This window comes from Proteus sp. fly-1008 (assembly GCF_040140305.1).
GTDB classification, from domain to species: Bacteria; Pseudomonadota; Gammaproteobacteria; order Enterobacterales; family Enterobacteriaceae; genus Proteus; species Proteus vulgaris_B.
The window spans coordinates 255,032-312,702 of record NZ_JBEEWH010000002.1 but is presented as its reverse complement, the minus strand read 5'-3'; the positions used below and the strand labels follow the sequence as shown (position 1 = coordinate 312,702).

General features: G+C 38.7%; 47 protein-coding genes and 1 other RNA gene (2 of these 48 running past the window's edge). 24 read left to right on the top strand and 24 right to left on the bottom strand.

Translation table 11 applies throughout. From position 1 onward, the window contains the following. From dcuC to gltB, 3 genes are all read right to left on the bottom strand, one after another. Positions 1-464 carry the start of a C4-dicarboxylate transporter DcuC gene (gene dcuC / locus ABN256_RS05885; RefSeq protein ID WP_072069754.1) on the bottom strand. 811 nt of this gene lie to the left of the window's left edge, so only the first 464 of its 1,275 coding nucleotides appear in the window; the start codon lies at positions 462-464; its stop codon lies off the left edge, out of view. 509 nt (positions 465-973) lie between these two features. Further along, positions 974-2,371, bottom strand: a complete 1,398-nt coding sequence (locus ABN256_RS05880) for a glutamate synthase small subunit GltD family protein (protein WP_197269571.1) — start codon at positions 2,369-2,371, stop codon at positions 974-976. A 9-nt stretch (positions 2,372-2,380) separates the two neighbouring features. After that, the gene (gene gltB / locus ABN256_RS05875; protein WP_197269570.1) at positions 2,381-6,841 is read right to left on the bottom strand and encodes a glutamate synthase large subunit; all 4,461 of its coding nucleotides are present in this window, start codon (positions 6,839-6,841) and stop codon (positions 2,381-2,383) included. 672 nt (positions 6,842-7,513) lie between these two features. On the opposite strand from gltB, the gene arcB reads away from it, so the two are divergent. The 3 genes from arcB (at position 7,514) to mtgA (ending at position 11,460) form a co-directional block, all read left to right on the top strand. After that, entirely contained in the window at positions 7,514-9,850 is a 2,337-nt protein-coding gene (arcB, locus tag ABN256_RS05870) for an aerobic respiration two-component sensor histidine kinase ArcB (protein WP_196554783.1), read from the top strand. Positions 9,851-10,087: 237 nt separating this feature from the next. After that, a complete protein-coding gene (elbB, locus tag ABN256_RS05865) occupies positions 10,088-10,738 on the top strand; it encodes an isoprenoid biosynthesis glyoxalase ElbB (protein WP_196554815.1) in 651 nt (216 codons plus the stop codon). A gap of 20 nt (positions 10,739-10,758) precedes the next feature. Next, the gene (gene mtgA / locus ABN256_RS05860) at positions 10,759-11,460 is read left to right on the top strand and encodes a monofunctional biosynthetic peptidoglycan transglycosylase (protein ID WP_196554782.1); all 702 of its coding nucleotides are present in this window, start codon (positions 10,759-10,761) and stop codon (positions 11,458-11,460) included. A gap of 2 nt (positions 11,461-11,462) precedes the next feature. Here mtgA and ABN256_RS05855 read toward each other — a convergent pair whose 3' ends face one another. Continuing rightward, entirely contained in the window at positions 11,463-12,353 is an 891-nt protein-coding gene (locus ABN256_RS05855; RefSeq protein WP_196554781.1) for an AraC family transcriptional regulator, read from the bottom strand. Between the two features lie 486 nt (positions 12,354-12,839). Here ABN256_RS05855 and ABN256_RS05850 point away from each other — a divergent pair, with 486 nt between their 5' ends. The 7 genes from ABN256_RS05850 to ureG are packed head-to-tail and all read left to right on the top strand — an operon-like array spanning position 12,840 to position 17,876. Next, on the top strand, positions 12,840-13,676 hold the full coding sequence (locus ABN256_RS05850; protein WP_196554780.1) for an urease accessory protein UreD: 837 nt from the start codon (positions 12,840-12,842) through the stop codon (positions 13,674-13,676). A 21-nt stretch (positions 13,677-13,697) separates the two neighbouring features. Next, positions 13,698-14,000, top strand: coding sequence for an urease subunit gamma (locus ABN256_RS05845; protein ID WP_004908484.1), 303 nt, complete (start codon positions 13,698-13,700; stop codon positions 13,998-14,000). Positions 14,001-14,008: 8 nt separating this feature from the next. Beyond that, positions 14,009-14,335, top strand: coding sequence for an urease subunit beta (locus ABN256_RS05840; protein WP_196554779.1), 327 nt, complete (start codon positions 14,009-14,011; stop codon positions 14,333-14,335). After that, positions 14,332-16,035, top strand: a complete 1,704-nt coding sequence (gene ureC, locus ABN256_RS05835; RefSeq protein ID WP_196554778.1) for an urease subunit alpha — start codon at positions 14,332-14,334, stop codon at positions 16,033-16,035. Before ABN256_RS05840 ends, ureC begins: the two co-directional genes overlap by 4 nt. Positions 16,036-16,061: 26 nt before the next feature. Further along, complete coding sequence (gene ureE / locus ABN256_RS05830; protein ID WP_196554777.1) at positions 16,062-16,559, top strand: urease accessory protein UreE; 498 nt, start codon at positions 16,062-16,064, stop codon at positions 16,557-16,559. A gap of 24 nt (positions 16,560-16,583) precedes the next feature. Then, the gene (locus tag ABN256_RS05825) at positions 16,584-17,249 is read left to right on the top strand and encodes an urease accessory protein UreF (protein ID WP_072069744.1); all 666 of its coding nucleotides are present in this window, start codon (positions 16,584-16,586) and stop codon (positions 17,247-17,249) included. Between the two features lie 9 nt (positions 17,250-17,258). Beyond that, on the top strand, positions 17,259-17,876 hold the full coding sequence (gene ureG, locus ABN256_RS05820) for an urease accessory protein UreG (RefSeq protein ID WP_072069743.1): 618 nt from the start codon (positions 17,259-17,261) through the stop codon (positions 17,874-17,876). Positions 17,877-17,989: 113 nt separating this feature from the next. Here the strand turns inward: ureG and dolP are convergent, their stop codons facing one another. From dolP to ABN256_RS05800, 4 genes are all read right to left on the bottom strand, one after another. Then, positions 17,990-18,568 carry a division/outer membrane stress-associated lipid-binding lipoprotein gene (gene dolP / locus ABN256_RS05815; protein WP_072069742.1) on the bottom strand — a complete coding sequence of 193 codons (579 nt, stop codon included), beginning with the start codon at positions 18,566-18,568 and terminating at the stop codon, positions 17,990-17,992. 9 nt (positions 18,569-18,577) lie between these two features. Further along, complete coding sequence (gene diaA / locus ABN256_RS05810) at positions 18,578-19,168, bottom strand: DnaA initiator-associating protein DiaA (protein WP_004245257.1); 591 nt, start codon at positions 19,166-19,168, stop codon at positions 18,578-18,580. Positions 19,169-19,190: 22 nt separating this feature from the next. Further along, positions 19,191-19,571, bottom strand: a complete 381-nt coding sequence (locus tag ABN256_RS05805; RefSeq protein ID WP_072069741.1) for a YraN family protein — start codon at positions 19,569-19,571, stop codon at positions 19,191-19,193. A 75-nt stretch (positions 19,572-19,646) separates the two neighbouring features. Continuing rightward, positions 19,647-21,401, bottom strand: a complete 1,755-nt coding sequence (locus ABN256_RS05800; RefSeq protein WP_196554776.1) for a penicillin-binding protein activator — start codon at positions 21,399-21,401, stop codon at positions 19,647-19,649. A gap of 61 nt (positions 21,402-21,462) precedes the next feature. On the opposite strand from ABN256_RS05800, the gene rsmI reads away from it, so the two are divergent. Together rsmI and rnpB are read left to right on the top strand one after the other, a co-directional pair. Beyond that, a complete protein-coding gene (gene rsmI / locus ABN256_RS05795) occupies positions 21,463-22,341 on the top strand; it encodes a 16S rRNA (cytidine(1402)-2'-O)-methyltransferase (RefSeq protein ID WP_072069740.1) in 879 nt (292 codons plus the stop codon). A 60-nt stretch (positions 22,342-22,401) separates the two neighbouring features. Beyond that, an RNA gene (gene rnpB, locus ABN256_RS05790) (RNase P RNA component class A) lies at positions 22,402-22,777 on the top strand. Positions 22,778-22,844: 67 nt separating this feature from the next. On the opposite strand, the gene ABN256_RS05785 is transcribed toward rnpB, so the two are convergent. Continuing rightward, the gene (locus ABN256_RS05785; RefSeq protein WP_196554775.1) at positions 22,845-23,549 is read right to left on the bottom strand and encodes a pirin family protein; all 705 of its coding nucleotides are present in this window, start codon (positions 23,547-23,549) and stop codon (positions 22,845-22,847) included. A 113-nt stretch (positions 23,550-23,662) separates the two neighbouring features. Between ABN256_RS05785 and ABN256_RS05780 the strand changes: the two genes are divergently transcribed. Next, the gene (locus tag ABN256_RS05780) at positions 23,663-24,565 is read left to right on the top strand and encodes a LysR family transcriptional regulator (RefSeq protein WP_072069738.1); all 903 of its coding nucleotides are present in this window, start codon (positions 23,663-23,665) and stop codon (positions 24,563-24,565) included. Positions 24,566-24,652: 87 nt separating this feature from the next. Here the strand turns inward: ABN256_RS05780 and ABN256_RS05775 are convergent, their stop codons facing one another. The 5 genes from ABN256_RS05775 to ABN256_RS05755 form a co-directional block, all read right to left on the bottom strand. Beyond that, complete coding sequence (locus tag ABN256_RS05775; protein WP_072071050.1) at positions 24,653-25,045, bottom strand: DoxX family protein; 393 nt, start codon at positions 25,043-25,045, stop codon at positions 24,653-24,655. Positions 25,046-25,229: 184 nt separating this feature from the next. After that, on the bottom strand, positions 25,230-25,535 hold the full coding sequence (locus tag ABN256_RS05770; protein ID WP_231619333.1) for a YqjK-like family protein: 306 nt from the start codon (positions 25,533-25,535) through the stop codon (positions 25,230-25,232). After that, the gene (locus tag ABN256_RS05765) at positions 25,516-25,926 is read right to left on the bottom strand and encodes a phage holin family protein (protein ID WP_196554774.1); all 411 of its coding nucleotides are present in this window, start codon (positions 25,924-25,926) and stop codon (positions 25,516-25,518) included. Before ABN256_RS05765 ends, ABN256_RS05770 begins: the two co-directional genes overlap by 20 nt. Before the next feature lie 6 nt (positions 25,927-25,932). Beyond that, positions 25,933-26,238 (bottom strand): ElaB/YgaM/YqjD family protein, encoded by a 306-nt coding sequence (locus ABN256_RS05760; protein ID WP_072071048.1) that lies wholly within the window; start codon positions 26,236-26,238, stop codon positions 25,933-25,935. A gap of 244 nt (positions 26,239-26,482) precedes the next feature. Then, positions 26,483-27,139, bottom strand: coding sequence for a DedA family protein (locus tag ABN256_RS05755; RefSeq protein WP_196554772.1), 657 nt, complete (start codon positions 27,137-27,139; stop codon positions 26,483-26,485). A 736-nt stretch (positions 27,140-27,875) separates the two neighbouring features. Here ABN256_RS05755 and sstT point away from each other — a divergent pair. Continuing rightward, entirely contained in the window at positions 27,876-29,129 is a 1,254-nt protein-coding gene (sstT, locus tag ABN256_RS05750) for a serine/threonine transporter SstT (protein ID WP_072071046.1), read from the top strand. Positions 29,130-29,241: 112 nt separating this feature from the next. Here the strand turns inward: sstT and ABN256_RS05745 are convergent, their stop codons facing one another. Beyond that, complete coding sequence (locus ABN256_RS05745; RefSeq protein ID WP_349439255.1) at positions 29,242-31,260, bottom strand: oxidoreductase; 2,019 nt, start codon at positions 31,258-31,260, stop codon at positions 29,242-29,244. 269 nt (positions 31,261-31,529) lie between these two features. On the opposite strand from ABN256_RS05745, the gene ABN256_RS05740 reads away from it, so the two are divergent. Then, complete coding sequence (locus ABN256_RS05740; RefSeq protein WP_072071044.1) at positions 31,530-31,946, top strand: DoxX family protein; 417 nt, start codon at positions 31,530-31,532, stop codon at positions 31,944-31,946. Between the two features lie 146 nt (positions 31,947-32,092). Here the strand turns inward: ABN256_RS05740 and ABN256_RS05735 are convergent, their stop codons facing one another. The 5 genes from ABN256_RS05735 to ABN256_RS05715 form a co-directional block, all read right to left on the bottom strand. Continuing rightward, positions 32,093-34,891 carry a M16 family metallopeptidase gene (locus ABN256_RS05735; RefSeq protein WP_349439254.1) on the bottom strand — a complete coding sequence of 933 codons (2,799 nt, stop codon included), beginning with the start codon at positions 34,889-34,891 and terminating at the stop codon, positions 32,093-32,095. After that, on the bottom strand, positions 34,881-36,590 hold the full coding sequence (locus tag ABN256_RS05730; protein WP_349439253.1) for an ABC transporter ATP-binding protein/permease: 1,710 nt from the start codon (positions 36,588-36,590) through the stop codon (positions 34,881-34,883). The genes ABN256_RS05735 and ABN256_RS05730 overlap by 11 nt, the downstream gene beginning before the upstream one ends. Before the next feature lie 63 nt (positions 36,591-36,653). Then, positions 36,654-39,416, bottom strand: a complete 2,763-nt coding sequence (locus tag ABN256_RS05725) for a TonB-dependent receptor (RefSeq protein ID WP_197269567.1) — start codon at positions 39,414-39,416, stop codon at positions 36,654-36,656. A 103-nt stretch (positions 39,417-39,519) separates the two neighbouring features. Then, positions 39,520-40,548, bottom strand: a complete 1,029-nt coding sequence (locus tag ABN256_RS05720; RefSeq protein WP_231619332.1) for a FecR family protein — start codon at positions 40,546-40,548, stop codon at positions 39,520-39,522. Further along, complete coding sequence (locus ABN256_RS05715; RefSeq protein ID WP_072071041.1) at positions 40,538-41,086, bottom strand: RNA polymerase sigma factor; 549 nt, start codon at positions 41,084-41,086, stop codon at positions 40,538-40,540. The genes ABN256_RS05720 and ABN256_RS05715 overlap by 11 nt, the downstream gene beginning before the upstream one ends. Before the next feature lie 171 nt (positions 41,087-41,257). Between ABN256_RS05715 and ABN256_RS05710 the strand changes: the two genes are divergently transcribed. Further along, the gene (locus ABN256_RS05710; RefSeq protein WP_196554767.1) at positions 41,258-42,055 is read left to right on the top strand and encodes an energy transducer TonB; all 798 of its coding nucleotides are present in this window, start codon (positions 41,258-41,260) and stop codon (positions 42,053-42,055) included. 115 nt (positions 42,056-42,170) lie between these two features. Here the strand turns inward: ABN256_RS05710 and ettA are convergent, their stop codons facing one another. Beyond that, entirely contained in the window at positions 42,171-43,838 is a 1,668-nt protein-coding gene (gene ettA / locus ABN256_RS05705) for an energy-dependent translational throttle protein EttA (RefSeq protein ID WP_072071039.1), read from the bottom strand. Between the two features lie 342 nt (positions 43,839-44,180). Here ettA and sltY point away from each other — a divergent pair, with 342 nt between their 5' ends. Further along, positions 44,181-46,100 carry a murein transglycosylase gene (gene sltY, locus ABN256_RS05700; protein WP_284551439.1) on the top strand — a complete coding sequence of 640 codons (1,920 nt, stop codon included), beginning with the start codon at positions 44,181-44,183 and terminating at the stop codon, positions 46,098-46,100. A 100-nt stretch (positions 46,101-46,200) separates the two neighbouring features. Continuing rightward, positions 46,201-46,512, top strand: coding sequence for a trp operon repressor (gene trpR, locus ABN256_RS05695; RefSeq protein ID WP_072063739.1), 312 nt, complete (start codon positions 46,201-46,203; stop codon positions 46,510-46,512). 106 nt (positions 46,513-46,618) lie between these two features. Here the strand turns inward: trpR and yjjX are convergent, their stop codons facing one another. Beyond that, positions 46,619-47,155: an inosine/xanthosine triphosphatase gene (yjjX, locus tag ABN256_RS05690; protein WP_072071037.1), complete on the bottom strand. Its 537-nt coding sequence runs from the start codon at positions 47,153-47,155 to the stop codon at positions 46,619-46,621. Between the two features lie 51 nt (positions 47,156-47,206). Between yjjX and gpmB the strand changes: the two genes are divergently transcribed. Next, positions 47,207-47,854, top strand: coding sequence for a 2,3-diphosphoglycerate-dependent phosphoglycerate mutase GpmB (gene gpmB / locus ABN256_RS05685; RefSeq protein WP_196554765.1), 648 nt, complete (start codon positions 47,207-47,209; stop codon positions 47,852-47,854). 44 nt (positions 47,855-47,898) lie between these two features. On the opposite strand, the gene robA is transcribed toward gpmB, so the two are convergent. Further along, the gene (robA, locus tag ABN256_RS05680) at positions 47,899-48,807 is read right to left on the bottom strand and encodes an MDR efflux pump AcrAB transcriptional activator RobA (RefSeq protein ID WP_349439252.1); all 909 of its coding nucleotides are present in this window, start codon (positions 48,805-48,807) and stop codon (positions 47,899-47,901) included. 221 nt (positions 48,808-49,028) lie between these two features. On the opposite strand from robA, the gene creA reads away from it, so the two are divergent. Next, entirely contained in the window at positions 49,029-49,487 is a 459-nt protein-coding gene (gene creA / locus ABN256_RS05675; RefSeq protein WP_176694743.1) for a protein CreA, read from the top strand. 210 nt (positions 49,488-49,697) lie between these two features. On the opposite strand, the gene arcA is transcribed toward creA, so the two are convergent. Next, a complete protein-coding gene (gene arcA, locus ABN256_RS05670; protein ID WP_006535263.1) occupies positions 49,698-50,414 on the bottom strand; it encodes a two-component system response regulator ArcA in 717 nt (238 codons plus the stop codon). An 810-nt stretch (positions 50,415-51,224) separates the two neighbouring features. On the opposite strand from arcA, the gene thrA reads away from it, so the two are divergent. The 4 genes from thrA to ABN256_RS05650 form a co-directional block, all read left to right on the top strand. Next, the gene (gene thrA / locus ABN256_RS05665) at positions 51,225-53,684 is read left to right on the top strand and encodes a bifunctional aspartate kinase/homoserine dehydrogenase I (protein ID WP_196554763.1); all 2,460 of its coding nucleotides are present in this window, start codon (positions 51,225-51,227) and stop codon (positions 53,682-53,684) included. A 2-nt stretch (positions 53,685-53,686) separates the two neighbouring features. Then, positions 53,687-54,616, top strand: coding sequence for a homoserine kinase (gene thrB / locus ABN256_RS05660; RefSeq protein ID WP_502929687.1), 930 nt, complete (start codon positions 53,687-53,689; stop codon positions 54,614-54,616). Positions 54,617-54,619: 3 nt separating this feature from the next. Then, entirely contained in the window at positions 54,620-55,912 is a 1,293-nt protein-coding gene (gene thrC / locus ABN256_RS05655) for a threonine synthase (RefSeq protein WP_340895076.1), read from the top strand. Between the two features lie 233 nt (positions 55,913-56,145). Next, positions 56,146-57,671, top strand: the 5' end (the start) of a protein-coding gene (locus tag ABN256_RS05650; protein WP_349439251.1) for an Mcf1 protease effector domain-containing protein. It continues 8,188 nt past the right edge of the window; only the first 1,526 of its 9,714 coding nucleotides appear in the window; its start codon is at positions 56,146-56,148; its stop codon lies off the right edge, out of view.

The window sequence follows — 57,671 nt, the reverse complement described above, 5'->3', positions numbered from 1 at the left end:
CCTGGGCTTAACATCGAACCGATAGTACCACATAACACGGCACCACCAGCGATAGCTGGGTGAATACGGGCCGCGATTAATAATGGGATTAATGTCGCTCCTACCGCCGCCGCACAACCTGCTGCTGAAGGGATTGCGATATTAATGAAATAAGTGACAATAACTGTTGCTGGAATAAGGAAGAAACCAAGACGAGTCATTACTTTTGATAATACGTGCACCAGATGCATATCACATTTGGTGTATTTCATAACATAAGCAAAACCCATACTCGCACAGATTGCTTGAATTAATGATGAAGACACCATGCGCTCACTAAATGCGGTAAACGCATCTAATGGGGATAGGCTTAAAATACAGAGTAATAAGCCCGCACCAATAAGCACCATTCGGGTTTCATATTTTTTTATTAGCAAATAGACAGTTACAATAATAACGGCTACTGCTATCAGTTGCATCACCATAGTGATCCCCTAGTTAATTATGACAATACTATTAATTGTGAAAACGAACCTAACATCAATAAATTATATTTTTCTGTAAAGTTATTAGGTGACTCCATTATGAAGTTGGTAGATTGACAATATTTGATTGTTATCAAATTTAATAGTCGAAATAAAATCTATTTTTTTAGACTGTGATGTTATTAACAAATGCTGTAAAACAATTATCATTAAAAGATGGCAGAAAAGTTAAATAAAAAGAGGCAAAGTAAAAAATACGAAAAGAAATTATATTTACTATAGAGTAAGAGTGTTATTTTGATACAAAAAAGAATATCTATTTTTATCAAAATATTATTTAATAATTTATATTAAATGGTAATGAGAATGATTATTTGATGAGATATTTTTATGATCCTTAAGTATTATTTATTTATAGCAATAAAGCATTAATAAAATTATCCCACTTAAATTAAATGGGATAATTAGTAAGAGAAATTGTTATTTTAAATATCAAAAACAAATGATATTTAACAGGATAAATACTGCAAAATACCTTCTGCCGCCTCTCTTCCCTCAGCTATTGCTGTCACTACAAGATCAGAGCCTCGAACAATATCTCCCCCTGCAAATACTTTAGGATTTGTTGTTTGATTTGATATTTCTTGATTGTTTGAAATAATAATTCGCCCTGAAGATGTATATTCAATATTATTTTCATCTAACCACGGATAATGTGCAGGTTTAAAGCCAAATGCGAGAATAACAGCATCGGCAGGTAATTCATGTTCACTACCTTCAATAGGAATTAATGTTTTATCATTTTTAGTTTTTATAACGCGAATACCAACCACTTTATTTTGATTATCGACTTCAATATCCATAGGTTGGAGATTAAATAAAAATTCACCTCCTTCTTCTTTGGCATTTTTCACTTCACGTTTAGAACCCGGCATATTGTTTTCATCACGGCGATAGACACAGGTAACTTTATTCGCTCCTTGTCGAATGGCTGTGCGAACACAATCCATTGCCGTATCACCCCCACCTAATACCACAACATTTTTATCTTTAAGGTCAATATAAGGTGTTTGAGGATCTTCGTTATACCCCATTAAATAACGAGTATTACCAATTAAATAAGGCAGTGCGCTATAAACCCCCTCTGCCTTTTCATTAGAAAAATGACCACTTAGGCTGTGATAAGTACCTAATCCAAGAAAAACAGCGTCATATTGCGTAATAAGAGTATCTAAAGTGATATCTTTACCAACTTCAGTATTAAGGCAAAATTCAATACCCATTTCACTAAATAGCTCACGACGTCGGATCATTAGCGACTTTTCGAGTTTAAAAGAAGGGATACCAAATGTAAGTAAGCCACCAATTTCAGAGTGCTTATCATAAACAACCGGTTTTACACCTTGTCGAATAAGAACATCTGCACAGGCAAGGCCTGCAGGGCCTGCACCGATAATTGCGACTTTTTTATCGGTCATTGTGACCTGAGAAAGATCGGGACGCCATCCTTGTGCTAAAGCGGTGTCGTTGATATAACGTTCAATATTGCCAATTGTAACGGCACCAAAATCATCATTGAGTGTACAGGCGCCTTCACAAAGCCTATCTTGAGGGCAAACTCGACCACAAATTTCCGGCAAACTGTTTGTTTGATGAGAAAGCTCAGCGGCTTCAATAATGCGCCCTTCATTTGCAAGCTTTAGCCAGTTCGGGATGTAATTATGAACAGGGCATTTCCATTCACAATATGGATTACCACAACCTAAACAGCGATCAGCTTGTGCTGTGGCTTGTTGCGGTGAAAAAGCCTCATATATTTCAACAAACTCAATTTTGCGAATAGCTAATGGTTTTTTGGTCGGCTCAATACGATTTAAGTCGATAAACTGATACACATTCTGACTCATAATATTCTCCTATTGTGCCTGAACGCGTAATTCAGCAGATGAACGGCGAGGATGACCAAGTAACGCATTGACATCACTGGATTTGGGCTTAACTAATTTAAAGTGTTGTGACCAATATTCCCACTGTGAAAGTAACATTTCACCTTGCTGTGAGCTTGTTAATCTTACATGCTCTGCAATCATGCCTCGTAAATGTTCAGCGAGAATGGCAAAGGATGCAACAGGAAGCAACTCAATAGATGAAGTATTGACTCGTTGTGATAATGTTGAATCTTCATCTAACAGATAGGCAAATCCACCTGTCATTCCTGCGCCAAAGTTAATACCGGTTTTGCCCAGAATGCAGACAATACCCCCCGTCATATATTCACAACCGTTATCGCCGACACCTTCAACCACTGCAATTGCACCAGAGTTTCTCACCGCAAAACGCTCGCCAGCTAAACCTGACGCATAAAGTTTTCCACCTGTAGCGCCATAAAGACAGGTATTACCCATAATCGTAGCGTGATGATTTTTAAAGGCAGAGCCAACAGGAGGGGAAACAATGATACGTCCTCCTGCCATGCCTTTTCCTACATAATCATTAGCATCGCCCACTAAGGTTAATTCAACACCTTGAGCATTCCAGACGCCAAAACTTTGGCCAGCTGTTCCTGTAAAATGAAGTTTAATCGGGGTTGCAGATAGGCCACTTTCGCCATATTTCTTAGCAATAATGCCAGATAATGTTGCGCCAACAGAACGGTCAGTATTACGAATATCAAAATAATACGTTTGGCTTTTTTGCTGCTCAACTGCTTGAATGGTTTGAGTAACAATGCGTTGGTTTAATTCGCCCTTATCATAAGTATTATTGTTTTCCTGACAATAAAGCGCATAACCTGATGGTGACGTTGCGGTTTCTAGCAATCCACCTAAGGAGAGTTTTTGTTGCTTACTGCTAACGCCTTCAAGGCATGAAAGCAGGTCGGTTCGACCAATTAAATCCGTGATTTTTCTAACACCGAGTAAGGCCATTAATTCACGAGTTTCTTGTGCAATAAAACGAAAGTAGTTAATAACGCGTTCTGGTAATCCGTGATAATGATTACGGCGGAGTGTTTCATCTTGGGTTGCAACACCCATTGCGCAATTATTTAAATGACAAATACGCAAATATTTACAGCCTAGTGCCACCATGGGGCCTGTACCAAACCCAAAACTCTCCGCGCCTAAGATAGCCGCTTTAATGATATCTAAACCTGTTTTTAATCCACCATCGATTTGTAAACGAATTTTATGACGTAGATTATTTGCCACTAGCGCTTGTTGTGTTTCAACCAAGCCTAATTCCCACGGGCTTCCAGCATATTTTACTGAGGTTAGTGGACTTGCTCCTGTCCCCCCGTCATAACCTGCAATAGTGATCAAATCGGCATAAGCTTTGGCAACACCAGTGGCAATAGTGCCAACGCCTGGTTCTGAAACCAATTTTACAGAAATTAGTGCCGTTGGGTTTATCTGTTTTAAATCAAAAATAAGCTGAGCTAAATCTTCAATAGAGTAGATATCGTGATGAGGAGGGGGTGATATTAGAGTGACACCGGGTACAGCATAACGCAGTTGCGCAATATAAGGTGTCACTTTATCTCCGGGAAGTTGCCCGCCTTCACCCGGTTTTGCCCCTTGTGCCACTTTGATTTGTAAAACATCAGCACTCATTAAATAAGAGGGAGTCACACCAAAGCGACCTGAAGCAATTTGTTTGATCCGAGAGACTTTATTGGTGCCGTAACGTGTCGGATCTTCGCCACCTTCTCCTGAATTTGAAAAGCCACCTAAGGTATTCATCGCTTCTGCAAGGGCTTCATGAGCTTCTCGGCTTAATGCGCCAATTGACATTGCCGCAGTATCAAAGCGTTTAAATAATTCGGTTTCAGGCTCGACTTCTTCAATTGAGATGGCTGTTGCCTTTTTATTAAGCACTAACATATCGCGTAATGTTGTTATTGGGCGTTGTTGCACAAGGTTTGCATAGTGCTGATAGTCAGTATATTCCCCACTATTTACAGCTTTCTGTAATGCTTGAACGACATCGGGGTTGTAGGCATGGTATTCACCTTTATGCGCATATTTTAATAATCCCCCCGTTTCTAAAGGATAACGAGTTAACCACGCTCGTTTTGATAGATTAAATAAGTCATGTTCAAAATCACTAAAGTCAGCGCCATTAATCCGATTATCAACACCTGCAAAACAGAGCTTAACAACGTTATCGTTTAATCCGACAGCTTCAAAAAGTTGAGAGCAACGGTAAGAGGCGACGGTTGAAATGCCCATTTTAGACATGATTTTATACAGGCCTTTATTTATACCATTACGGTAATTGAGCATCATTTGAGCATAAGAGCCTTGCAGGATTTTTTTATCAACACGTTGAGCTAAAGATTCGTAAGCAAGATAAGGGTAGATCGCGGTAGCACCAAATCCGAGTAAAACGGCGAAATGGTGTGGATCACGAGCACTGGCAGTTTCGACAATAATATTGGCATCACAGCGTAAGTTATTATCTACTAATGCTTTTTGTACTGCACCCACCGCCATAGGTGCAGGAATAGGTAGTCGCTCTTTAGCGATATTTCTATCTGATAAAATCAGTAAAACAGCACCGTTGCGGACTTCCTGTTGTGCTTTTACACATAATTGGCGCAAAGCTGTTTCTAGGTTAGATCCTATTGGTTGATACGTGATATCAAGATGAATAGCGCGGTAATAGGGACTTTCTTGATTAATAAGTTGTTGAAAATCGCTATAGAGTAAAATAGGGGATTTAAAACTGAGCCGATGAGCTTGGCCTTCAGCTTCGCAGAACACATTCATTTCACGTCCAATACATGTCGCTAAAGACATGACATGAGCTTCTCTTAATGAGTCTATTGGTGGATTCGTGACCTGTGCGAACTTCTGTCTAAAATAGTCATAAATAAGACGTGGACGTTGAGATAACACTGCAAATGGAGTGTCATCACCCATTGAACCTGTGGCTTCTTGTCCATTTTCTGCAAGTACATGCAAAATGTTTTCTAGCTCTTCTTGGCTATATGCAAATTGTTTTTGATACGTTGCTAATAATGTGTCATCAAAGGCTCGTTGGCCAGTTGCTTGTTGTTCTGGTAGTGCTTCAAATGGTGTTAAACGCTTAACGTTACGTTCAAGCCACAATTTATAAGGATGACGCCTTTTTAAATCTTCATCGGTTTCAGCTGAGTGTAAAATACGTCCATTATGAGTATCAATTACCATTAGTTCACCGGGGCCAACACGTCCTTTTTCTCGTACTTCATCAGGCTGATAATCCCAAATACCAATTTCAGAAGCACAAGTAATGATGTTATCTGTGGTGATCACATAGCGAGCGGGGCGTAAACCGTTTCTATCAAGAGTACAAGCTGCATAACGGCCATCTGATAACACAATACCAGCCGGACCATCCCAAGGCTCCATGTGCATTGAGTTAAAATCAAAAAATGCCCGCAAATCATCGTCCATTTGAGGATTATTTTGCCACGCAGGAGGAACGAGTAGTCGCATAGAACGAACAATATCCATACCACCATTGAGAAAAAGCTCTAGCATATTGTCGAGTGAACTTGAATCTGAGCCACTTTCATTCACAAAAGGAGCGGCACTTTGTAGATCAGGAATAAGTGGGGTATGAAATTTATAGGCACGGGCTCTGGCCCATTGGCGATTACCTGTGATGGTATTAATTTCACCGTTATGTGCTAAATAACGAAAAGGTTGGGCGAGTGGCCATCTTGGTGTGGTATTAGTGGAAAAACGCTGGTGGAATAAGCAAATTGAAGATTCCATGCGTAGATCAGCGAGGTCGGTAAAAAAACGCGGTAAATCGATGGCCATACAAAGGCCTTTATAAACCGTCACCAAATTGGAAAGGCTACAAATATAAAAATCACTGTCAGTGATACGCTTTTCAATTCGTCTACGGGCAATAAAGAGTCGTCTTTCAATATCACTTATCCGCCAGCCTGCAGGGGCATTAACAAAGACTTGTTCGATTAAAGGAAGCGAAGAAAGGGCAATGCTACCTAGAATATCTGTGTTGATAGGAACTTTACGCCAGCCAACAATAGAAAGCGTTTCACGTTGTAGCTCTTCTTCGACAATGAGACGGCATTGTGTGGCAATATTGGGATCTTGACTTAAAAATAGCATCCCTACTGCGTAGTTTTTTGCTAAATGCCAGCCTTTTTCTTGTGCAACTAATTGGAAAAAACGTTCTGGTTTTTGTAAGAGTAATCCGCAACCATCACCAGTTTTACCATCAGAAAGAATCGCGCCACGATGTTGCATTCTGGCGAGACCATGTATGGCATTTCTGACAATCTTATGGCTGGCTTGCCCTTCAATATGCGCGATCAATCCAAACCCACAATTGTCTTTTTCCTGTGTCTTTTGATAGAACATTTTTTGCTTCCTACTTAGTTTACTGGGCACCTCAAAAAAGAGCGCAAAGGAACGTTTTGGCTCAAAGTATGTAGGTAAATTTATGGGTACTCAGTCGGGTGATGTTGTGTTTGCCTAGCTTGATGTGTTTTTTATATTGCTATGCAATGCCTTTTCAACTTATCGATAAATAAAAATCAGGTCAATGTGTAGGGATATTTGACTGAGATAAAACAGATAAGGAAATTTTCATTTTAAAATATTGATTAATAACTAAATTATTCTATTTTAAAATAGTAAGGAAGTGATTTTTTAATGTGAGCTATATCACTTTATTTGAGCGGTTTAGCTTTATCTCATCCTTTAATGATAAAAACGGGTAGTGAGTTATTCTAATGGATATATTGATTTTGGAATTTTATTGTTTTTATACATTTTGTATAAAAAAAGACAAATTGAATTTTTCCTAATAAGGTCTATTTATCGTTGATATCTCTATTGTTTATGTTACTTGGTTTTGTATTATTTTTATGAATGCATATATCTCGGATAGGCTTGTTGAGAGAAAATAAACAGTTAAATCAAACAAAATAATGAAAAATAGCCTCTCTTAATTAGATTTCTGAATGTTCGCCACTGCGCCAATTCATTTTTGGGTTATCATTCCATAGATTCAATATATTGGAGTTTTCAATGAAATTGCTCAAAGGGCTTGCCCAATACTACGTTGACTTAATGATGAGGCTAGGGCTTATTCGCTTCTCGTTGTTGTTAGCTTCTGCATTAGTTGTTTTAGCGATGGTTGTTCAAATGGCGGTAACATTCTTGCTTGCAGGTGATGTTACCAGTATTGACCTTGTTCGCTCTATTTTCTTTGGGCTGATTATTACGCCTTGGGCTGTCTATTTTCTTTCGGTTGTCGTTGAACAACTGGAGGAATCACGACGTCGTTTATCTCGTATGGTAGATAAGCTTGGTGTAATGCGACAGCGTGATTTAGAGCTTAATTCTCAATTAAAAGAGAATATTGAGCAATTAAACTTGGAAATTCAAGAGCGTGAAAAAGTTGAAAAAGCGCATCTCGAACTTTTGGAAAAACTCAAAAATGAAATGAAGCGTCGTGAGTTGACGCAAATAGAACTGGAACAACAATCTTCACTGTTACGTTCATTCCTTGATGCCTCTCCTGACTTGGTTTATTACCGTAATGAAGATAATGAATTTTCAGGATGTAACCGCGCAACAGAATTACTGACGGGTAAAAGTGAGAAGCAACTTATCGGTTTAACACCACTTGATGTATATGACGAAGATATTGCGATAAAAGTGATGGAAACCGATGAGAAAGTTTTTCGTCACAATGTCTCACTTACGTATGAGCAGTGGCTGGTATACCCGGATGGGCGAAAAGCCTGTTTTGAATTACGTAAAGTGCCGTTTTATGACCGTATTGGTAAGCGTCATGGATTAATGGGCTTTGGACGTGACATTACAGAGCGTAAGCGCTATCAAGACGCGTTAGAGAACGCTAGCCGTGATAAAACTACCTTTATCTCAACAATCAGCCATGAATTGCGTACACCGCTTAATGGCATTGTTGGGTTAAGTCGTATTTTATTGGATACCGAGCTTTCACCAGAGCAACTCAATTATTTAAAAACGATCCATGTGAGTGCGATTACGTTAGGTAATATTTTCAATGACGTGATTGAAATGGATAAGATTGAGCGTCGAAAAATTCAGCTAGATAACCAGCCAATCGATTTTACTGAATTTATTTCTGATTTAGAAAACCTTTCAGGGTTGTTAGTACAGCCAAAAGGATTGAAATTCACACTCGAAGCAGAGGAAACCTTACCACATAAGATAACCTCTGACGGAACTCGATTACGTCAGATCTTATGGAATCTCATTGGTAATGCTGTGAAATTTACGCAAGAAGGTGAAATCAAAGTTCGCATTTGGCAAGAAGCCCCTGATAAGTTGTTCTTCGAAGTCAAAGACAGTGGTATCGGTATCCCTAAAAGTGAGCTTGAGAAGATTTTCGCAATGTACTATCAAGTCAATGATAGTCAAGGTGGACGTTCTGCAACAGGAACAGGGATTGGACTTGCCGTTTCAAAACGCCTAGCACAGCATATGGGCGGTGATATTCATGTAGAAAGTGAGTTAGGTAAGGGATCTGTCTTCACGCTCACTATCGTTGCTCCTACGATTGAAGAACATCTTGATATTGAGAATGATGATGAGTTCTTATTGCCAGCATTAAATATTCTGCTTGTTGAAGATATTGAGCTTAACGTTATTGTCGCCTGTTCAGTTTTAGAGAAGTTAGGTAATACCGTTGATGTAGCAATGACCGGACAAGAAGCTTTATCGATGTTTAAGCCTGATGAATATGATTTAGTGCTATTAGACATTCAATTACCTGATATGACAGGGTTTGATATTTCAAGAAAATTACGTCAAGAATTTGACAGTAATGAACTTCCGCCATTGATTGCATTAACTGCAAATGTTTTGAAAGATAAAAAAGAGTATTTAGATGCGGGAATGAACGACGTATTGAGTAAACCACTTTCTGTAGATGCGCTTACCGCAATTATCAACAAATTCTGGGGAGATGGTGCGGTTTCTGTGCCATGTAATGAGCCATCGGAATTGTTGAATAAAAATGAAGAGTTGTTAGATATAGACATGCTGAATCAATACATCGAACTTGTCGGACCTCAATTAATCACTGATGGTTTAGATGTTTTTGAAAAGATGATGCCAAGTTATATGTCAGTCCTCGAATCTAATCTGACAGCACGTGATCAGAAGGGCATCACTGAGGAAGGACATAAAATCAAAGGAGCCGCGGGTTCTATTGGTTTAAAACATTTACAGCAACTCGCTAAACAGATCCAATCACCGGAATTACCTGCTTGGTGGGACAATGTGCAAGAGTGGGTAGATGAACTAGGGAAGGATTGGAGAAAGGATGTGGAAAGTTTAAGAAACTGGTTAGCAGGGGCTAGAAAAAAATAACCCCAACCGAAGGTTGGGGTGCGCGAATACTGCGCCAACACCAGGGAAACTTTTCTACCCGCTTTTTTTGATTCTCATTGCATAGGCGAATAGGATGAAACTATTCCATACATCATACAAGCAACAAAATAGCAAAGATAAGTTTTTTTGTTACAAGAAACATTTAAATATGTGATGGCGATTGGTGTTTACACCTATAAATGGGTAACTAGTAATCTACTACAAATGGAGAAAGATATGAAATCAATTGCGGTAATTTTAAGTGGCTGTGGTGTGTTTGATGGAAGCGAAATCCATGAATCAGTGCTAACAATGCTTGCTTTAAGCCAAAATAATGCTGAAGTTCATTATTTTTCACCTAATGATTTACAACCAACTGTAATTAATCATATTACAGGTGAGGAAATATCAGAAAAAAGAAATATGATGGAAGAATCTTCGCGTATTTCTCGTGGAAAAATATCCCCTTTATCAGATGCAAAGGCCGAAAACTTTGATGCAGTCATTATTCCTGGTGGCTTTGGTGCTGCGAAGAATTTATGCAACTTTGCCACGAAAGGGAGTGAGTGTGAAATTAACAAAGATCTCTTAAGGTTTGTTCAAGCCATGCATCAACAGAAAAAACCATTAGGGTTAATCTGTATTGCTCCCGTTATGTTACCGAAAATGTTAAATGCTCCAGTTAAATTAACAATAGGAAATGATATTGCAACAGCCAGTGCTATTGAAAAAATGGGGGGAGTCCATATAGATTGCCCTGTTGATGATATTGTTGTTGATGAAGAATATCGAGTAGTAACCACTCCTGCATATATGCTTGCGCAGTCTATTGCACAAGCACAGGTGGGTATTGAAAAATTGGTTAAGAAAGTCCTTGAAATGGCTTAATGTATAGGCGAAAACAGCAGATGACACTGGTGAGAAAGTTAAAGAAACTATTAATTATTCTAATTGCTTTGTGGCTGTTAATAGTTGTGCTGTTTTCTTTTTTACCAGTGCCTTTTTCTGCTGTTATGATCCAAAGACAAATTTCTGCTTGGAGTGAGTTTGATTTCTCTTATGTGTCTCATTCCACTTGGGTTGGTGAAAAAGAGATAGCACCAGCGATGTATTTGGCGGTTATTGCTTCTGAAGATCAAAATTTCCCCAAACATTGGGGTTTTGATTTTGATGCTATTGAGAAAGTTTTCAAAAAAAATCATAACGGTGGGAAAACATTACGAGGTGCATCGACAATTTCTCAACAAACAGTCAAAAATCTTTTTTTATGGGATGGTCGTAGTTGGATAAGAAAAGGGCTTGAGGCAGGCATGACGCCCGTTGTTGAGCTGATCTGGTCAAAAAAACGTATTTTAACGGTATATCTAAATATTGTTGAGTTTGGTGATGGGATCTTTGGTGTAGAACAGGCCTCCCAACATTATTTTAGAAAGCCTGCTAAACAACTTACTCAACAAGAAGCAGCCCTATTAGCTGCAGTTTTACCTAATCCTCACATCTATCACGTTAATAAACCTTCAGCTTACGTCTTAAAACGGCAACAGTGGATCCTAAATCAAATGCGATTATTAGGTGGAGTCACTTTTTTAAAGAAAAATGATTTGTCATAACATTATAAAGTTTGAAATATTTTTCTATCTGGTTCTGCAATTTTTTCTGACAATTTCGTTATTGCAGAAGGATCATTAGCCTGACGAGACTGAATTCGAAATTGTGATGGCGTGATACCGTATTTACGTTTAAAAGCATCGCAAAAATAGGCATTACTCCCAAAGCCACAACGATGGCTGATTTGAAAGACAGAATAATTAGAGAATGTTAGATAATTTAAGGCGATCCCCATTCTGACATCTAACAGCAATTGACAAAATGAAACCCCTTCTTTATTTAAATGACGACGCAGTGTTGATGGGGTGGTAAAGAGCGTTTTTGCTACATCTTCTAAATGCCATTTTCGTTGTGGATCTTGTGTGATTAAATGCGTAATTGCCTGATTTTTGGGTTCGTCATAATTAAATCGGAAGATATTTAAAATATCGACGCCTTCTTGATATACCGCCATTAAAATAAAGAACAGACACTGTTGCATAAACATGGTTTCTTGAGAAGGAGAGCCATGAGGTAGCGGTAAACACTGTTTGAGTATGCCAAAGTTGCTTTTTACCACTTCAGGTGTGGATAAATGATAAGCAGGAAGATGGCTTGTCAGTGGAGAGCTTGATTTAATTAAAGGCTTTAATAAAGAAAAGACAGATTGAAGCTCTGTTTCGCATAAAACGAGGGTATGTAGTTCAATCGATTTATGGGTGAATTGATTAACAATATCACAGGAAACTTGGCTATATTTGGGAATAATAAGAGTCAAATGGGTTGATACATCAATAGTTTGTCCATTGATGCAAATTGTACCTTTTGCGCCACTAACCATCGCTATCATCGGATTTTCGATGTAAAACGTTTTTAAAGACATCTGGTTAGAAGACAGAATGTGTTTGTATTCCATAATCTCCAATATACCGCAGGCAAGCTAAGCATCAATGTTGCTTAAATATTTAATGTGAACTCATTTATTGTATAAACGAATAAGTTATATCTAGAATAAATAGAGAGATTATTCTAGTTAAGAATGAGAGCTATCATGCGAAACTGCACGACAGTCGCACAGAATATAATCCCGTTGATAAAAGATGACAATATAGATATACGCTCATTTTCTACATTTATTTTAATCAGTGTTATTTTTTCTAAATAAAATGCTATTTATTTAAAACGCATTTTTCGTAATAAGGTGTAGAATCGCGCGTCACAGACGAAGGGGATTATCCTGTTTTTAGGTTATCACAGTTTGTCTTTTTACCCACACCCTATCCAACATTCATTAGCTTATTTTCTATTTGATTTTGAATGACACAATCTTATGGATAGTGCTGTATGTTTTCACGTATTTTCCTGATTTATTGATAATTTTGCCGAGTTGGCAGGAGTGAGTATGTCTGACTTTTCAGGGAAGGGTTGGCTTGCTGAAATCGTTTTACGTTATGACGTAAAACGGGGAATGACACGTCTTACAGAAAAACGCCATGTTGGCCCGCTAATGGTTCAGCGTCCTTTTTATCCTGAGCAAGGTATTGCACACACTTATTTACTCCATCCTCCAGGTGGGGTAGTCGGTGGTGATAAATTACTGATCAATATTGATGTTCAATCTGAAGCTCATGCATTGCTTACCACACCTGGTGCAACCAAGTTTTACCGTAGTGCTGGTGGTGTGGCTCGTCAAATTCAAACATTAAAGGTCGCATCGAATGGTTTTTTAGAGTGGCTTCCACAGGAGAATATTTTTTTTCCTGATGCTCAAGTACATCTAGAAACACATATTCATATTGCATCTACTGCCAGATTTATTGGGTGGGAAATTCAATGTTTTGGTCGTCCGGTTTTAAATGAATGGTTTGAAAATGGCAATGTTAAAGGGCGCTTTAATTTTTATATTGATGAAAAGCTGACATTAACAGAATCGCTTTTTGTTAATGGTTTACAAAATAAAGCCGCCGCAATGCGTGAGTTTCCCATGTTGGGTTCGCTTTATATTTATCCAGCAGCTGATGAATTAAAAAATCTTATTCAACAATGTGTTGAGGCTTTTTCAGCCTCTTATAACCCTGTTATCGAATATGGTTTAACCGATGTAGACGGTATTTTAGTTTTACGGCTATTAGGCTCACAAACAGAGCCGATGATGGCGTGTTTTGCTCAAGTTTGGCAAACCGTCAGACAACACTGGTTAGGGTATTGCCCTGAGCCGCCTCGTATATGGGCGACATAATCGTTAATTTTAGGAGCAGAAATGGAATTAACACCAAGAGAAAAAGATAAATTACTGCTTTTTACAGCGGGCCTTGTTGCTGAAAGACGCTTAGCGAGAGGGCTTAAGCTTAATTATCCTGAAGCAGTTGCATTGATTAGTTGTGCCATTATGGAAGGTGCTCGTGATGGTAAAACCGTTGCCCAGTTAATGAGTGAAGGACGCACTGTTTTAACGGCAGAGCAGGTGATGGAAGGGGTACCAGAAATGATAAAAGACATTCAAGTAGAGTGTACGTTTCCTGATGGTACAAAACTTGTTTCTATCCATGATCCTATTGTGTAGGTAACAACATGATACCCGGTGAAATTAGAGTTAACCAAACATTAGGCGATATTGAGCTTAATGTAGGCCGAGAAACAAAGACAATACAAGTGGCTAATCATGGTGATAGACCCGTACAGGTGGGGTCTCATTATCATTTCTATGAGGTAAATGATGCGCTGAAATTTGAGCGAAAAGGCACATTGGGTTTTCGTTTAAATATTCCAGCAGGTATGGCGGTTCGTTTTGAACCCGGTCAAAGCCGTACAGTTGAATTAGTGGCTTTTGCAGGAAAACGTGAAATTTATGGTTTTCACGGCAAAGTGATGGGTAAATTGGAGAGTGAGAAAAAATGAAAACTATCTCACGTCAAGCTTATGCAGACATGTTTGGCCCAACAACAGGCGATCGTCTGCGATTAGCCGATACAGAGCTTTTTCTTGAAATTGAAAAAGATTTCACCACTTATGGTGAAGAGGTTAAATTTGGTGGTGGTAAAGTTATTCGTGATGGCATGGGGCAAAGCCAAGTTGTCAATGCCGAGTGTGTTGATGTGCTTATCACTAACGCCATAATTTTAGACCATTGGGGTATCGTAAAAGCGGATATCGGTATTAAAGATGGCCGTATTGTGGGTATCGGTAAAGCAGGCAACCCTGATGTGCAACCTAATGTGGATATTATCGTAGGGCCTGCCACTGAAGTGGTTGCGGGTGAAGGTAAAATTGTTACTGCTGGTGGTGTTGATACCCATATTCACTTTATCTGTCCTCAACAAGCACAAGAAGGTTTAGTCTCTGGTGTGACTACTTTTATTGGTGGTGGCACAGGGCCCGTTGCAGGAACGAATGCAACCACAGTCACGCCGGGTATTTGGAACATGCATCGCATGCTAGAAGCCGTTGATGAATTGCCTATTAATGTGGGGTTATTTGGTAAAGGTTGCGTGAGTAGACCGGAAGCAGTTCGTGAGCAGATTGAAGCAGGGGCTATTGGTCTAAAAATTCATGAAGATTGGGGCGCAACACCAATGGCAATTCACAATTGCCTTAATGTTGCTGATGAAATGGATGTGCAAGTCGCTATTCACTCTGACACCTTAAATGAAGGTGGTTTTTATGAAGAAACGGTAAAAGCGATAGCAGGTCGTGTGATCCACGTTTTCCATACAGAAGGTGCTGGCGGTGGGCATGCGCCGGATGTGATTAAATCAGTTGGGGAACCGAATATTTTACCTGCATCAACCAACCCAACGATGCCTTATACCATTAACACGGTAGATGAACATCTCGATATGTTAATGGTTTGCCATCACCTTGATCCTTCTATTCCAGAAGATGTGGCCTTTGCTGAATCTCGTATTCGTCGCGAAACTATTGCTGCGGAAGATATCTTACATGATATGGGTGCTATTTCTGTTATGTCGTCAGACTCACAGGCAATGGGGCGCGTAGGTGAAGTTATTCTTCGTACTTGGCAATGTGCGCACAAAATGAAATTACAACGCGGTACATTAGAAGGTGATACTGCTGAAAGTGATAACTGTCGCATTAAACGCTATGTAGCGAAATACACTATTAATCCTGCTTTAGCGCATGGTATTGCACATGAAGTGGGTTCTATTGAAAAAGGGAAGTTGGCTGATCTGGTTTTATGGGAACCGGCTTTCTTTGGCGTGAAACCCGCATTGATCATGAAAGGTGGAATGGTTGCTTATGCACCAATGGGGGATATTAACGCAGCTATTCCAACGCCTCAGCCTGTGCATTATCGCCCAATGTATGCCTGTTTAGGTAAAGCAAAATACCAAACGTCAATGATCTTTATGTCAAAAGCCGGCATTGAAGCCGGTGTGCCTGAAAAGCTTGGCTTAAAGAGCTTAATTGGTCGAGTCCAAGGTTGTCGTAGCGTGTCAAAAGCATCGATGATCCACAATAGCTATGTGCCACATATTGAGCTAGATCCACAAACTTATATTGTGAAAGCAGATGGTGTGCCATTAGTGTGTGAGCCTGCAACACAATTACCGATGGCACAACGCTACTTCCTCTTTTAATCGGCGTGTTATTGAGAACATAGAGAATGAAAAGATTTACTCAACTTATTGATCAACCAAAAGCACTTGAAATAGCAACACGAGAAACATCGGCTCTTACTTTGTGCTTAACGATGGATGAAAGAACCAAAAGCCGTTTAAAAGTCACATTAAGTGATGGGCAAGAAGCTGGGTTGTTTTTGCCCCGTGGTACGGTGCTAAAAGAGGGCGATATTTTACTGTCAGAAGATAATACGCTAGTCACAATTGAAGCCGCAAAAGAGCAAGTTTCTACAGTGTATAGCGAAGATCCGCTGTTATTAGCTAGGGTTTGTTATCACTTAGGCAATCGCCATGTTCCATTACAAATTGAAGCTGGCTGGTGTCGCTATTTTCATGATCATGTTTTAGATGATATGGCGAGAGGCTTAGGCGCAAACGTCGTCGTTGGCTTAGAGAAGTATCAGCCAGAACCGGGCGCTTACGGTGGATCATCAGGTGGTCATCATCATCATTCTCATGACGATCACCATCATCATCACTAATTATTTGAATAAGGGAGCCTATTGATGCTTGCAGATCTACGCTTATATCAATTAGTCAGTCCTTCTTTACCGGTGGGATCGTTTACTTATTCTCAAGGGCTAGAGTGGGCAATTGAAAAAGGTTGGGTTTGTTGTCCTCAAACGTTAACGGCTTGGTTAAGTACTCAAATGACAGGTACTTTAGCAACGTTAGAGCTCCCTATATTACGACGATTACAAGAAAGCTTAGCTCAAACTAAAATGAGTGAAGTGAAATATTGGTGTGATTTTATTGTCGCAAGTCGTGAAACTAAAGAATTACGACAAGAAGAGCGCCAACGAGGTATTGCTTTTGCTCGTTTACTTCCTCAATTAGATATTGAGTTAGATGAAACCTTACAAGCCTGTGTAAAACAGACACAACTGATGGCATTTGCGTTAGCGGCTGTGAAATGGAACATTTCCTCTGAAAAGTTATGTTGTGCTTATGCTTGGGGTTGGCTTGAAAATACGGTGATGTCAGGTGTAAAACTTATTCCATTAGGACAAAGTGCAGGACAGAAAATTTTGTTTACATTAGCAGAACAGATCCCTGCGATTGTTGAGCAATCTGCACATTGGCCCACTGAAGATATTGGGAGTTTTACACCTGCGCAAATTATTGCCAGTAGTCGTCATGAAACACAATACACTCGACTTTTTCGCTCATGAGAAACCTATATGCAAGAATATAATCAACCACTGCGTATCGGTGTTGGCGGCCCTGTTGGATCAGGCAAGACAGCACTGTTAGAAGTTCTTTGTAAAGCAATGCGTGATACATATGAAATCGCGGTTGTTACAAACGATATTTATACCCAAGAAGATGCCAAGATCTTAACGCGTGCCGAAGCATTAGACGCCGATCGTATTATTGGTGTGGAAACAGGGGGATGTCCTCATACCGCTATCCGTGAAGATGCTTCGATGAATCTTGCCGCGGTTGAAGAGTTGGCAATACGTCACAAGGATCTTGATATTGTTTTTGTGGAGAGTGGTGGTGATAACTTGAGTGCCACTTTTAGCCCAGAGCTTGCAGATTTAACCATTTATGTTATTGATGTGGCGGAAGGGGAAAAAATTCCACGTAAAGGTGGCCCGGGTATTACTCATTCTGATCTGCTCGTGATCAATAAGATCGATCTAGCTCCTTATGTTGGCGCCTCATTAGAAGTAATGGAAGCTGATACTGCAAGAATGCGTCCTGTGAAGCCTTACGTTTTCACCAACTTAAAAGAAAAAGTAGGCTTGGAAACTATTATTGATTTTATCATCGATAAAGGGATGTTAAGACGCTAACAGCCTATTTTATTGCAATTCGATTTTAGTTAAGTGAGACACTGCCAGTATCAGTTATTATTCACAAAGACTGATACTGGCAGGATAATACAAAACGATATCAAAATGCGGGATTAATTAAGGTAAGTAAATGCGGTGGTTACTTTAACTACCCCTTTGGTTTCACTGGCTATTTTCGCAACAGCAGCCCCTTCTTGGCGAGTTAAAATACCAAATAAGAACACCTCACCATTTTCAGTGATCACTTTTACCGACGAGGATTTGACTGAATCACTGCCTAAAATTTGAGAGCGAACTTTGGTTGTTAACCATGTATCTGATGATGCAGTGCCTAATGTCACCGGCTCGCCTTGGCGGACTTCGTTATAGACGTTATTCACGCCTTCAACTTTACTTGCGACTTGTTTTGCCGTATCGGCAACGGACATATCAGGGCTTTGACCTGTTAATAAGATATTGCCTTGATAAGCAGTCGCCACAATACGTGAATTGCTTTTCTTGATCTGTTCATTTTTATTTAGAGCACCAGAAACACGCGCTTCCAATGTACCATCATCAACTTGTTGCCCTAATGAGCGAGGATCAGTTGCAGTTTTGCCTGCAACAGCAGCCGTGCCGACAACAGCGGCACCGATGCAACCTTGCAGTAAAAGCGCAGAGCACAGCACTGCAGTGATAGGAAGCAATTTCATAGTAACTCCTTAGTCATCCTGATGTGGGAATAATGTATTATCAATTAAATCGCAGAGACAATTGACTGTTAGCATCTGAACTTCCTGTATTCTGACGGTACGTTGAGAAGGAATACGAATCTCAACGTCTTGAGGACCTAATAACCCTGCAAGCTCTCCGCCATCATAGCCTGTTAATGCAACAATGGTCATATCTCGTGTTACAGCGGCTTCAACGGCTTTAATAATGCTTCGACTGTTACCGTGTGTCGAAATAGCAAGTAGCACATCTCCAGCTTGTCCTAATGCGCGCACTTGTTTAGCGTAGATCTCATCGTGTTGCTGATTCCCCATAATTGCAGTCATCACCACGCTATCTGTGTTTAACGATAATGCAGGCAAACTTGGACGTTCTGTTTCAAAACGATGGATCATGCTTGCGGCAAATCGCTGTGCTGTTGCTGCTGAGCTACCGTTTCCACAGCTTAATATTTTATGGCCATTTAATAACGATTGAACCATCATCATGGCGGCTCTGGAAATAGCATCAGGTAATGCTTCTGCTGCTGCAATTTGAGTTTGGATACTCTCTGTAAAGCAGACTTTGATTCTATCAAGCACGTTAAGACCTATATAATCTAATTTAACGAATAAATTCCGTATAATCGAGAATGTTTTTTAACCATATTAACTGGCGTTGATTAAATGCACAAACATCAAAGCGACAGTCTGATGTCTCGATACTTTCTTGGCGCTGTGCTAACCAACACTTTGCTGTACGCCATAAGCGACGCCGTTTAGAGTAGGTAATGGAGCTTATCGCATCACCAAATAAGGTGTTATATCTAAAACGAACCTCAACAAATACCCATGTCTTGTTTTCCTGCATAATAAGATCAATTTCTCCGCAGGGATATCGGACATTACGCGCAATAAATATTAATCCTTGTTTGCGTAAGTATTTTAGCGCTTTTTGTTCATAGTACAGCCCTAAAAAGTAAGGGCTTTTAGAAAAATCATCCATGATTTTCTTCCTTCATTACTCATAAAACAAACCGCCATAAAGGCGGCTTATTTTTATGATAACGGAGTATATCTATTACTGTGTAACAGGTTCAATTTTACCTTGTTTAAATTGCATCCAAGGAAGTTGTCTATAAACAGTACAGTTATCTTCAACACGTAATGAGCCTGAAATACCATTAAAACGCAATGTACCTTTTGTCAGATCATTGTAATTGTTTGCTAATGACCATGCATCAATTCCCATAGCATAAAGACGCATTAATGAGTAATCGTTCGCAAATTTACTTGATGCTTTTTGCATTAACGGCAAATTAGCGCCAGTCATCAATGGAATATCACTAAATTGAATGCCATCCATTTCCATGCGGAAATCAGGGCCTGTTCCACCTTGGTTGCTACGAGAGCTAACATAAATTGGTGGACGTTTTTGGGTACTGATTGCCATATCAATCATTGGCTTAATTAAGGTTAATTCATCGCTAGTTGCAATGATGTAAACCGAATCAATCGCACCACCAGCAGATGGAATAGATTGAGAGTCTAATGGCAGAGGTGCATTTTCTGTTGGTAAAACAGGTGTTCCTGTCATACGAATACCGACACCGCGATTAATCGATGCTTTTAAGCTTTCAACAGAACTAAAGGTTTGTTGTAAAACTGTACCGCCACCTGTACGTTGCCATTCATCAGCAAAAGTTTGTGCCATTCTTTGGCCAAATTTATTATCTGGAACAATAATTAATGGGTTTGCTTTTTGTTGCTGACGTAAGTGTTGTGCTGCATTACGGGTTTCATCTTCAGGTGAAAGAGAGAAGAAACAGACGGTCGTTGCAGAAGGAATTGTATCTAACTCGTTTAATGCTAATACCGGTAAGCCACTTTGAAGTTCAATAGTTTTCATTACTTCTGGTTTTAGCAGAGGACCGACAATTAAGTTAGCGCCATCTTGTTGTACTTTTTTCAGTAAGACATCAATAGGTTGGCTATTGGTATCATAAACAATTACTTGGCGTGCATTTTGTGCAACGGGATCTAAACGCAGTGTGGTGTTACTTGAAAATGCAGAACTCTCTTTTTCTTTATCTTGAGTCGTTTCAGTTTTTTCAGTTGTTTCTTGTGCGGTATCCGTTGTCGGTGTTTCAGTATTTTTGATGCCTAATTCTTCTAAGATTGAAGCAAGGCTGTCATCATTTTTAGGGGATTCTGGCTCAGGCATTGCTTGAGGTTGTGGTAAGCCACTTTGCGCATCAAGGAAGCCTTGGCGAATAGCCTCTCCAAATACTTTAGCTTGCCCTGTTAAAGGCAACAATAATGCGATTTGGCTACTTGCACTAACAGAAGGCTGTGAAAGACGTAATAATGATACAGGGAGTGTTAACGCTGCTGGGTTACGAGGATAGCGAGTTTGCCATTCTCTCACGGCAGTTGATAGCTTATTAGCATCATCTTTGTTGTATTCATATGTGTTGAGTAAATCTAACCAACCTTGCAGGGTATTTTCATCTGCTTTGATAACCACACCACGGCGTTGTTCTGGTGTGAGTTTGGTCAGTGTGAGCCATGTATCATCAATATTTTTCTGATGTAGCTCAGGATCGGTAATTAATGTTTCTAACCCAATATAGGCTCTAATAACATCTAAAGATGCCAGCCCTTGAGCATCATCAATCACTTTTTGAAATTGTTTCATCTCCATTTCTGCTTTTGCAGCGGGAGTGAGAGGTTGTTCTTGTTGCCCCGTCAGGGTACAACCTGACATAATCAGCGCAGAGAGTATCGCAGTATAGGATAAACCTGTTTTAAAACGCACAAAAATTGAGGAAAGCATACTGTACCCAGTGATGTTTTATAATTATGCTCAATTTTAAATCGGTCATTCGGAATAAACAATGAATCAACCTAATCGAGCAGCGGTAACGACATCCACACTGTACATAGTACCCACACCTATTGGTAATCTGGGTGATATCACCCAGCGGGCACTAGATGTGCTGTCTCATGTCGATTTAATTGCTGCAGAAGATACCCGTCATACAGGGCTTCTATTACAGCATTTTGCCATTAACGCACGTTTGTATGCGTTACATGATCATAATGAACAGCAAAAAGCAGATCAATTAATTAGCAAATTACAACAGGGGCTAAGTATCGCATTAGTCTCTGATGCAGGTACACCATTAATTAACGATCCTGGCTATCATTTAGTCAATCAATGTCGTAAACATGGCATAAATGTCGTGCCACTGCCTGGCGCTTGTGCTGCTATTACGGCACTTTCTGCTGCAGGGCTTCCTTCTGATCGTTTTTGTTATGAAGGTTTTTTACCAGCAAAAACAAAAAGTCGCCAAGATTGCCTACGTGAATTGTCAGAAGAACCTCGTACATTGATTTTTTATGAGTCAACACATCGGCTGTTAGATAGTTTAGCTGATATGGTGACAGTTTGGGGTGAAGATCGCTACGTAGTATTAGCGAGAGAGCTCACAAAAACATGGGAAACTATTCAAGGTATGCCAGTGGGTGAATTACTCAAATGGGTACTTGAAGATGAAAATCGCCGTAAAGGTGAGATGGTTCTCATTGTTGAGGGGTATGAAAAACCCGTTGATAATGATTTTTCCCCTGAAGTGTTGCGAACACTTGCGATTTTACAAAAAGAGTTACCTCTGAAAAAAGCAGCTGCTGTGACGGCTGAGATTTATGGCGTGAAGAAAAATGCACTTTATAAACACGTTATTGAGCAAAATGGTGAAGCTCAAGACGAGTAAAGTGATTTTTTAGCTTCTTTTGCTATACATTTTCTATCAGAATCCCTATAATCCGCACCCTGAGTTGACTAGACAACCGCTGCTTTATCGTTGTCCCTTCGGGGGAGACGGATAGAGGGGAGGAAAGTCCGGGCTCCACAGGGCAGGGTGCCAGATAACGTCTGGGAGGCGCGAGCCTACGACAAGTGCAGCAGAGAGTAAACCGCCGATGGCCTGTTTACAGGATCAGGTAAGGGTGAAAGGGTGCGGTAAGAGCGCACCGCGCAACTGGTAACAGTTTGTGGCATGGTAAACTCCACCCGGAGCAAGACCAAATAGGGGTTCTTATGGTGCGGCCCGCATTGAACCCGGGTAGGTTGCTGGAGCCAGCGCGCAAGTTCTGGCCTAGATGAATGGTTGTCCACGACAGAACCCGGCTTAACGGTCAACTCACCTCATAAAAAACCCTCGATTCACATTGTGTGTCGAGGGTTTTCTACTTTTATGCCGATTTAAACGTCTCATTACGAAATTATATCAATAAATAAGCCACGAAAATCAACCGAGCTTTTTAATGTGATGCTATGGCTATCTTGAATAAACGCGCCATCACCACACTGTATTTGCCCATTTTCTTGTGTTGATGTTTGCAAATAGGTGCCGCCTTTTATGGATTGTAAAAAGCCTTTCTGTCCTTTTATTGGGAGTGTAATTTCATCACCTGCTTGCAAATGAATATGATAAAGCCAAATAGTTTGCCTTAACATTAACGAGCCATCATCACCCGTAGGTGAAGCTAATAATTGATATTTTAAATTTTCATCTAATATCAATTTTTGTGAAGCTAAACTTTCTTGTTGTGGACAAGCATTTAGCCACAACTGGATACGGGTTAATGGCGTATCTGGGCTGCTATTTTTCTCAATATAGGTTTCTGTATTATGAGGCGAAATAAGTAAGCACTCATTTTCTTTTGCTGTGACTGTCCGTCCCATATTATCTAGGTATGTCGCTTCCCCTTGAAGAATAAGATTAACCACATCAACATGAGGATAGGTCTTTGCTTTAAATTCAGAATTTGGTGCAAGCACTTCTTGGTTAAGAACTCTTAGCGTGCCATAGTCTAAAAAATGAGGGTCAAAATAGTGGCCAAAGGAAAATGTGTAGCGAGCTTGTAGCCAACCATAATCCGCTTTACCACACTGTTGTGCTGTTCTGTATTTTATCATGGCGGTATTTTTCGAGTAGATTATCAATATATTTATCATAGAGGTATGGACTGTCTATTGTTAGCAAGTTAATCTGGTGCCTATAATCAAATTATTTGATAGAGATAAGTATAATGAGTAAAGACAAAGCAATTACGTTGGAATCTTTACGAGTCATGGATGCCATTGATCGTAGAGGGAGTTTTGCGGCTGCGGCTGATGAACTAAATCGAGTTCCATCGGCACTTAGTTATACCATGCAAAAATTAGAAGAAGATTTAGATGTTGTCCTTTTTGACCGTTCTGGTCATAGAACTAAATTTACCAATGTTGGCAGGATGCTACTTGATAGAGGACGTATATTACTTGAGGCTGCTGACAAATTAACGTCAGATGCAGAAGCCTTAGCAAGAGGTTGGGAGCCACATATCACTATTGTTTGTGAAGCACTGACACCCGCATCTCGTCTCTTTCCTTTGGTTGAAAAATTAGCTGAAAAATCCAATACACAACTGTCATTAGTGACAGAGGTATTAGCAGGGGCATGGGAAAGTTTAGAAAGTGGTAAATGCGATATTGTGATTTCACCCGATATGCATTTTCGCACTTCATCTGAAATCAACTTTCGCCCTTTATACAATACCACTAGTGTTTACGTTGCCAGCCCAGATCACCCGATCCATAACGAGCCTGAACCATTAGCAGAAGAAACTCGCTTAAAATATCGGGGCATTGCAATTGCAGATACGGCAAGAGAACGCCCTGTTTTAACCGTATTATTATTAGATAAACAACGTCGTTTAACGGTCAGTTCTATTGAAGATAAGCGCCGAGCGTTAATTGCAGGTTTAGGTGTGGCGACAATGCCAATTGATTTAATTGAAGATGATATTAAAGAAGGGCGCTTACGTGTTGTTGGCCCAGAATATCATCATGAAAATAATATTATTATGGCATGGCGAAGAGACAGCATGGGTGAAGCCAAATCGTGGTGCTTACGTGAAATTCCTAAACTCTTTGCTAATGATAAAAAATAATTAACAGTGAACGGAACATCGATCTATTTTATCTTTGTCGCATAAAAAAGATCCCCTCAGGGATCTTTTTGATTTCAAGATGCCATCTTACCAGTTTTTATTGAAAATACGATCTAAGCTCCATTTACCCGGGCCTGTCACAACGAGTAATAAATATCCGCCTGCAATTGTCATGTTTTTCATAAACATTAATTGGTTCATGCCTTCAGCAAAATTACTGTGGAACAGTAAGGCGGTTAAGAGAGTAAAGACTGCAGTAAAAATTGCAGTGGTGCGAGTTAAGAAACCAAATAAGATTGCTAATCCACCACCTAATTCTAATAAAATAGTCAGTGGTAATAAGAAACCGGGAACGCCCATTGCTTGCATATATTGCTGTGTACCTTCATATGCGCCAATTTTTCCGTAGCCTGCGCTGATAAATAAAATCGGCATTAAAATACGGGCAATTAATAACGCAATGTCTTCAAATTTTTTCATAATATTTATTCCTAATAAAACTCTATTATCTGCAATGTATATCTGTTTATATTTGTATTTTCGTCGGTTATTTTTCTACTTTTAGATTTAATAACCACGGCTACGGTGTGAGATAGATAATAATGGGAAATTGAAAAAGAGAATATTAAGAAGAATTAACATTCTTAGACAAAAAAATTGATGTTCAATCTGAGGTTTTTTTGAAGGACTTCTGTATTGCTCGAATTAAGCCAATTGCACCGATAGCGCGTTGTCCTAACCGTATGATTTTTTTAGGGTGTTTAATACTGTAAAGAGAGATAAAACTAGCACCTACTAAAAAAGCAGGTTTTAAAGAGACTAAAATCCGCCACGCTTTGTCATAAGGCTCTGTCACATCAAGCCAAGTTTGTGTACCTTGGCCCAAATCAGAGCGCTGTTGCTGAATTTTATTCAACAACAGCTTTTTACGTCTTGAGAGAACACTCTGCTTATTTTGTTTGTTCATCATGATATTGCTCCAAAAGACGTTTATCTAATTCCAGTTGTTGGCGAGTATCGCCTAATAAGGTGGAATTTCGTGCTTTCTTTAATGTCATGATGGCGCCAATAAGGGCGCAAAAAAGCAAAATCGCTGTTGTAACCGCTAAAGTATAAATTCGGTATTCTGGGGGTATAACCCAAAATAACAATATAAGCAGGCTCATTAGACCGAATGCGGTAAGTAACAAGGTGACTCCAGCCATTAAAATAAGCTGGATCAAGGTGGTTTTTTCTTCTTCCAGTTCAATAGCTATTAATTGTAGGCGAGTTTCAACCATGCCTATAACGATAGCACCAATTCTACTGAGAGAATTCAGAACCCCAGATGCGGGGCCCTGTGGTCTTTGAGTATCACTCATTATAAATTAGCGTTTTGCAAGTAGAACGCCAAGAACAACACCAACAGCAGCACCGATACCAACACCTGTCCATGGATTTTCACGAACATAGTTATCTGCTTTTCCTGCCATTTCTTTCGTGTTATCGACAATTTCTCGACCTGCATCACTGAGTTTTGCACGAGAACCTTTTATTGCCGATTCTGCTTTTGCACGCAGACTTTGGATTTCTTCTTTGGATTTATCTGCAGAGGAGTTCAGTACTTCTTCTAGAGTATCAGCAAGAGATTTCAATTCACTACGCAGATCTTCATTTGAACGTTGTTGAGACATAATTAACTCCTTTAATAGAGATAGAATGTAGTACTTATAACAATAGACTAATTTTACAGCTTAATGAAATTAAATAACGACTTAAAAGTGAAAAAAAGAGATAAATCTTAATTAAATGGGAGGATTAAAGGAGCTTAGAAGTGTGTATTCTGAAAAAAAGACCTGTTCAATATGATGAAACAGGTCTCTATTATTTTTTGCTGTGTAATTCCTATCAGAATATCTTGATAGTATTTAATTCGTATTAAGCTTTTCTTTTCTTTTTAATAACCACCCAGATGCTACCAATTAAACCGATCACTAATAGGCAAACAGGTAATAGCATAAGAATATTCATTAAATAGTGTTCGTATTGGCGAAATAGCGGACTGTTACCGAGTAAATAGCCTAGCGTTGTTAAAATACCTACCCATAAAAAACCGCTTAGCCAATTGAAAATTTGAAAGCGGGTATTATTCAATCCAGCAAGGCCTGCAATGGTTGGTAACAATGTTCTAACGAACGCTAAAAAACGACCAATAAGTAATGCGGCTAAGCCATGGCGATGAAAAAGCCCATGTGCGCGCTGGTGATAATGTTCTGGTAGATGTGACAGCCAACTACGTACTAATTTTGTATTACCAAGCCATCGTCCTTGAAGATAGCCCAGCCAGCAGCCTAGGCTCGCACCTGCGGTTAAAATAAGTAAGGTCAATGGAAAGTCCATTGTATCTTTAGCAATTAACACACCCACTAAAATTAATAAGCTATCTCCTGGTAAGAAAGCAGCGGGCAATACTCCGTTTTCTAGGAATAGTATGGTGAATAATAAAATGTAGATAATCCATATTAATGAGGGATTAGCTAAGGTTTCGTAATCTTGATGCCATAGCGCCAAGAAGAGCTCTCTTACGATTTCCATATAAAAGGCTTCCTAAAACTGAGTCATTTGGGGGTAAATGTAAATTCAATAAGTGTTGTAACCCATTTACCCGTTTTCCACTTCATAGGGTCTATTTTTCATTGTTTAAAACAGCAACACTCTAACAAAATCAGGAAAAACTAGACAGAAAATTTTTTAACTCGATAACGAGATAACTTATCCATAGATATGGGATCTTGAAAAATAGACATCTAATCTCTTTTCGAATTCAGAGTAGGGAATTTTTTAAAAGAAAACCTTAAGAGCTAGAATGCTAAGAAGAGAAATATCACATTTTGTTTTAATCAAAAAAAGATAAATTTTTAATATTATTTGAAAGAAAATAAAAGGTTATCTTATTTATATTACACATCTTTTTTTGTCTGTTATTTATACAGTTATGAATAGATAGCGTGATTAATTGTTAGTGATTATGTTAATAAAAAAACCAATCAATTGATTGAAAGAATAAAAAATAGCAGAGTGAAAATAAAAAATAAGTAACATGACCCAGTATAACTCACTGATAATAATAATTTCTTTCATTTCCGATTGGTATACTAAAAAGAACAAAATCCTATTATGATCACAGTTATGTTATCTTTTTGTTAACAATAACGGTTAATGCTGTATATTTTGCATAATCAGCTTTTCAGCGCGATTCAATTCCTTATACTGGCATTGCAAACACTCAAAAATGCTTTTTTTAAATATTATTTTAAGTAATGGAATAGCTATGGATAAACAACAATCCAGAGTCTTCAGCCTGTTCTTTAAGGGAAGCCTCGTCAAACAAATACTCGTTGGTTTAGTTGCAGGGATCTTACTCGCTTGGTTAGCACCAGAAGTTGCCAAGATGATGAGTTTGTTAGGTACTCTGTTTATTAATGCTCTAAAAGCTGTTGCGCCAGTCTTGGTATGGGTGCTGGTAATGGCTTCGATTGCTAATCACCGTCAAGGGCAAAAATCAAATATTCGCCCTGTGCTAGTTTTATATCTGCTAGCAACGTTCTTTGCTGCATTAACTGCTGTTGTTGCAAGCTTTATGTTCCCATCAGTTTTAACGCTAGTTGTTAATGAATCACAACTGTCACCACCTGAAAATATCGCTGAAGTGCTTAAAGGGGTATTAATTAATGTGGTCGCAAACCCTGTTGATGCGCTTATTAACGGCAACTACATGGGGATCTTAGCATGGTCTATTGGGTTAGGTTTAGCATTACGCCATGCAAGTGATACCACTAAAGCTTTAACACAAGATTTAGCGGATGCAGTGACAAACTTGGTACGTGTTGTTATTCGTTTAGCCCCTATCGGTATTTTTGGTTTAGTGTCGTCAACTATCGCAACAACTGGCTTTGAAGTTTTAGCGGGTTATTTACAGGTCCTGATTGTGCTGATTGGCTGTATGCTGTTTGTTGCTTTAGTCGTGAATCCACTGATTGTATTTTGGAAAATCCGCAGTAACCCATACCCATTAGTATGGGCATGTTTGCGTGAAAGTGGTGTAACCGCCTTCTTTACACGTAGTTCAGCAGCAAACATCCCTGTGAATATGGCAATGTGTCGTCGTATGAATTTAGATGAAGACACTTATTCTGTCTCAATTCCATTAGGTGCGACCATCAATATGGGTGGTGCGGCAATTACTATCACTATTTTGACATTAGCGGCAGTCAATACATTAGGTATGCCAGTTGATGTGCCAACTGCACTATTATTAAGCCTTGTTGCTGCAGTTTGTGCATGTGGTGCATCTGGTGTTGCTGGGGGATCTTTACTGTTAATTCCACTAGCTTGTAGCATGTTTGGTATTAGCAATGATATTGCTATGCAAGTGGTTGCCGTGGGTGTGATGATTGGTGTATTACAAGATTCAGCTGAAACTGCACTGAATTCATCAACAGATGTTCTCTTTACTGCAACAGTCTGTATCGCAGAAGATAATCGTATTTCAGATAATCCATTAACTGAAAAAAATAATGGGTAAAAAGGGTAAGTAGTAAGACAGGAAGAGCTGTAAAAATAATAATCAATAATAAAAAAATAGAACCCCACATTTTTATGTGGGGTTTCTTTTTTACTCAAGCACTGAAAAAGGATTAAATATTGAGAGCTAATTCTGTTCCTTGCCTAATAGCGCGTTTTGCATCTAATGCGCTAGCATCTTTAGCGCCGCCGATAAGATGGACTTTTGTATGGACATTTTCTAAAGAAGTAAGCAAAGGATGATAAGCGCGTTGCCCTGTACATAATATAATATTATCTGCCATAAGAAGTTGCTGTTTTCCATCTTGTTCAATAACAAGACCTTCTGGTGTAATTTGTTGATAATGGCAATGCGTTAAGAATTTAACGCCTTTTTTCTCTAGCGTTAAACGATGTATCCAACCCGTTGTTTTACCTAAATTCAATCCTATCTTTCCGGCTTTACGTTGAGTCATAACAATCTGTTTATTATCACCTTTTAAGTGATTTTCTGGTTTTATTCCGCCACGATATGAAAGCGTCGGATCAATGCCCCATTCTTTGTTAAAAGCACAGGGGCTTAGGCTACTGCATTGCCCTTTTTGCGTAAGATAGAGACCGGTATCAAAGCCAATACCTCCGCTACCAATAATCACGACTCTTTTACCCACGGGTTGATGGTGCTTTAAAACATCCAAATAAGTTTTAACAATTGTATTATCTCGGCCTTCTATATCAGGAAGGTGTGGTATTACACCACTGGCTAAAATAATTTCATCAAAGTGTTTAAGATGATGAGGAGTAGCTTCAGTATTATTTTTAACAATCACACCAGTGAGTTGTAACTGTCGTTTAAAGTAACGCAAGGTTTCCTTAAACTCTTCTTTTCCGGGAATTTGGCTAGCAATATTCAACTGCCCACCAATAACATCTTCTTTTTCAAAGAGTGTTACATGGTGACCACGTTTAGCCGCTGTTATAGCAAAAGATAATCCCGCAGGTCCTGCGCCGACAACAGCCAGTTTTTTAGGTTGTTGGGTTGGAGTAACCAGAAGTTCGGTTTCTCGACAAGCAAAAGGATTGACTAAACAAGATGCTGTTTGCCCTGAAAATATTTCATCAAGGCACGCTTGATTGCAAGCAATGCAGGTATTGATTTCATCTTCACGCCCTAATTGTGCTTTTAGAACGAACTCAGGATCAGCAAGAAAAGGGCGTGCCATTGAAATCATGTCGGCACAGCCTTCTGCTAAAATAGCTTCTGCGGTTTGTGGTGTGTTAATACGGTTTGATGTAATAAGAGGGATATTCACTTGGCCCATTAATTCGCGTGTTACATTCGCAAATTGGCCTCTTGGTACCATAGTGGCTATCGTTGGAATTCGAGCTTCATGCCAGCCAATCCCTGTATTGATCATTGTAGCGCCAGCTTTCTCAACAGCTTTGGCAAGATAAACAACTTCTGATGCATCTGAACCATTTTTAATTAAATCCAGCATAGAAAGACGGTAAATAATAATAAACTGCTCACCAACGGCTTTTTTTATGCCTTCAAGAATACGTAAAGCGAAGCGACAACGATTTTCAATATTACCACCCCATTGATCGTCACGCTGATTCGTATGGTTAACTAAAAACTGATTAATTAAATAACCTTCAGATCCCATTATCTCAACACCATCATAGCCCGCTTTTTGAGCTAATTGAGCGCAGTGAATGTAGTCATCAATAGTTTGTTCAATTTGTTCATGACTCATTTCTTTTGGCATAAAAGGGGTTATTGGTGATTGAATAGCAGAAGGCGCCACCAAATTAGGTTGGTAACTATAACGACCAGTATGCAATATCTGTAATGCAATTTTTCCACCTTGCTGATGAACGGCATCAGTAACCAATTGATGTGGTGCAAGCTGGGATTCAGACATTAATGTTGCGGCGTGTGGTAATAATACACCTTGCTTATTAGGTGATATCCCTCCTGTAACAATAAGTGCAACGCCTGCGGCGGCTCTTTGTGCATAAAATTGTGCAAGTTTTGGAGCATCTTTAGGGTCTTCTTCAAGACCAGTATGCATAGAGCCCATTAACATTCGGTTTTTCAGTACAGTAAACCCTAAATCAAGGGGAGAAAATAGATGAGAATAATGTGCCATCAGATACCCTTTTTAGACTGGTCAGATGAGATATCTATAGCATAACGAGAAGTGAGAGATTAAGAGTTCATTATGTTAACAAGTTGTGATCTTAATCATGGAAAAGGTGAATAGCACGTTATAAAGCAATAATAATCTAAGTGATTACTTAATGAGAACAAATAGTGATAATAAAAATCACACTCATTCATAATATTTCATCATATAATGTAGTGTACCTATTAATACGTATTAAAAGCACACATCACTATTTTGAATTTGGAGACGTTATGATTAATAAATTTAATCAACTTGTTGACTGTTCTGACTTGGGTAAATTGATACTACGTGTTTCTCTTGGAGTTTTAATGTTATTACATGGACTTCATAAAATGGAGCCGGGTGGATTAGCTGGTATTCAGGGTATGTTAGCTAATTTTAATCTACCCGCCTTTATTGCATACGGTACAGTAATTGGGGAAGTTGTCGCACCTATCTTACTGATTATTGGTCTATTTACTCGCGCCTCAGCACTTGTTTTGGCCGGTACAATGTTTGTTGCTGTCTTGATGGTTCACTCAGGTGATCTATTTGCATTAAATCCCAAAACAGGGGGATGGGCACCAGAAAGTGCGGGCTTCTATTTATTTGCGGCAATTGCTGTGATGTTTTTAGGTAGCGGTCGTTTTGCCATTAAAAAAGATTAGCAAATTTAATAGTCAATAAATTTGAATTTAATTGCTATGACTTGATTAGAATTGATGAACAAACGCCCAGATTTCTAAATGTATTTACATTAGAACTGGGCGTTTTCTTTTAGGAAATATTATAACTTATTGATTTTAAATGTGGATTATTTTTTATCCGCAGGTGTTAGCTTAAAGACCTTCTCATTTTCACCTAACCATTGGTGAGCCACTTGATTTATATCGTTAACATTTAATGTTTTTATAATGGCAGGATCAGTAAGTAAACGCTGATACTGTTGGTCATCAGTTGCAACTTGAGCAAGGGCTTCTGTCCAATAACTTGCACTGTCATTTATCTGTGAATTTTCAGTTAGCCAGATATTTTTAGCCTCTTGTAGCTCTTTCTCTGTAATGCCTGACTGTTTAACATCATTCACGACTTTACGAGCAAGGGCTATTAATTCATCTGCACGCTCAGGTGATGCCGTAAAGTTTAAACGGCCGGTATAGTAGCTTGTAGGCACTTTCGTTAACATTTCAGAGAATCCAAGTGAATAAATTCCCCCCGCTCTTTCACGTAGATTGAGTCTTAAACGTTGGCTGATCACGGTATCCAGTAAATTTAACGCAAGTACTTGTTGTTGTGACCATTGAGCTGGTGCTGCATATTGAATACTTACCATACTCTTATCACTGCTTGCGATAGGGTATGTTTTGCTAAATGAAGTTAGCTTTGGATTAATGGCAGGATCTGCCCAGAATAGACGCTGTTCCGAGCGTGTCGGGAGACTTGCAACCCAGCGTTCAATCAGAGGTTTTACCTGATTAATATTGACAGGGCCACTGATAACTAATGTCATATCAGCAGGTTGCCCTAAGATCATTTGGTTTGTTTGCTGTAATTGTTGGGCTGTAAATTGCTTCCAAGTACCTTGAGGTGAAACTACAAGGCGCTCGCCATTTTGATAACTTTCTTTATTGATACTATCTAAGAACGTACGTTCAACAGGGGTTTTTGAAATACCTAATGCCATGGCTTGCTTCTGTTGCTCTAACTTCTCACCATTAAATTGTGGAGAAGTTATTTTTAGATGCAGTAATGTTAGCAAGGTTTCTAATTCATCAATTGGCGCTTCGCCACGGAAACCATGGAATAACAGTTCGCTGTAAGGGCGCAAACTAATTTGATGTTGCTTGGTAAATAGCGCTAATTCACGTGCGTTGTAATGGCTGTATCCACTCACTTCAGGTAATTTCAATGCCCATTGCACCATACCTAAGCTTTGGTTTGTTTCAAGTGATGAGCCACCCGGAATACGCAGTGAAACTTGAATATTATCTTTGAGATAACTGTCATTTTTCACAATCACTTTTACGTTATTGCTCAGAGTCCACTGTTGCGTTTTTTCAATAGGGAGTGATTGCGTTGAAACAATTGAACCTGTGAGTTCAGGTTTAATATCTAATACAACAGCTTGCGTTTTTAGGGTAAATGCTCCTGGATTTGACTGTCTAATTTCTTGCCAACGTTGTGCTGCTTTAGTTGCATTAAATAAATTAGCATCACTATCCGGGCCAATCACAGCAACTCGTGGTGATGCCTGTTTTAGATATTGAGCAAAATAAGCTGACAATGTTTCAGGGGTCACTTTATTGATTAATTGATAGCTTAAATTTAGGGCCTGTTTTTTAGTTTGAATTGGCATTTCCAATTCAATGGCTGTTGTGATTTGGTTGGCTAAATAATCGTGCTCATAACGCTCTTCACCCGCAGCTTGTTGGCTTAGGCGTTTTAGCATTGCATTACGGGCATTATCTAACTCTTCTTGAGTCACTGGAACAGAGGCGAGGCGTTGAACTTCTGTAAATAAGATATCTAATGTACCTTGGTAATCATTACCTTTAGGGTGGGCAATCATCAATTGTTGTGAACGACGAGAGTCTAACATTGCACCTTGAGCATTAGCGCTAATGGAAGCCGTTAAGCCATTATCAACGATAGTGGAGAAACGTTGATTTAAAATTGATAGCCATAATGAATCCATTAAATCTTCATATTGACCTTGTCGACTATTTAAAGGTGCTGGTAAAGTCCGCTGTAAGGTAAATTGTAAAATACGTGAACCTTGCTCTTTGTCGAAAATCGTTTTAACCAGTAGATCTTTATGATCGATAAAATTGTGCCAAGAAGGATCATCAATTCCTTTGTTTTCGCTATTTTTAGCGTTAAACAGTTGCTTAATATCCGCAATAGCATCGCCCTGATTAAAGTTACCAACCAGTACTAATGCCATTCTTTCTGGTTGATACCAAGTATCGTAATAGCGTTTTGCATCTTTCACATCGCCATGTTTAACAATTTTTAAATCGCCAATAGGATCTCGCTCCAGATAACGGCTTCCGTAATAACGTAATTCTTCTAACTGGCGGTTAATACGAAAACCGATACCTTGGCGCAAACGCCACTCTTCAACAATAACAGGGCGCTCTTTATCAAACTCAATAGGGTCAAATGTCATTTCAAATGCCCAGTCTGATAAGATTTTTAACCCTGTTTTAATTTGGATCGGGTTTGCATTCGGCAATGACAGTTTATACGTTGTCGCATTTAAACTTGTCGCGGCATTAACGTGACTACCTAATTTCATGCCTAGGCTTTCAAGCTGTTTAAAGCCCGTTGTACCCGGAAAATGGGTTGTACCTTTAAATGCCATATGTTCAGTAAAGTGTGAAAAACCGAGCTGTTTTTCATCTTCTTGAACCGAGCCACTTTTTACTAAAAGACGCATTTCAACACCCGTTTGTGGGCGTTGCAGTAAGTAGACGTCTAAACCATTATCTAGGGTAAAATGGCGAACATCAGGGCGCAGTAATAGCGCGCTTTTGTCATTTTGATTTGGGGTACTTGCCGCACACCCTAAAAGGGAAAGACTGACGGAAACAATCAGTAATTTACGATACATATTCGGTAACTCCAGCAGGTTGAGAGGAGGACACGGTAGGGGCTTTGAGTGAAATCACATTATCTGCAATCACATGTGTAAAGCGCTGGTGGCTCACTAAGGCAATACCTGCAGTTGGCAGATGTTGTTTTAGCAACTGCAACATGTTCAATGCATTTTGTTCATCAAGTGCAGAGGTGGTTTCATCTAATAAAATAAGATCAGGTTTATTGAGTAATAAACGGGCAAAAATAAGACGTTGTTGCTCACCACCTGATAGGCGTGTTGTCCAATCCGTTTCAAGTGAAAGTTGATTTTTTATTTTATCTAAGCCCACCAAATGAAGTACGTCTTCATACTCTTTAGCGGAGAATTGATTAGGCTGACAAGGATAAGCGAGCAAACTGTTTAAACGTGAAAAAGGCAGATACATACGCTGTGGGAGCCAACACACATTTGGTGAACGTTGAATTTCCCCTTTGAAATAAGGCCAGTGCCCACTTAATGCTCTAAGCAGTGTTGATTTTCCTAAACCAGAGCAACCTTCAATAACGGTTAATTCACCCGCTTTTACAGAGAAGTTAATATCTTGGATTAACAGGCTGTCATCTTGCATAAACAGAGAAAGATTGGCTTTTAATTTAATCTGTTTATCATTTAAATCAGCGACTTCTGGCTCATGGTCGTGCTCTAACAGTACCACGAAATTATAAAGACGTGTCACCGTTGCTTGCCATGCCGCAATTTCTTTATACGAGAAAATAAACCAGCTTAATGCCCCTGCAACACTAGAGAATGCTTGTCTCAACTGCATTAATCCCCCCAGCATTAACTCACCAGCAAGAAATTTAGGTAAGGCAAAGATAATCGGTGCCATCGCAGTAGCTTGTTGATAGCCGACAGTGAAGAATGCAAGATTTCTTTCGTAGCGAATAAGGTTATTCCAGTTATGAATAACCCCTAAAAAGCGACTCATTAATTCATTGCGATCACTCATTTCACCACGCTGACCTGCAATCGCATCGCCATGTTGTTTACGGGTGATAAGCGCAGTACGGTAATCAGCTTCTTTGCGTTGCTTATCCATATTAATCTTACGCAATGGTGAACCAATAAACTGCGTAATGGTGATCCCGATAATGGTATAGATAATACAAGCCCAGAACATATAGCCGGGAATTGTCCACTCGCTGCCCCCTAATGTGAAAGAGATAGCGCCAGACAGTGACCAAAGAATGGTGGCAAAAGAAATAAGGGTGAGTAACGAGTGTAAAAATGTCACGGTTAAACGCATTGTTGATTCGATTAGTAAACGAATATCTTCTGCAATACGTTGATCCGGGTTATCAGGCTCTTGAGAAGTCAGCCTTAACATGTAGTGTTTACTGTTTTTTGATAACCAGCGATCGAGCACTTGTTCAGTCATGCCTTCGCGCCAGCGAATAACCATTTTTTGACGTAAGAAATCGCCCATTACCACAACAGTAATTAATCCTGCAATAATAATGACAAATTGTTGAAGAAGCTTGTAGAGTGCTTGCCCATCAAGTTGTTGTAATGCGTTATAGAAACCGCCATTCCATTCATTCATTTTGACGTTAAACCAGACGGATGACAGGGTTAAGGTCAAAGAGACAATCAATAGAAACCAGCAGTAAAGGGCGGCACGCCGCCCCCAAAAAGGTGAAACTAAATAGAAAAATTGTTTTATTGTTTTCATTGCTTATTGGTCATATTTTTATTGTGTATCGACTTGGTTGCTCACATTAACTTCGTCAATTTATTAATAGTCGTAGCTGACTTGTAACCAGAACTGACGACCTGGTTCATAAGATTTGTAATCGTTATTTTTATAAGTGAAGTGATCGGCAACGTTTTTAGTGTTAAGGACGTTATTCACTTCCACAGAGACACCTACACCATAAGCAAACTCAGGCTGCCAACTTAACTTTGTATCCCATGTAAAGCGGCTACTGTAATTTTGTTTTTTATAGGCATAAATATAACCAGCTTCAGGCGTTTGAATTGGGTTACCGTTATTGGTTTTTTCTGCTTGAGAGCGCCAGCTATTCCATTGCAATTGGTTAAACCAAGTCACATTCCATTCATCCCAAACGCTCGTGAGATCTGCTGTGATTTTTAATGGCGAGTTAAAGTTGCCAGAAGGTAAGTCTTTGGCATCGATGATTTTTCCATCATATAGCACTTTGTTCCGGTTAACGTTTTGAGTGTTTGGACTAAAGTCGGCATAACCTGAATCTTTCGGGGTATTGGTTTTGCTTTGTTGCCAACTTATTGAAGCATTGAAAACATGATCAGCTTGCGCCAATTCCCAAGGCTGACTATTTTTCACTGATAAAGTCACTGTATCGTGTGAACTACGGCCATTATTATTAAATGCACGAATATTCATTTTTTCGTAATCAGTGCTATCAGGATATTTTGTATCACTACGCACTTCATCACGACCGTTACGATGAACGTATTGTAAACGCCAAGTGGTTGAGGCAATTTCTTGTTGTAAACCTAGAGTGAATTCATCGTTATAAGGTGTTTTTAACGAATCTAGACCGTCAAAATCGGTACGGTTATTCCAGCTGGCGTCAGATGATTCACAATCGAAGTAACAGTGTTGCAAACCTGCATTTTGTGCTCCATATAATGCGTAAGTTAACATGGAGCGACCGTAGTAACGGTTTACACCACCAATTAAGAGGGTATTGCCTGTACCCCAAATATCATAAGTACCACTTAAACGAGGTGAAATATTGTTTCTTTGAACAAAATCATCTCTATCTAAACGAATACCAGGACGCAGTGTTAAGCGTTTATATTGAATATTGTCATCAAGATAGATTGCATAATTTGTATAGGTTGCACTATGGCTTCCTGATTGGAAGCGCGTTGTATTTGAGCGTCCGCCACTCCACTCGTTTGTATCGGGATCCGTTATTCCCGTATAGAAGTAACTATAAAAATCTTTATCTCTGATATAAGAGCCTTTGGTTCTAGCAACTTCAAAGCCTGTTGTAGGTTGGTGTATAGTTGAACCTAAGTCATAAGAGTTAAAACGCATTATCGCTTTAGTACTTACGGTTTCTTGATTGCTCTTTAGGTCACCCTGACCACCACTGTTATAACTTGTTGGTGTTGACCAACCGGTAATCGCATCATCTAAACGAATAAAGTAATTTTGATCATTCGTTCGTTTATCTTCTAACTTTTGATAACCTGTTGTTAATTCTAAGGTACCAAGATCTAATCGATGTTTATAAAGCGCAGTAAAACTTAAACCATTATGCTCATTGTCATAGCCTGAATTATAGACTGAACCTGAGAATAGATAGCTTTTATAACGCGCGATATTACTTGATAAATCAAGAGATTGAGTATCTGAAATATCCCAAGAGTATTTAATAAAATAGTTATCTGAAGTTCGAGTTTGATCGCGATAACCTGCGTTTTGTTCAACTTGTTCTAATTCATAGTCAGGTGTATGGATAAAGCCACCTGCGCTACTCATCATCATAGGAATGGTTGATTCACGGCGAGATGCAGAGAATATTAAACCTGTATGTTCAGTTAACCCTGTTTCAAACCAACCACCAAAGTTTTGTTTATCATATTTTTTCTGGAAACGAGCGGGATTACTAAAATCATTGTTTGCTGTATCAAAATTTAGTTTTGGATCAGTGAAAATATTGTTCCAGCTTGAGCGCGTTGTGCGGTAATAGGCATTGGCATGCGTTTCACCAGACCAGCGACGGCTTTGTACATCAACGGTTCCGCCTGTAAATCCGCCAAATTCTACAGGAATGTTGTTATCGTAAACCGTGACACTATCAATTAAGCGACTATCAAGATACATCCCTTGATCATCACTAGTAACACGAGTATTGGTTTCACCATTACCAGAATTAGCCGGATCAAAGTCATTGTTAAAACTGACACCATCAAGTTTATAAGAGTTTTGATAACTACTAGAACCATGAATAGAAATACGTGAAGGTTTAATTTCACCCTGATTCATTGATGTGCTGTCATTATTAGAGAATTGAACCGCGGGGTTACTTTTTAGTAAGTCAGTGATGTTACCATCACCCGTATTACGCTGTTTGATCTCTTCTGCGGTGATGTATTGCGGAGCGGAAACAACATCGGTAGCAGGATGATAAGCACTACCTACACCCGTGACTTTAACTTCAGGAATAACAATCGCATTAGTCGTTGCGAGAGGGCGAATAACAAATCCACTTCCTTGTGGAATAATCTCTAACCCACTACCAATTAAGACTTTTTGTAATGCAGTTTGGGTTTCAAATTGACCTGAAAGTGCTGGAGCACGTAGATTTTTGACCGAATTAGCATCAAATAAAATTTGGACTTGCCCTTGTTTTGCAATGGCACTTAATGAATCAGCTAAAGATTGTTCTGGTAAAGCCACTGAAATTGCAGATGCATAAGCGCAAGGTGCGGCAATAGTGGTACTTATTAGCAATGCTAGCAGAGACCTCTTGAGGGTCCCTTTTTTGTTATTCATTCTCATTTCACCAATCCCATTCACTAACTTAATAATTGTTGTTATTAGGGAAGAGGGTGAAATGAGAATTATCCTCACCTGTAAAAAAGAATATTTTTCATATTTCTTTTTACTTATTGATAATTAACGCATTATTTTTATCAGTGAAAACCACATTAACCGGCAATATAAGTGGAATTGCGGTAATAAAGCCTTTTGCATCGCTAATATTGGCAACGCCAGAGACTTTCATTTTGGCAATATCAGGGGAGGAAAATTGAATATTGATATCTAGGTAAGGTTTCAGTTTCGTTATCACTTCATTCAATGGTTGTTCAAAGAAATGCAGTTGACCAAAACGCCAACTTCCTACGGAATCAATATTAACCGAAGAGATAACAAAACTATCACTGGCTAATTTGCTGGTGGCCTGAGAGCCTGCGTACAAATAGGCTGGAGAGGATTTAGGGGTTGCTTTAACTTCGACGATCCCTTGATGTACAGCAACGTTAATTTGGTTGTCATCATATCGACTGACTTCAAATTCAGTACCGACAACTTTAATTAATCGTGTATCTGCATGCACATAAAATGGGCGGTAATGGTTTGGTTTTACTTTGAAATAAGCTTGGCCTTTATCTAACCATAATCGCCTTTCTTCTTGTACATAAGCGACTCTGACTTGCGTGTTTCTGTCTAAATAGACTTTAGAGCCATCAGCTAAGGTCATCTCTTTTGGTAAGTCACTGGTTGCAAGCGTCATATTATCCATTAGTAACGCAGGTAAATGACTATAAGGGAGATATAAAACAGTGAGTAGGCAAAAAGTTGCGGTAGTGTGGATAGCGGGACGCCAAAGAGAACGTTTTTTCTTTTTAATGGTGGTTATTGTTGGTCGTGATAATGCATCACATTGACGCCAAATACCCGCAATATCTTGATATGCTTGCCGATTTATATCATTTTCTATCCATTCTTTAAATTCTTGGCGTTGCTTGGAGGTCATTCTTTGGCTGTGTTGTCGGGTGAACCAAAGAGCGGCTTGCTCATCAATAGTATCATTGAGTAATTCATCATCAGTTTCTAAAAAAAGAGGATCTGCGCCCTCATCTGTGTGAGGTTTAGTTTCCGGTATGTTTTTTTCCGGCTTACTCATCATTCGTGCATTTCTCCTGTCCTGCATCGACGTATCTTTTGCAATGTAATAGAGCAGCCGCAATATGTTTTTCCACCATACTAATTGAGATCTCCATTTGTTCTGCAATTTCGCTTTGTGATAAACCATCAAAACGATAAAGAACAAACGCTTCTCGGCGGCGTGGGGGCAAAGTTGCAATTGCTTCACTAAGTAGATCTAAACGTTGTTGATGCTCAAGGACGTATCCCGGATCAAGCTCAGTAGTATAATTTTGAGCTGCATCATCTAATTCATAATCATCCTGATAGATATTTTTCTGCTTTTGATTTTTTCTCCAATGGTCAATCAAAACGTGGTTCGCTATTTTAAACAAAAAAGCACGCTGTTCTTGTACAGGTGTTTGTTCTTTTCTGTTTAACCATAGTGTAAACACATCTTGAGACAAATCATCTGCATCATGGTAATTACCCGTACGTTTGTGGAAAAAACGCACAAGTTGTCCATAGGTTGATTGATAGGCACAACTAATTTTTTGTGCCAATGATTTATCGCTAGCCATAATCTCTGGTGTCTAAAAAAGAGTGAAATAATAAGCTCTTACTGCTTCTCATACGAACAAGTTATGATAATTATCAAGCTAATTTTTTATTGTATTATTAATAATAAGCAATATCATTTGTGTTTATATTATGCCTATAATTCATCAGAAAGAAAATCAGAGGCAAGAATTATGAGTAGTATGTCGGCGACTTTTTCACGCCGTGGGTCATTTTCTATTGGTGGATTAACTGCCAGTATTTTATTTCATACAACGCTAGTCGTTGTCGCCATTGGCTGGATAACCTCTAAAGATGAACGCCATGGTGTTTTACCACCCGCAATGACAATGGATCTTGGTATCTATCAATTAGCTAAGGCAGAAACAAAAGATGTCCCTGTTGGGCCTGAAAAAGTGATGTCTGTTCCTGAACCCGCAGAAACAGAACCAGAGCCTGTGAAAGAAGTATTGGATTTACCTAAAATGCCAGTAGTAGCACAAGGTACTTATGAACGTATCCCAGAAAAACCGAAAGTAAAACCTGTGGTGAAGCCAAAACCCGTTGCGGTGAAAGTGCCTGATGATCTTCCTGTCTCAGAAGCCCCATCAGATGTAACAAGCGCACCTATTTCTGGTTCTAATACAAGCAGTAGTGCTCAATTTAATAGTTTCTCTTCTTCTTCGGCAAGTGGACAAATGGGATGGGAAAGTTTAATACATAACCATATTGAGATGTATAAACGTTACCCAAGAACCGCAATACGTTTTAAAGCGACAGGCGTGACACAAGTTTCTATTGTGTTAAATGCAAAAGGTGAGTTATTAGATGCGAAAGTGGAAACATCATCAGGTAATCGAATTCTTGATAGAGAGGCGTTAAATACCATTAAGCGAGCTTCACCATTTCCTGCACCGGAGAGTAATCGTTTAGTTAATGGGAATATTTCATTTACGGCACCTTTAAGTTTTGATTACAGGCAAGAGAGTTAATTAATACGGTTCTACAATTATTTATTAAATTTCAAACTCATATAGTTATATAACTATAAAAAAGCAGAGAATAATCTCTGCTTTTTTTGCTATAAAATAGAGTAAATAAATTCGATTATTTGCTCATTCGTTTGTACTTCATGCGACGAGGCTCAAGAGCATCTTTGCCTAATGTCCGTTTTTTGTATTCTTCATATTCAGTAAAGTTACCTTCGAAGAATTCCACTTTACCTTCATCTTGGTAATCGATGATATGTGTGGCAATACGGTCAAGGAACCAACGGTCATGGGAAATAACCATGGCACAACCTGGGAACTCTAACAGGGCATTTTCTAATGCACGTAAAGTTTCAACGTCGAGGTCGTTGGTTGGTTCATCGAGCAGTAACATATTGCCGCCAACTTGTAGCAATTTAGCGAGGTGTAAACGACCACGTTCACCACCAGAAAGTTCGCCAACACGTTTACCTTGGTCAACGCCTTTAAAGTTAAAGCGACCAACATAGGCACGGCTTGGAATTTCGAAGTTGCCAATACGCATAATATCTTGGCCACCTGAGACTTCTTCCCAAACAGTTTTACTGTCATCCATGCTGTCGCGGAACTGATCAACAGATGCTAACTTAACAGTATCACCTAGTACTAAAGTACCTGAGTCTGGTTGTTCTTGACCGGAGATCATACGAAATAGCGTTGATTTACCCGCACCGTTAGGGCCGATAATACCCACAATAGCCCCTTTAGGAATAGAGAAGCTTAAATCATCAATCAGAACGCGATCACCATAAGATTTTGTTAGATTATTAATTTCTAACACTTTATCCCCTAAACGCGGTCCAGGTGGAATAAAGAGTTCACTGGTTTCATTACGTTTTTGATAATCAACGCTATTAAGTTCTTCAAAGCGAGCCAGACGAGCCTTACCTTTTGCTTGACGGCCTTTAGGATTTTGGCGTATCCACTCAAGTTCTTTTTGGATTGATTTATGGCGGGCTGCTTCAGTTGCTGCTTCTTGTTCAAGACGCGCGTCTTTTTGCTCTAACCATGAAGAGTAGTTACCTTCCCATGGAATACCTTCACCACGGTCAAGTTCTAAGATCCATCCCGCTACGTTATCAAGGAAGTAACGGTCATGCGTGATTGCAACAACAGTTCCTTCATAATCGTGTAAGAAACGTTCTAACCAAGCCACAGATTCTGCGTCTAAGTGGTTAGTTGGTTCATCTAATAACAGCATATCTGGTTTTTCTAACAGAAGACGACAGATAGCAACACGGCGGCGTTCACCCCCTGAAAGTTTCTCAATTTTAGCGTCCCACTCAGGTAAGCGCAGTGCTTCTGCTGCACGCTCTAATTGATTTTCAAGGTTATGACCATCATGAGATTGAATAATCGCTTCTAATTGGCCTTGTTCTTTAGCTAATTTATCAAAATCAGCATCAGGATCGGCATAAGCTGCGTAAACTTCATCAAGGCGGTTTAATGCGTTTTTTAGTTCGCTAACGGCTTCTTCAACGGCTTCACGTACGGTATGTTCAGGATTTAATTTTGGTTCTTGTGGTAAATAACCAATTTTAAGACCTGGTTGTGGACGTGCTTCACCTTCAATATCGGTATCGATACCCGCCATAATGCGAAGTAATGTTGATTTACCGGCACCATTTAGACCAAGCACACCAATTTTCGCGCCCGGAAAGAAGCTGAGTGAAATGTTTTTAAGGATATGTCGTTTGGGTGGGACAATTTTCCCGACACGCAACATACTATAAACGTATTGAGCCACTATAATTACCCTTTGATTATAAAAGAGATTTTCTCTGAGGTGCCGTTTTTCGCAATAAAAACAAATTTTTTGTAATTAAGCCGCATTTTTAGGGCACCTAAATGAACAATAGCAAAGTCAATGTCAGTAATTTGCCAAAGACCCGAAAATGATGAAAGTCGCCAGTATACCCGATTTATAAAAGAAAACCTTAGTCAAAAGCGAGGTTTTTATCTACCTTTCGTGCTTCCTCTGAAAGTAATGAAAATTTCTCTTAAAGAGGGGAACTTACATTGTTAATGATTATCATATTAGCTAATGTATTCAGTATTTGGTGGTTCTATTTGAGGTGGGAGGCATTACGTGGTTAAGCAAAAGTGGTCATTAGCAGTCGCAATAGGGGCTTTGTGTTTTTCAACATGGACACAAGCGGATTCATTAAGTGAACAACGTGTTCGCTATCAAGAGATTAAAGCGGCATGGGATCTTAAAAAAATAGATGAAGTTGAAAAATTACTCCCAACATTAGAAAACTATCCACTTTATCCCTATCTGGAATATCGCCAAATCACCGATAATCTTGATGTTATTGCGCCTGCTGCGGTGAGTGAGTTTGTTGCGAAATATCCGACATTACCGCCAGCAAAAGCACTTCCTTCGTTATTTGTAAATGAATTGGCTAAGCGTCAAGAATGGCAAAATTTACTGACTTTTAGCCCTAATCCACCTAACCCCAAAGCAGCTAGATGTAACTATTATTATGCCAAGTGGGCAACCGGTGATATTCAAACTGCATGGATAGGGGCTAAAGAAGCATGGCTAAATGGCACATCAATGCCATCAAGTTGTGATCCCCTTTTTGATGAATGGCAAAAAGCTAATCAATTAACACCAGAGTTAGTATTAGAACGAATTAACTTAGCAATTAAAAATGGAAATACAGGACTTGCGGCTTACTTAGCAAGACGCCTTCCAGAAAACTATCAAACGATTAGTGATGCTTTAGTTGAATTACAAGACTATCCAAACTTAGTTGGGCGCTATGCAACTGCGCTTTCACCAACCGATTTTACTCGTTCTATCATACAATCGGCATTTTCACGTTGGGCAAGAAAAGATGCAGATGCGGCTAGAGCGCAACTGGATAATATCGCACATGCCCAAAAAATGACGGCGAGTGAACGCCAATTAATGCGTGATACTGTAGCGTGGCAATATATGCCTTATGCCACACCAGAGCAGGTAAAATGGCGTGATAACGTTATTCAAGATACCGCATCAGATACACTGCGTGAACGTCGTGTACGCTTAGCATTAAGCCAAAACCAACCAGCGGAATTGGCGTTGTGGTTAGAAAGACTCTCTCCTGAAAGTAAAAATAAGGAAGAGTGGCGTTATTGGCGTGCAATGGTATTGCAATCTCAAGGTAAAAATAGCGAAGCACAAGCTATTTTAGAAGCGCTGACGCAAAATCGTGGTTTTTATCCAATGGTTGCTGCAACCAAATTAGGTAAGCCTTATGTGATGGTGATAGATAAAGCACCGAGTGTTTCATCAAGCATCCCTAATCAGCCAGAAGTACAACGTGTTCGCGAATTAATGTATTGGCAAATGGACAACTTAGCGCGCTCAGAGTGGGCAAACTATGTTGCTTCGCAACCCGCACAAATGCAGTCTGAATTAGCACGCTATGCATTTGAACAAAAATGGGCTGATTTAGCAGTGCAAGCCACTATTACAGGAAAAATGTGGGATCACTTAGAAGAACGTTTTCCTCTTGCCTGGAAAAACGAGTTTGAACAATACACGCAAGATAAATCGATAGATCGTAATTATGCAATGGCCATCGCTCGCCAAGAAAGCGCGTGGAACCCACAAGCACGCTCTTCAGCTGGTGCAACCGGTTTAATGCAGGTAATGCCAAAAACGGCTGAATTTACGGTAAAACAAGCAGGTATTACGGGTTATGTCAGTAGTGCGCAATTAACTAATCCGGTAAAAAACATTGAGATTGGTACTGCTTATCTTGATTCTGTTTATCAACGATTTAACCAAAACCGTATTTTGGCAAGTGCTGCATATAATGCAGGGCCTGCGCGTGTTGATCGTTGGTTATCTGATGCAAATGGTCAATTAGATGCTATTGCGTTTGTAGAAAGTATTCCTTTTGCAGAAACGCGTGGTTATGTCAAAAATGTACTCTCTTTTGCTGTTTTTTATAGCTATTTTGCGGGTGAACAACAACCGGTGTTGACCGAGAATGAATGGAATAGTCGTTATTAAGGGATAAAAAGGCGATTTGTCGTGGGAGCCTCTTTGTACATTAGCAAAGTATGATATAGTTTGTACTAGTTAATGAGTGTGGCAAAAAGAGGCTTTCACGATGCAAGATCCTGCATTATCACCTGAAGAGAATGAACACTGGCTAAGATTCGTTGAGTTATTACAACATGCATTTGAGCAAGATGTGCATTTTCCTATTTTACAGCTTTTAATGACACCTGATGAACGCAGTGCTTTGGCGACACGAGTACGGATTGTGCAAGAGCTAATGCGGGGAGACTTAAGTCAGCGTGAGCTAAAAGAAGAGCTAGGTGTTGGTATTGCGACTATTACTAGAGGCTCTAATAGCTTAAAAACAGCACCACATGAAGTGAAGTTATGGCTAGAAAAAGAGCTAATGACAAAAAAATAATTGTATTATAATAATGTGGGCTAGAAAGATAAAAAGCCATTTAATCAAATAATTAAATGGCTTTTTGCTTTCTTTTTATCTAAAAAAACACATATCAGATTAATTATTAATCTTCTTTTTGATTGAGTTCTTTATAGATATCATGAGTCACTGGCACTAATGCCAGAACTAATGCTTGCTGGTAAACAGAAGTACGACTGAGTAGGCCATCGGTAAAATAACCAATTGCACCACCACGTTGTTTAATGTTGTCAATTTTGGTTAAAAAAGCCATTTCATCACCAAGCTCTCTGCCTTCACGGACCCCTTTTAAGATCTGCTCTGGTAGCATAAGACTTGCAGAACGTGATTCTCCACGAATTTTTCCATGTTCGACAACAATCCAAGCGAAAGTCATATCATCTTCAATACCGGCTTCAACACCTACCCAAAAATCTGCTTCGGGGCGAACTTGACGAGCCGCCATTACACGCTGACGTGCGCCAGTTCTCGTTTCTGTATTTCCGATAGGTTGTTGTGGAACACGGCTATCGACATTAATATCTTCAATATCAAAGGTATCTTTACCGAACACTTGCTCAAAAGCGAGTTTTATCGCGTTGATTTTTGCTGGATTCGTAGTGGCTGCAATGACATGATACATAATGAATTAATCATCCTTTGAAAAATTAGAGCAGTATAACGGAAAAAATGTATGTTACAGGTCTATCTTGTTCGCCACGGTGAAACTGAATGGAACGTGGCGAGACGTATTCAAGGGCAATCTGATAGCCCACTAACAGCAAATGGTGTGCGTCAAGCACAGCAAGTTGCTGAAAAAGTAAAATCAGCGGGTATTACCCACATTATCTCAAGCGATCTTGGCCGTACTCGTCAAACGGCAGAAATCATTGCACAAGCTTGTGGTTGTGAAGTGATAACTGACTCACGTTTACGTGAACTCAATATGGGCGTTCTTGAACAACGAGAGATCGCAACATTAAAGACACAAGAAGAGGCTTGGCGCAAGAGTTTGATTGATGGTACACCTGATGGGCGAATTCCCCAAGGAGAATCAATGGCAGAATTAGCGAGTCGAATGCAGGCTGCGTTAAATCAATGCCTTGATTTACCCGAAAATAGTCGCCCACTCTTAGTGAGCCATGGTATTGCATTAGGATGTTTGCTGAGTACCGTCTTGGGATTACCTGCATATGCAGAACGCCGTTTAAGACTGCGTAATTGTTCAATTTCTCGTGTCGATTATCAAAATAGCCCTTGGCTTGCCAATGGTTGGGTGATTGAAACGGCTGGAGATGTGAGTCATCTTACTGATATAGCACTAGATGAAGTTCAACGCTAAAAAATAAAAGCTCTCTTTGACGTGACTATCAAGAGAGCTTTTTCTTATGCGGTTACATCTTCACGTTTAATGGGGATGTAATATTCAAAGCGTTGTATATGATCTTGTGGCTCTGTCACCATCTCATTGCTGTAACGCACATTTTTAAGGTAGTATTTTTCGACGTCATAACCTTTACGGCGAGTTAATCCCATTTTAGGTAAACAAACACCATAAATTAGGAATAAAAACTCCTGCATTGCCCCTCGTTTTGCCTCGCCTTCGAAATCAAAGCGAATGTAATCACCACCGGCTAATGAGACTTCATGGGCTGCATCATCCTCAATAAATGTTGCATAGTCAGGCTCAACGGCAGTGGTATAAAGCACACGTTGCTCATCTTCATGTTCATCACTATGTTGTGCATGATGAAGACCATAAACTTGGTGAGGAACCGCATTTATTTTGCTCATATAGTAACGCCAGAATGTTTGGCGCATATCGGAACAAGCTTCAGCCCATTGCTCAAGTGTATGGCTACATGTTTGCTCAATACCAATAAGTTTTTTCTCAGGTAATTGTACAAATTCCCATTTTGGTAAATTTTGAGGTTCTAGGGTAATAGGTGGGCAAATTCCCACCGCGCACCATTCATCAGTACGACGATAAAGTGCCGGAGTCCTATCAAATTGTTTTTTAAAAGCACGGGTAAACGTCTGTTGAGAATCAAAACGATATTGCAAAGCAATGTCTAAAATGGGGCGGCTCGTTAAACGTAATGCAACAGCCGCGCGCGATAGACGCCTTGAACGAATATAAGAACCAATCGCTTGTCCTGTAACTTCTTTAAACATGCGTTGTAGATGCCACTTGGAGTAACCTGCTTTGGTTGCGACATTATCGAGGGATAATGGCTTATCAAGGTTACTATCAAGCCAAGCGAGCAAATCACGTATGATGTTGGTTTGATCCATACATCTCCCTTAGTCATATTCGTTTATTTATTGCGGTAGATGTTAAATAGCTTGAACATCTATAACAAGTTATATTGTTAGACAGTCGTAAAATATAGTCTTTTTCAACGACTGATGTACACAAATTCTTCTATCAGTTAGCAAAAGATTGTTTTATTCTAGACCTAATTATTCTTTCATCTTTTCAATGGAACAAAGTAAATATGTTAAATTTCAAAAAGATGCTAGCTGTGTCTATCTTACTCCCTTTTTCTTTCATGGCAAAAGCGGAAGAAATTGGTTATGTCGATACTGTATTTAAGTTTTTTGGTGCTAATCATAAAATTGTGATTGAGGCATTTGATGATCCTGAAGTTAAAAATGTGACCTGTTATTTAAGTCGTGCAAAAACAGGTGGGATCTCAGGAAGTCTAGGTCTTGCTGAAGATACGGCGGATGCGGCAATTTCTTGCCAGCAAGTGGGGCCTATTGAGTTAAGTGAAAAGGTGATTAAAGGAAAAAATCGAGGTGATGTAGTTTTCCAAAAAAGAACATCTTTAGTCTTTAAAAAACTTCAAGTTGTCCGTTTTTACGATAAAGAACGTCATGCACTGATTTACTTAACTTATTCCGATAAGGTCATTGATGGCTCGCCAAAAAATGCGATCAGTGCCGTGCCTATTATGCCGTGGAAAGAGTGATTTTTATTAATTAGATAACTTAATGATTAATAAAATTAATATGAATGAGGTTTAAAATTTTTTTTAAAAAATAGCTATATTTTTTTTCAAAATAGTTGTTGAGATCAATTTTCACCTTTTGTTATTTTATTAATACGATACTACATAAAGAAAACCCCCGAATTTCATTCAGGGGTTTTTTTCTTAGTAAGTGTTTGAGATGAAATCAAATCACTCGTCTAAATCACCACAGAAACGATAACCTTCGCCATGGATTGTAGCAATGATTTCAGGTGTATCTGGTGTAGATTCGAAATGCTTACGAATACGACGAATAGTAACGTCAACAGTACGATCATGAGGTTTCAATTCGCGGCCTGTCATTTTCTTCAGTAATTCTGCACGAGTTTGAATTTTTCCTGGATTCTCGCAGAAATGTAGCATCGCACGAAATTCACTGCGTGGTAATTTGTATTGTTCACCAGCAGGGCTGATCAGTGAGCGACTGTTAATATCGAGCTCCCAACCATTGAATTTATAGCTCTCGACTAAACGGCGTTCTTCTGTGCCATTAACTAAATTCATGGTACGTGACAATAAGTTACGAGCACGAATCGTTAATTCACGAGGGTTAAATGGTTTAGTAATATAATCATCAGCGCCAATTTCAAGGCCTAAGATTTTATCTACTTCATTATCACGACCTGTTAGGAACATTAATGCAACACTTGCCTGTTCACGTAATTCACGAGCCAGTAACAGCCCATTTTTACCAGGAAGGTTAATGTCCATAATAACCAGATTAATATCATGATCAGATAGAACATTGTGCATTTCGTTGCCATCAGTGGCTTCGTGTACGATATACCCTTCAGCTTCGAATATGCTTTTCAGGGTATTACGAGTAACTACTTCGTCTTCAACAATCAGAATGTGCGGGGTTTGCATATTTGCTACCTAAAATTACCAAAAATAGAAAAAGGAAATCTGTGTTTAACTTCTGTGTGTGCACTTGTGTGGTTATTCATTTTTGTTATTAGCACGCAAAAACTAGACCCAGATTGAAATTCGATAAATAACCATCACGTTATTACAAAAAAATTACGATTTTAATCGACAATGAACGCTAAAATCAGAATGCAAAACGCCCATAGTCTATTAACAGCAATATAACACCAGTTGTATTAAATACCATCTAAAAAGCTAACTTTTGTTGACACATATCAAAATCAAGATAACAGCTTAACCCTGATTTCAATAGTTAACTATATAATTTGATTTATGTAATGTAAAAGAAAAATATATGTTAAATATAGTGGGGATTATTTTTTTTACCAGTTTTGTTACACAAATTAAAGGAGCCTAAAATACCTTATTCCTTATAAAAGTACAAATACCCAAATAACCCCAAAATAGTAGCTTTATTTTCTTTGTTTATCCCTTTGTGGTAGGAATATCTATACCACACTAGAGGTAGTGTTCGAAAAAATTTCATTTAAGTAAGATTTATTTTTTGTGTAAAAAAAAGAAAAAATTTGACATCTCTCTCGCTTTGCTTTAACCAGTATATAGTCAAACTAAATTTGAGACAGACAGGATAGTTATGCGTATTTACAGCCCAGCTAAAATGACAATTATTACCACCACCACCGGAATTTTATATTGCGGGACGGGCTGTCGCATATAAAAAACGAAAATCGAAAAAGCCCGCATTGAGAAATGCGGGTTTTTTTTTGGGTGAAAAATCAGGAGAGTTGTATGCGAGTGTTAAAATTTGGGGGAACTTCAGTTGCTAATGCAGAGCGTGTGCTGAATGTTGCTGATATCGCTGAGAAAAAAAGAGAACAAGGACAAGTCGCTCTTGTATTATCAGCACCAGCCAAGATAACGAATTATTTGGTTGCAATGATTGAAAAAACGGCAGAAGGTGAAGATCCTCTCACTCAAGTACGAGAAGCCGAGCAAATTTTTGCTAATTTATTACAAGGATTAAGAGAAAAACAGTCAGGCTTTGACTATGAGCGCCTAAAAGATAAGGTTGAACGTGAATTTGCCGAGATCAAACATATTCTTCATGGTATTTCTTTATTAGGTCAATGCCCTGATAGCATCAATGCAGCGATGATTTGCCGTGGTGAAAAGCTCTCTATCGCCATTATGGAGTCTGTTTTACAAGCTCGTGGTTATAATGTCACCGTTATTGATCCTGTAAAAAACTTACTCGCACAAGGTCACTACCTAGAATCTACCGTTGATATTCCTGAATCTACTCGTCGCATCTTGGAACTTAATATCGCAAAAGACGATATAATTTTAATGGCTGGTTTTACCGCAGGTAATGAAAAAGGTGAACTGGTTGTATTAGGCCGTAATGGTTCAGACTACTCAGCCGCAGTATTAGCAGCTTGTTTACGTGCTGAATGCTGTGAAATTTGGACTGATGTTGACGGTGTTTATACTTGTGATCCACGCTTAGTACCTGATGCTCGTTTATTAAAGGGCATGTCATATCAAGAGGCAATGGAGCTGTCTTACTTCGGTGCTAAAGTACTTCATCCTCGCACTATTGCTCCAATCGCCCAATTCCAAATTCCTTGTTTGATTAAAAATACAGGTAATCCTGATGCACCGGGTACACTGATTGGCGATGGCCAAAAAGATGAGAGTACTCCTGTTAAAGGGATCACCAATCTTAATAACATGGCGATGATCAACGTATCAGGCCCTGGTATGAAAGGTATGGTAGGGATGGCTGCTCGCGTATTCTCTGTGATGTCGAGAGCAGGTATTTCTGTTGTTCTTATTACACAGTCTTCTTCTGAATACAGCATCAGCTTTTGTGTGCCACAAAAAGAATTAATAAGAGCGCAAAAAGCATTATCAGATGAATTTTATTTAGAATTAAAAGATGGTGTGCTTGATCCATTAGATATCATGGAAAACGTAGCGATTATCTCAGTCGTAGGTGATGGCATGCGTACTCTGAAAGGGATTTCAGCACGATTCTTCTCTGCGTTAACACGAGGAAATATTAATATTGTTGCCATTGCTCAAGGATCGTCTGAACGCTCTATTTCTGCAGTTATTGCCAATGATTCAGCAACTAATGCGGTACGGTTATGTCACCAAATGCTATTTAACACAAATCAAATCGTTGAAGTTTTTGTGATTGGTGCGGGTGGTGTAGGTAATGCATTAATTGAACAAATTCATCGTCAACAGGCATGGTTGAAAAATAAACATATCGATCTTCGTGTATGTGGTATTGCCAATTCACGCGCCATGTTAACGAATATGCAAGGTATTGATTTAGATAATTGGCAACAAGCCTTAAAAGAAGCCAAAGCTCCTTTTAGTTTTAGTCAACTTATTCGCTTAGAAAAAGAGTACCACTTCTTAAATCCAGTGATTGTTGATTGCACATCAAACGAGGAAATTGCGCAACAATACGCAAATTTCTTACAAAATGGTTTTAATGTGGTTACACCAAACAAAAAAGCGAATACGCTGTCGATGGATTATTACTATCAAATCCGACAAGCTGCTGAAGCTTCGCGTCGTAAATTTTTGTATGACACTAACGTGGGTGCAGGTTTACCAGTCATTGAAAACCTACAGAACTTGCTTAATGCAGGTGATGAATTGGTTCAATTTAATGGTATTCTTTCAGGCTCACTCTCTTATATTTTTGGTCAATTAGACGAGGGTAAGAGCTTGTCAGAAGCAACGTTTTCAGCGAAAGAAAAAGGTTTCACAGAACCTGATCCTCGTGATGATCTTTCGGGTATGGATGTTGCGCGTAAATTGCTGATTTTAGCCCGCGAAGCGGGTTATAAATTAGAGTTAAGTGATATCGATGTAGAGCCAGTGTTACCGACTTCATTTGACAGCACAGGTGATGTTGCAAGTTTCTTAAATCGTTTACCTCAAGTTGATGTTGAATTTGACGCTAAAGTCGAAGAAGCACAAAAAGCAGGCAAAGTATTACGCTATGTTGGTGTTATTAATGAAGGTCAATGCCAAGTTAAAATGATGGCTGTTGATGCTAATGATCCTCTGTTTAAAGTAAAAAATGGTGAAAATGCTTTAGCCTTTTACACTCGCTACTATCAGCCAATTCCATTAGTGTTACGTGGATATGGTGCGGGTAATGATGTTACTGCCGCTGGAGTGTTTGCAGATGTATTACGTACCTTATCATGGAAATTGGGAGTTTAAGCGTGGTTAAAGTTTACGCACCGGCATCAATAGGTAACGTGAGTGTCGGGTTTGATGTTCTTGGCGCTGCGGTTTCACCTATTGATGGGCAATTGCTTGGCGATTGTGTCACCGTTAATGCTGCTTCATCATTTACACTGGAAAGTAAAGGGCACTTTGTCAGCAAATTACCCACTGATCCTAAACAAAATATAGTGTATCAATGCTGGCAGTTATTCTGTGAGAAACTAGGCAAAGAACTTCCTGTGGCAATGGTTTTAGAAAAAAATATGCCAATTGGTTCTGGTTTAGGATCAAGTGCTTGCTCTGTTGTTGCTGCATTAGTTGCACTTAATGAGTTCGCTAAAAAGCCTTTCAATGAAAGACAATTATTATTAATGATGGGTGAGTTGGAAGGGCGTATTTCAGGAAGTGTGCACTATGATAATGTTGCACCTTGCTATTTAGGTGGTCTACAACTCATTCTTGAACAAAATGACATCATTTGCCAATCTGTACCGACATTTGAAGATTGGTACTGGGTAATGGCTTATCCTGGAATTAAAGTCTCTACCGCACAAGCCAGAGCCATATTGCCAAAAGAATATGCTAAGGCAGATATCATTAATCACGGACGCTATTTATCTGGTTTTATTCATGCTTGTCATACTCAACAACCTGAATTAGCAGCAAATTTAATGAAAGATGTGATAGCTGAACCTTACCGCACTCAGTTGCTTCCAGGATTTGAAAAAGCCAGAGAAGCTTCACAAAAGAAAGGGGCATTGGCTTGTGGCATTTCAGGCTCAGGCCCTACTCTTTTTACCATTACCGATTCATTAGAAATTGCACAAGATATGGCCGAATGGTTAAAACAACACTATGTACAAAACAGTGAAGGTTTTGTACATATCTGCCGTTTAGATACGCGTGGCGCAAGACAGATAGGGTAAGTCATGAAATTATACAATTTGAAAGATAATCAAGAGCAAGTTAGCTTTGCTCAAGCGGTAAAGCAAGGTTTAGGTAAGCACCAAGGTCTCTTTTTTCCACAGGACTTACCGTCGTTTACTAAAGCTGAAATTGATGAATTATTAGCGCTTGATTTTGCAACACGCAGTAGCCGTATTTTAACGGCATTTATAGGTGATGAAATTCCTGCTGATGTATTAGCAAAACGAATTAACACTGCATTTGCATTTCCTGCACCAGTGACTCAGGTTGAAGATGACATTAGTTGTTTAGAGCTTTTCCACGGTCCAACATTAGCATTTAAAGACTTTGGTGGCCGCTTTATGGCACAGATGTTGTCAGAAGTTGCAGGCAATCAACCTGTAACTATTTTAACTGCAACATCTGGTGACACTGGTGCTGCCGTTGCTCACGCATTCTACAAATTAGAAAATGTACAAGTTGTTATTCTTTATCCTGAAGGCAAAATTAGCCCATTACAGGAAAAATTGTTCTGTACATTAGGTGAAAATATTCACACTGTTGCAATTAAAGATGACTTCGATGCATGTCAATCATTAGTAAAACAAGCTTTTGATGATGAGTTCTTAAAGAAAACTATGTATTTGAACTCAGCAAACTCCATCAATATCAGCCGACTATTGGCTCAAATTTGTTATTACTTTGAAGCCGTTGCCCAAATTCCTGCTGAAAAACATGAACAACTCGTGATCTCTGTGCCAAGTGGTAACTTTGGTGATTTAACTGCGGGCCTATTAGCGAAATCTTTAGGATTACCTGTTAAACGCTTTATTGCAGCAACAAATGTAAATGATACAGTTCCTCGCTATTTAGATAATGGTAAATGGGAACCTCACCGTACTGTTGCAACACTTTCTAATGCAATGGATGTTAGCCAGCCTAATAACTGGCCACGTATTGAAGAATTGTACCGTCGCAAAGAGTGGGATCTCTCTGATCTGGCTCATGGTGCTGTTAGTGATGAAACAACGGAAGAGACAGTACGTGAGCTTGCAAAAAAAGGTTATATTTCAGAGCCACATGCAGCTGTTGCTTATCGTTTATTACGTGATGAGCTTCAAGAGGATGAATACGGCTTATTCTTAGGTACTGCGCACCCAGCGAAGTTTAAAGAAAGTGTAGAGCGCATTTTAGGGGGGGAGCTACCATTACCTCAAGAATTAGCAGAGCGAGCAGATAAAGAATTACTATCACATTTTTTACCCGCTGATTTTACTAAATTACGTGAGTTTTTATTAGAACGCGCACCGAAATAAAATAATTTACTAGGATCTCAATAAAAAACGTCAGTGAAATACTGGCGTTTTTTTTAAATAAGCAATTATAGTTATTTCTTTCTATTAATTTTTCAAATATAAAACTTACACAAATCAACAAACAGAAAATATCTAATAATAATATTTATAAAAGTTAATATTTTAATAATTAGAGTATTATCTATTTATAATATTAATGTTGTTATTTTAATAAAGAATAGAAGAAATGAAATATGAAAAATAATAAAAGTATTGTAATAAATAACATAATTAATGAAATTTCAAATGATATTGAAAGGTTTATAAGAGAAATTATTGGAAATAGAGATATTAATAATGATGTAATCAAAAATGCGCTGTTATTAAGTTATATAAATAAGTTAATAGATAAAGGAGAATATTTTTCCAATAATTATTTATTAGAAATTAAAAATACTATTGATTTATATGATTTGAATGTTAAAAATAATAGAATTGAGAATTATGTCATAAAAAAAATAGAAGAAAATATTAATTTAAATATAAATACTCTTATTTTTAATTATAAAAAACAAAAGGAAATGAAACCTTCATTAGTAAAGAAATATAAAATAGAAACATATTTTCAAAATAAAAATGATGGTGTTCATAGTATCGTTACTAATAATGGGTATTATTATTGTTATATAAATGAAGGTGAGGGTGTTTATATATCGATTTATTCTATTGATAATATTGTTAAATTTTTTAATACCAAAAGTGACTTGGTTAGTGATGTCATTATAAATTTAAAAGATATAGATAAGTTAGAGACTTTAAAGGTAAATTCATATCAAAAATATGAATTTATTAATAATTATTATTATAGAAGTGATTGGATTGTAAATAAAGACTTTATGCTTAATGAATGGGTAGAAAGCATAAAAAAACAAGGTGAAGGAGAATTGGATGATAATTATACGTTAAGAATGATAGAATCTAACAAAAGTAAATCTGTTTTTATTGTTAAAAATAAAGAGAAAAAAATAGAAACAATATTACATATTTATAGTGACTCTATAGAGTTAAGTATAAATATAGCAATGCAATATTATAAAGAGGCGGATGATGGAATTGAAACCATTTTTAGTCAAAAAGGAAATAAATGGATAAAAACGAAGATTTCAAAAAATAATAGATACATTGAATTTAATCAAGATAGTGATTTCATTATACCAATGAGCAATATAATGGAACATATTAGTATACTGGGAACGGCTGAATCGACCTATGAATTCTCGCATGATGAAGCGATAGGAGGGCTCTGTTATGGGTTAAGTATGAACTATTTATTAGAAATAAGAAATAATGGTGTGGAATATGGAACTAACTATATTATATGGTTGAAAAAATGCGCAGAGTTACTTGACTTTAATACTAAAAATAAAAAAATAAAAGCATTGGAAAATATTTTAATTAATAATGAAGTTGAATACAATTTAATGAGACTAATGGAGGAAACAAAAAAAATATTTTATTCTCAATCTTCTCAGTTTTCACATTATGATGATTATTGGAGGGTTAAAAAATATAAAGAATATCTTGATTTATATATTTATGATCCAAGAGAGATGTTTAATAATAAAGAGATTAATTTTAGTCAATATATTTATAGTATGGGATTAACATTAAAAGAACGAAGGGAATCAACTATAGATGATTTTTTAAATATCATCATGGATAATATAATTAATAAAAAAAACTATTATTCACATATACAAACTGATGTTCATAACATTGC

Coding starts and splice junctions, on each gene's coding strand:
- ABN256_RS05880 (WP_197269571.1), bottom strand. CDS start 2,371: ATGAGTCAGAATGTGTATCAGTTTATCGACTTAAATCGTATTGAGCCG.
- gltB (WP_197269570.1), bottom strand. CDS start 6,841: ATGTTCTATCAAAAGACACAGGAAAAAGACAATTGTGGGTTTGGATTG.
- arcB (WP_196554783.1), top strand. CDS start 7,514: ATGAAATTGCTCAAAGGGCTTGCCCAATACTACGTTGACTTAATGATG.
- elbB (WP_196554815.1), top strand. CDS start 10,088: ATGAAATCAATTGCGGTAATTTTAAGTGGCTGTGGTGTGTTTGATGGA.
- mtgA (WP_196554782.1), top strand. CDS start 10,759: ATGACACTGGTGAGAAAGTTAAAGAAACTATTAATTATTCTAATTGCT.
- ABN256_RS05855 (WP_196554781.1), bottom strand. CDS start 12,353: ATGGAATACAAACACATTCTGTCTTCTAACCAGATGTCTTTAAAAACG.
- ABN256_RS05850 (WP_196554780.1), top strand. CDS start 12,840: ATGTCTGACTTTTCAGGGAAGGGTTGGCTTGCTGAAATCGTTTTACGT.
- ABN256_RS05845 (WP_004908484.1), top strand. CDS start 13,698: ATGGAATTAACACCAAGAGAAAAAGATAAATTACTGCTTTTTACAGCG.
- ABN256_RS05840 (WP_196554779.1), top strand. CDS start 14,009: ATGATACCCGGTGAAATTAGAGTTAACCAAACATTAGGCGATATTGAG.
- ureC (WP_196554778.1), top strand. CDS start 14,332: ATGAAAACTATCTCACGTCAAGCTTATGCAGACATGTTTGGCCCAACA.
- ureE (WP_196554777.1), top strand. CDS start 16,062: ATGAAAAGATTTACTCAACTTATTGATCAACCAAAAGCACTTGAAATA.
- ABN256_RS05825 (WP_072069744.1), top strand. CDS start 16,584: ATGCTTGCAGATCTACGCTTATATCAATTAGTCAGTCCTTCTTTACCG.
- ureG (WP_072069743.1), top strand. CDS start 17,259: ATGCAAGAATATAATCAACCACTGCGTATCGGTGTTGGCGGCCCTGTT.
- dolP (WP_072069742.1), bottom strand. CDS start 18,568: ATGAAATTGCTTCCTATCACTGCAGTGCTGTGCTCTGCGCTTTTACTG.
- ABN256_RS05805 (WP_072069741.1), bottom strand. CDS start 19,571: ATGGATGATTTTTCTAAAAGCCCTTACTTTTTAGGGCTGTACTATGAA.
- ABN256_RS05800 (WP_196554776.1), bottom strand. CDS start 21,401: ATGCTTTCCTCAATTTTTGTGCGTTTTAAAACAGGTTTATCCTATACT.
- rsmI (WP_072069740.1), top strand. CDS start 21,463: ATGAATCAACCTAATCGAGCAGCGGTAACGACATCCACACTGTACATA.
- ABN256_RS05785 (WP_196554775.1), bottom strand. CDS start 23,549: ATGATAAAATACAGAACAGCACAACAGTGTGGTAAAGCGGATTATGGT.
- ABN256_RS05780 (WP_072069738.1), top strand. CDS start 23,663: ATGAGTAAAGACAAAGCAATTACGTTGGAATCTTTACGAGTCATGGAT.
- ABN256_RS05775 (WP_072071050.1), bottom strand. CDS start 25,045: ATGAAAAAATTTGAAGACATTGCGTTATTAATTGCCCGTATTTTAATG.
- ABN256_RS05770 (WP_231619333.1), bottom strand. CDS start 25,535: ATGATGAACAAACAAAATAAGCAGAGTGTTCTCTCAAGACGTAAAAAG.
- ABN256_RS05765 (WP_196554774.1), bottom strand. CDS start 25,926: ATGAGTGATACTCAAAGACCACAGGGCCCCGCATCTGGGGTTCTGAAT.
- ABN256_RS05760 (WP_072071048.1), bottom strand. CDS start 26,238: ATGTCTCAACAACGTTCAAATGAAGATCTGCGTAGTGAATTGAAATCT.
- ABN256_RS05755 (WP_196554772.1), bottom strand. CDS start 27,139: ATGGAAATCGTAAGAGAGCTCTTCTTGGCGCTATGGCATCAAGATTAC.
- sstT (WP_072071046.1), top strand. CDS start 27,876: ATGGATAAACAACAATCCAGAGTCTTCAGCCTGTTCTTTAAGGGAAGC.
- ABN256_RS05745 (WP_349439255.1), bottom strand. CDS start 31,260: ATGGCACATTATTCTCATCTATTTTCTCCCCTTGATTTAGGGTTTACT.
- ABN256_RS05740 (WP_072071044.1), top strand. CDS start 31,530: ATGATTAATAAATTTAATCAACTTGTTGACTGTTCTGACTTGGGTAAA.
- ABN256_RS05735 (WP_349439254.1), bottom strand. CDS start 34,891: ATGTATCGTAAATTACTGATTGTTTCCGTCAGTCTTTCCCTTTTAGGG.
- ABN256_RS05730 (WP_349439253.1), bottom strand. CDS start 36,590: ATGAAAACAATAAAACAATTTTTCTATTTAGTTTCACCTTTTTGGGGG.
- ABN256_RS05725 (WP_197269567.1), bottom strand. CDS start 39,416: ATGAGAATGAATAACAAAAAAGGGACCCTCAAGAGGTCTCTGCTAGCA.
- ABN256_RS05720 (WP_231619332.1), bottom strand. CDS start 40,548: ATGATGAGTAAGCCGGAAAAAAACATACCGGAAACTAAACCTCACACA.
- ABN256_RS05715 (WP_072071041.1), bottom strand. CDS start 41,086: ATGGCTAGCGATAAATCATTGGCACAAAAAATTAGTTGTGCCTATCAA.
- ABN256_RS05710 (WP_196554767.1), top strand. CDS start 41,258: ATGAGTAGTATGTCGGCGACTTTTTCACGCCGTGGGTCATTTTCTATT.
- trpR (WP_072063739.1), top strand. CDS start 46,201: ATGCAAGATCCTGCATTATCACCTGAAGAGAATGAACACTGGCTAAGA.
- yjjX (WP_072071037.1), bottom strand. CDS start 47,155: ATGTATCATGTCATTGCAGCCACTACGAATCCAGCAAAAATCAACGCG.
- gpmB (WP_196554765.1), top strand. CDS start 47,207: ATGTTACAGGTCTATCTTGTTCGCCACGGTGAAACTGAATGGAACGTG.
- robA (WP_349439252.1), bottom strand. CDS start 48,807: ATGGATCAAACCAACATCATACGTGATTTGCTCGCTTGGCTTGATAGT.
- creA (WP_176694743.1), top strand. CDS start 49,029: ATGCTAGCTGTGTCTATCTTACTCCCTTTTTCTTTCATGGCAAAAGCG.
- arcA (WP_006535263.1), bottom strand. CDS start 50,414: ATGCAAACCCCGCACATTCTGATTGTTGAAGACGAAGTAGTTACTCGT.
- thrA (WP_196554763.1), top strand. CDS start 51,225: ATGCGAGTGTTAAAATTTGGGGGAACTTCAGTTGCTAATGCAGAGCGT.
- thrC (WP_340895076.1), top strand. CDS start 54,620: ATGAAATTATACAATTTGAAAGATAATCAAGAGCAAGTTAGCTTTGCT.